Consider the following 56,714-nt stretch of genomic DNA (forward strand, 5'->3'; position numbering starts at 1 on the left):
CTCTCCTCCCCCCCCCCCCCCCCCCCCCCCCCCCCCCCCCCCCCCCCCCCCCCCCCCCCCACCACCCCCCCCCCCGGGCCGGTGGCGTCAGGGGACGAAGCGCGTCACGCCGTCGAAGGCCCCGGCCTCCTGCACGAGCGCGAGATGCCGGGGGTTCAGCGGCGGCAGGTCGTCCAGCGGGAACCAGCGGACGTCGAGGGATTCGTCGTCGTTCACGCGCGCGGTCCCGCTCACCCACCGGCACCGGAAGTCGAGGGTGAGGAAGGTGCACACGTCCCCGTTGGGGAAGGTGATGGGACCGTCGACGCCGGTGGCCAGCAGGTACTCGACCTCGACCGCGACGCCGGTCTCCTCCTCGATCTCCCGCCGCAGCGCGACGGCGGGCTGCTCGCCGGGTTCGACCATGCCGGTGATGATGGCCCAGCGCCCGTTGTCGGCGCGTCGGCCGAGCAGCACCCGGCCGTCGTCGTCGAACACCACGCCGCCGACACCGGGCAGCCACAGCGGGTCATGGCCGATCTTGCGGCGCAGGTCGACGACGAACTCGGGGGTGGGCATGCTTTTCAGGGTAGTACAGCCAGTGCCAGCGCAGCCCCGCCGATGAGGAACGGGCCGAACGCCACGGACGAGGTGAGCGTCGCCCGCCGGGTGGCGACGAGCGCGAGGCTCCACGCACCACCGAGGACGACGGCGAAGAAGGGACCCCACCACACCTCGGCCCCGCCCGCGAAGCCCAGGTAGAGGCCGAGGAGCCCGGCAAGCTTGACGTCGCCGAAACCCAGCCCCCGGCGGGACAGCAGGTGCAGCACCGCGAAACCCGCCCACAGCGCGAGGCCGCCCGCGAGCATCCCGAGGACCCGGTACCACTCGCCCGCGGTCCCGCCCGCCGCCCCGAGCAGGAGGGCGGCCGCCGGATAGGAGGGGAGCACGAGACGGTCCGGCAGGCGATGGGTGCGCCAGTCGATCACGACGAGCCGCCCTCCGACCACCAGGAAACCCAGGAGAGCGAGCGCGAGCAGGGCGAAGGCGGCAGGCTCCTCCACGAGGTAGCCGGCGAGCACGGCGGTCACGCCCCCACGCTAGCCCACGCCCCGTCCCGGGCCCGGAGGCGGCGGTTACACTGTGGAAATGTCGGCCCAGCACAGTTCCAGTTCCGAGGAGACGTTCCGCTCGCTCTGCCGCTCCTCCCCCTGGCGCTGGGAGACGCTGCGGTTCACGATCACCTGGCGCACCCCGACGGAGCAGGGCGACGACACCGCACCCCCGCTCACGGCCTGGCTGCGCAGGCCCGCGGCACTGCGCGTGGAAGCCGCGGACGGCACCCTGCTCCACTCGACGACCGGCAACGAGACCTCCCGCGACGCGCTCTACGTGAGCGCCACCCGCAAGTCCTGGCTCCTCGCCCCCCGGCTCGTCACGCCCGTCTACGACGACGCCGGACTCGTGCGCCGCCGGCCCGAGGCCGCGTACGGCGAGGCGGTGTTCGGCGATCCCCGCTGGTCCTCGATGCTCGACCCGGTGGAGCTCGCCGGGAACGCGCCGGTGGCCATGGTGTACCCGGGGGCGAACCGCGTGGAGGTGGCGGACGTCGCGGAGGAGACGTTCGCGGGCCGTCCCGTCCTCGCGGCGACCGTCAGCCCCAACGCCTCCTACGAGCCCGCCGCTCCGGGCCGCCCGCTGGTCGGTGAGGGCCGCAGCCGGGTGCTCCTCGATGTCGGCACCGCGGTCTGCGTGTCGACGACGGCGCTGGACGGACCCGCGCGTGGAGCGGGACACGATCTCCACATCCTCGGCGTCGACGAGTACCTGACGGACGACTACTTCCGGGCGGCTCCCCCGGAGCTCAGCGACGTGAGCCGCCACGTGCCCTGGATCGTCGGGTAGGACGCGGGCCGCTGTCACGCGGCCCGCGTACCGGACGTCCTAGAGTTCCGCCTCCTCCAGCAGCTCCGTCACGAGGGCTGCGATCGGCGAGCGTTCGGACCGCGTCAGCGTGACGTGGCCGAAGAGCGGATGCCCCTTGAGGATCTCGACGACGGCCGCGATGCCGTCGTGCCGGCCCACCCGGAGGTTGTCGCGCTGCGCGACGTCGTGGGTGAGGACGATCTTCGAGTTCTGGCCGATGCGGCTCATGACGGTGAGCAGCACGTTCTTCTCGAGGGACTGCGCCTCGTCGACGATCACGAACGAGTCGTGCAGACTGCGGCCCCGGATGTGGGTGAGCGGCAGGACCTCGAGCATGCCACGGTCCAGGACCTCCTCGACCACCTCGGCCGAGACGAGCGCACCGAGGGTATCGAACACGGCCTGCGCCCATGGGTTCATCTTGTCGTTCTCGCTCCCGGGCAGGTAGCCCAGCTCCTGGCCGCCCACCGCGTAGAGGGGACGGAAGACCACGACCTTGCGGTGCTCGCGGCGTTCCAGGACCGCCTCGAGCCCCGCGCACAGGGCCAGGGCGGACTTCCCCGTCCCGGCGCGCCCGCCCAGGGACACGATCCCCACCTCGGGATCCAGCAGCAGGTCGATGGCCAGGCGCTGTTCCGCGGACCGGCCGTGCAGGCCGAAGACGTCGCGGTCCCCGCGCACCAGGCGGACCTGCTTGTCGGTGCCCACGCGGCCCAGGGCGGAACCGCGCGGGGAGACCATGATGACCCCTGTGTTGACGGGCTGCTCGGCGGCGCCGGGCGTGAGGACCGCCTCGTGGTCGTAGAGGGCGTTGACCTCCTCGATCGTGGCGTCGAGCTCCGCCACCCCCGTCCAGCCGGAGTCTTTCACGAACTCGTTGCGGTACTCGTCGGCGCGGAGCCCCATCGCGGAGGCCTTCACGCGCATGGGCAGGTCCTTCGAGACCACCGTGACGTCGCGCCCCTCGACGGCGAGGCCCTTGGCCACGGCGAGGATCCGGGAGTCGTTGTCACCGTTGCGGAAGCCTATCGGCAGCACCTCGGGTGAGACGTGGTTCAGCTCCACCCGCAGCGTCCCGCCCGCGTCCCCGATCGGGACATCGGTGTCCAGCCCGTCGTTCTCCACCCTCAGGTCATCGAGCAGCCTCAGGGCCTTCCGCGCGAAGTAGCCGAGTTCCGGGTCGTGGCGCTTGCCCTCGAGTTCGCTGATGACGACCACGGGCAGGATCACTTCGTGTTCGGCGAACCGCAGGATCGCGCGGGGATCGGACAGGAGCACCGAGGTGTCGACGACGTAGCTGCGCCGCGGGTCGGCGGCCTGCTGCGGGGTGTTGGGTGTAGCCACATGAACTCCGCTCCGGGGTGGAAGCACCCCGAATTCGTAGGGGGGTGGGCGATCCGGCCAGGAGGCCGGCCGGCCTCCCCGACTCGTACGAGATGCAGGGCACCATCGGCGTCATCAGCGGCCTTCCGTCGGCGGATCGGATGTCCGCCGATGGGATGACCCTACGCCGTCGGCCGGGCCTGCGCAGTCCCCTTCCCCGTGTCGTTCATGAAGGGCCGGTGAACACTCAGGAGCCGAAGCGGCGCTGCCGGCGGCCGAAGTCGCGCAGGGCGCGGAGGAAGTCGACCCGGCGGAAATCGGGCCACAGGGCCTCGCAGAAATAGAACTCACTGTAGGCGCTCTGCCACATGAGGAAGCCCGACAGCCGCTGCTCGCCCGAGGTGCGGATCACGAGATCCGGGTCCTGCTGTCCGCGGGTGTAGAGGAAGGAGGAGATGTGCTGGTCCGTCAGTTCCTCGGCGAGGGTCTCGAGGGACAACCCCCGGCCCGCGGCGTCCCGCATCAGCTCCTTGACGGCGTCGACGATCTCGCGGCGTCCACCGTAGCCCACCGCCACGTTGACGTGGAGACCGTCGATCTTCTCCGTGGACGCCGCCAGGCCCACGAGCTTCTCCGCCAGGTCGTCGGGCAGCAGGTCGAGGGCGCCGACCGGCTGCACCCTCACGCGGTTGCTCTCCCCCAGCCGGTCGAGGGTGTTGGCGATGATGTCGAGGAGCTGGTCGATCTCCTCCTGGGGCCGTCCCATGTTGTCCGTGGAGAGCATGTACAGCGTCACGACGTCGACGCCGAGCTCCTCGCACCAGCCCAGGAACTCGTGGATCTTGTCCGCGCCGGCCTGGTGCCCGTGGCTCGTGGGGGCGCCCGCGAGCTTCGCCCACCGACGGTTGCCGTCGACCATGACGCCGATGTGGTGCGGGATCCGCTCGGGCGCGAGGTTCCGCTGCAGCCTGCGTTCGTAGAAGCTGTAGCCCACTCCGGAGAACTTCGACGTCACGCGCGGCTGCCCTCCCCCTGGTTCGAAGCTCCGGCCGGGGCCGGAGGCGATCTCGACCCGGGACGCCTGCGCCCCGGTACCTCGTCCTACCGTATTCCAACCGTACCGGCAGTTGCCGTGTACCCGCCTCCATCCGTCGCCGGAACGGTCAGCGGCCGTGCCGCCGCCGTCCTGGTGCGACGGCGCCGTGGGCTAGAATTCCGGCATGACCCCGCGCTTCCCGGATCCCGTTCCGGGCCCCTCGGAACCTGCGGGCCGCCGCGACAGCGCGCTCCAGGACGCCGTGTCCTCGATGGCCGGACCCCTCGCCGACGCACTGGCGGTCAAGCCGCTCTGGCGCGGGTGGATCCACGCCGTCGCCACGCCCCTGGCCGTCGCCGCGGGCATCGTCCTCGTGGCGCTGGCACCCACGCCGGGGCTGCGGGTCGCCTCCGCCATCTACGCCTTCACGGGGATGCTGCTCTTCGGCGTGAGCGCGGTCTACCACCGGGGCAACTGGAGCCCGAAGGTGAAGGTGGTCCTCAAGCGCCTCGACCACACGAACATCATGCTGGTCATCGCAGGGTCCTACACGCCGCTCGCCTGGGCCCTGCTGGAGCGGGACAAGGCGGAGACCCTGCTGTGGGTGATCTGGGGCGGGGCCGTCGCCGGGGTCCTGTTCCGGAACCTGTGGGTGGATGCGCCTCGCTGGCTGTACGTGCCGATCTACGTGGCGCTCGGCCTCGGCTCCGTGTTCTACATGCCCGACTTCTTCGCCGCCGACCTGCCCGCCGCGGTGCTCATCTGCGTGGGCGGAATCCTGTACATCGCCGGCGCCGTGTTCTACGGGATCAAGAAGCCGAACTTCTCCCTGCGCGTGTTCGGGTTCCACGAACTCTTCCACGCCTTCACGGTGGCCGCGTTCGCGGCCCACTTCATCGCGATCATGCTCGCGGTCCTGGATCCGGTCCGCGCCTAGCAGTCCGGCCGGCCGGAGCTCAGCGGTTGTCCGGGCCGTGCTTCCCGCCGGGCAGGGACCGGCCGACGCCGTCCGTGCCACCCGGGCCGCTGCCGTCCTGCGGACCGCGCAGGTCGGCGTCGTCAGCCCCTGACCGGGCGGCGCCGCCCGCCGCGGCCCGCTCGACGCGGGCCTGCTCCACCTCGGCGGCGTACCGGACCCGTCGGATGCGCTTGACCATGTCGCGGATGAGGAAGACCACGATCACGACGACGAACAGGGTCGCCAGGAAACCGAGGGTCCCGGGTGTGACCGAGGCCGGGTCGAGGCCCGGTTTCAGCGTCGGGTCCCCCGACGGCGTCGTCGTTGCAGCCAGGGCCAGGTCAAGGAACACGCATGCACCACTTTCGGGGATCGCGGCGGGTGGGATGACCGCCACGCTCAATTCTACGCGGGATAGAAATGTCGGGAGGACCTAGTCCGGCGTGATGCCGGTGAAGAAGTCGTCCTCGGGGAGCGGGGCGTCCACGCGCGAGGTGATGAGGGAGTAGTCCTCCCACGGCCAGACCTGCTGCTGCAGTTCCACCGAGACGGCGAAGAAGAAGCCCTCGGGATCCACCTGCGTCCGGTGCGCCAGCAATGCACGCTCGCGGTGCCCGAAGAAGTCGCCGCAGTCGATCTGCGTGGTGGTGGGATGGACGGGAGCGGGGGGCTGGTGGCCCTCGGCGTCCGCCTCCAGCCACTGCGCGATGCGTTCGGCGTAGGGCGACTGCAGGCCGGCCTCCTCGAGGGCGAAGTGCAGCGCGCGGAACCGCTCCGGGTTGAAGGCGCGGTCGTAGTAGAGCTTCGACACGCTCCAGGCCTCGCCCGTCCCGGGGTAGCGCTGCGGGTCGGCGGCGGCCTCGAACGCCTCGACGGCGATCCGGTGCGCCATGATGTGGTCGGGGTGCGGATAGCCGCCGTTCTCGTCGTAGCTGAGGATCACGTGCGGGCGGAACTCGCGCACGAGCTTCACCAGCGGTGCCGCGGCCTGCTCGAGGGGCTGCAGAGCGAAGCACCCGGCGGGCAGGTCAGGGAGCGGATCCCCTTCCGGCAGGCCCGAGTCGGTGAACCCGAGCCACCGCTGCTGCACGCCGAGCTCGGCCGCGGCGCGGGCCATCTCGACGCGGCGGAGGCCCGCCAGGTCCCGCTTGGCGTGGGCGTCGTCGTTCATCGCCGCGTTGAGGATGGAGCCCCGCTCACCTCCCGTGCACGTCGCGACCATGACCTCGGCGCCGGCCGCGACGTAGCCCGCCATCGTGGCCGCACCCTTGCTCGACTCGTCGTCGGGGTGGGCATGGACCGCGAGGAGGCGGAAGCCCTCACGGGTGACACGGGAAAGATCCTGGCTCGGCAACACGTGCTCCTGGGTCTGCGGGGGATGGAGGGCGGCCGGAGGTGGCCGCCCGGGACGGACGGTAAAATAGGAGGGTGAGCTCCGCCCAGACGTCACCCCCAAGCCTAGCCAATCGCTACGGCGCCCCAAAGCGCCGGAAGAGGATGGGCCGCTCGCGGACGCTGATCATCGCCGTGCTCCTCGCAGCCGTGGCCGCCGTGGCCGCCATGGCCCTCACCTCCGGCAGCCCCGACGTCTCGTCGAAGGACGTGGGTTTCTCCCTCATCGCGGACGGTCGCGCGAGCGTGGACTTCGAGGTGACGAAGGACCGCTCGGCCACGGCGCAGTGCGCTGTGCAGGTCCTCAGCGAGAACTACGCCGTCGTCGGCTGGAAAGTGGTGACCATCGGGCCGAACGGTGCCGAGGACGGAGCGAACGGCGGCGGCACGACGGCGCACCGCGCCGACATCCGCACCGATTCGCCGGCGGTGTCCGGCGGTGTCAACGCCTGCTGGATCGCCGAGGACTGAGCGCTCCCCCGCGGCTCTCTTGGGTTCTGGCCCCCTCCCCTCTAGACTGGACCGATACCTAGCCCCGCTTCACCGGGTACCGGCCCTCCGGTCCCACGAGGCGGGGTGTTTGCTTGCCGCGGGTGGTGTCTCCACCACCATCCGCCCCGCCATCAGCCCCTCCACCACGGTGGCGGCCGTATCGAAGGAGTAATCCGTGTCCACGAACAGCGCACCGGTCGCCTGGCTCACGCAGGAGGCCTACAACCGACTCAAGACCGAGCTCGAGTACCTGTCCGGTCCCGGCCGCACGGAGATCGTCGCCCGCATCGAGCAGGCACGCTCCGAGGGCGACCTCAAGGAGAACGGCGGGTACCACGCTGCCAAGGAGGAGCAGGGCAAGGCCGAGGCCCGGATCCGGCAGCTCACGCATCTGCTCAACAACGCGCACGTGGGTGAGGCCCCGGCGGACAACGGGGTCGTCGAGCCCGGCATGATGGTGTCCGCGAAGATCGCGGGCGACGTGGAGAACTTCCTGCTCGGGAGCCGCGAGGTCGCCGGCGACACGGACATCGACGTCTACAGCGAGAAGTCACCGCTCGGTGCGGCGATCCAGGGCAAGAAGGCCGGCGACACCGTCACGTACGCAGCGCCCAACGGCCGGCAGATCACGGTGGAGATCATCTCGGCCACGCCGTACGCAGGCTGACCGCGCGGCCCTGTCAGAAGCGGTCCGTCCCCTCGGGGGCGGGCCGCTTCCGCTTGAGCAGGAAGGCCGCCAGGACTCCGCCGAGTGCCCCGAACAGGTGCGCCTGCCAGGACACGTTGGACCCGAACGCCGGCAGGATGCCCCACAGGATGGACCCGTAGACGGCGAACAGGACCCCCGCAAGGAGGATCTGCCGCCAGTCGCGGTTGTAGAACCCACGCGTGATCAGGTAGGTGAACAGGCCGAACACCACGCCCGAGGCGCCGATCGTCAGTCCTCCGCCGAAGAGCCACGTCCCGAGGCCGGAGGCGAGCCAGCTGATGCCGACGGCCGCCGCGAAACGCCGCGCGCCCTCCAGGAACGCCAGGAACCCCAGGACCAGCAGCGGCAGGGTGTTCCCCGCCAGGTGCCCGAGGCCCCCGTGCAGGAGCGGGGCGAACAGCACGCCGTCGAGCCCGTCGATCCGGCGGGGCGCGATGCCCAGGGTGCGAACCAGGAGATTCCCGAGGACGAGGTTCAGCCCGAACACGACCCACATCGCGCCGACGAGCACGACGACGGTGACGAGCCCGGCCTGCGCCCGGCGTGCGAGCGGCTGCATGACGGTCCTCACCCCCGGATGACGACCGGCTGGAAGCCCTCGGCGCGCAGGTTGCTGAGCACCTGCTCGCAGTGCTCCTCCCCCTTGGTCTCCATGTTGATGGTGATCGCGACGTCGCCCATGCTGATGGATCCGCCCACCCGCGTGTGGTCCAGGCCTGTCACGTTCGCGTCCGACTCCGCGATGATCCGGGAGATGGTGGCGAGGGAGCCGGGGCGGTCGTCCAGCAGCATCCGCACCACCAGGTAGCGGCCCGCCGCGGCGAGGCCGCGCTGGATGACCTTCAGCATGAGCATCGGGTCGATGTTCCCGCCCGAGAGCACCACGACGGTGTTGCCGGGCTGGGCCCCGTTCTCGGTGAGCTTGCCGTCGAGCAGGGCCGCCACGCCCACGGCGCCGGCCGGTTCCACCACCATCTTGGACCGCTCCAGCAGGAAGATGAGCGCCCGCGCGAGGGAGTCCTCGCTGACCGTCACGACGTCGTCCACGAGTTCCCTGATGATCGAGAACGGCAGTTGGCCGGGCCTCCCGACGGCGATGCCGTCCGCGATGGTCGAGACCTTCGTCAGGGGCACGAGGGCGTCGGCGGCCAGGGACGGCGGGTAGGCCGCGGCGTTCTCGGCCTGCACCCCGATGATCCTGATGGTCCGGCCGAGTTCCCTGGCCCGTTCCTTGACCGCGACGGCCACCCCGGCGAGGAGTCCCCCGCCGCCCACGCCCATGAGGATGGTGTCGACGTCGGGCACCTGCTCGAGGATCTCGAGGCCCACCGTGCCCTGGCCCGCCACCACGTCCACGTTGTCGAACGGGTGGACGAAGACGGCGCCGGTCTCGTCGGCGTACCTGCGGGCCTCGGCGAGCGCCTCGTCCACGTTGTGGCCGTGCAGCACCACCTCGGCACCGTGGCCGCGCGTCGCGGCGAGTTTCGGCAGGGCGACCCCGAGGGGCATGTAGATGCGGGCGGAGATGCCGAGGCGGGCCGCGGCCACGGCGACGCCCTGGGCGTGGTTGCCGGCCGACGCCGCGACGACGCCGCGCGCACGTTCGGCCTCGCTGAGCTTCGCCATGCGGTTGTACGCGCCGCGGACCTTGAAGGACCCGGCGCGCTGCAGGTTCTCGCACTTGAAGGACACGGGCGAGCCGGTGAGGCGGCCGAGGGCTCTCGACTGCTCGATCGGCGTGCGGGCGATGACGCCCTCGAGGGTCCTGTGCGCGGCCTCGACATCGGCCAGGGTCACCGGGAGGTCGGTGCCGGCGGGGATCTCCAGCACGCTGACGGCGCCGGGGATCGCGCCGGTCGTCACGCCGGGGATCCGGCTGGTCCGGGGGGTTGCGGTGGAGTTCGTCACGGTCTGCTCGGTCACTGGGAGGTCTCTCTCTGGAGTGCTGGCGCCGGCTCGGCGGCGGAGGGTCCCGGGGTGCTGGCCGGCGACGGCGAAGATCCTCTCTCCGCTGCCACCGGCCCGCTAATGACGGACCCTCCGGCGCGTGGCCAGCCGGCCCTCGCCACCACGGGATCGTATTCCCAGGCCCGGTGCGCGATGTAACGGACGGACGTGTTGAGCACCGCGAGGATCGGCACGGAGAACAGGGCGCCCGGGATCCCGGCCAGGAGCGTGCCGCCCGCGACGGCCAGGACGACGGCGAGCGGGTGGAGCGCGACGGCGGGCCCCATGACGAGCGGCTGGAGGACGTGCCCCTCGAGCTGCTGGACCAGGAACACGATGGCGAGCATCACGAGCGCATTGACCCAGCCGTTGGCCACGAGGGCCAGCAGGACCGCCACGGAACCGGTGGCGAGGGCACCGACGATGGGGATGAAGGAGCCGAGGAACACGAGCACGCCGAGGGGCAGGGCCAGCGGGACGCCGATGACGGCCGCGCCCACACCGATGCCGACGGCGTCCACGGCCGCGACGAGCATCTGCACGCGCACGTAGCTGGCCATGGACATCCAGCCGCGCCGGCCGGCGCCGTCGACCGCCGCGCGCGCACGGCTCGGGGCGAGCCCCACCAGGAAGCGCCAGATGCGGCCGCCGTCGAGCAGGAAGAAGATCAGCGCGAACACCGTGAGGAGCGTACCCGCGGCCACGTGTCCTGCCGTCGTGCCGAAGGACAGCGCCCCGCTGAGGATGGAGGCACTGTTGCTCTGGACCGCGTTGCCGATGTCCTGGAGGTACTGGTCGATCTGCGACGCCGAGAGCTGGAGCGGGCCCTGTGACAGCCAGGCCAGCATCTGCTGCACGCCGGTCTGGGCCTCACCTCCCAGGCTCGCCAGCCCGAGGGCGAGCTGACGCCCGACGAGGAGGAGTGCCGCCGTGATGAGGCCGAAGAACGCGAGGAGCGTGATCGCGACGGCGAGCCCGTTGGGGACCCTTCGACGCCGGAGGGCGGTCTTGACGGGCAGCAGCAGTGCGGCCACCAGCCCGGCGATCATGAGCGGGATGACGAGGAGGGAGATCCGGGTCAGGAGGTAGATCAGCGCGCCGCCGACCACGATCACGAGCCCCAGCCGCCAGGACCACGAGGCGGCGACGCGCAGCGCGAACGGGACATCGGTCCGGTCGTCGGCGCGCTCGGGCTGCCGCACCTCGGGCGGCTGCGGGGGCAGCGGGTCGGGCAGGGCAGCGGCGCCACGGCTCACCGCACGCTGGAGGGCGCGCTGGGGTTTCGCTGCGGGGAAGCGCTGCATGGGTCAATCCTTCCACAGAACCCCTCCGCGCAGGCCCCCGCGGTCTATCGGAGACCCGGCAGGATCCCCCATCCCGCGGCGAAGGACGCCCCCGGCTCGAGCCACCGGAGGCCCTCCTCGGAGTTGAACGCATCGGCGGGTGCCGTCATCGGCTCGACGGCCACGGCCTTGCTCACGCCGGGGTAGATGGTGCTGATGAACACGTGGGCGTAGGCGAAGGGCGCGTCGGCCCAGAGGGTCACGCTCCGGCCGTCCGGAGCCGAGAGCACGTGCTCGTAGCGTCCGTCCACCATCGACAGGCCCGTGAAGGCGGCATCGAACTCGATGTCCCCGATCCGCCGGCCGTCGCGGAGGTCGTACTGACCGGCCACGGGCGCCTTGCCCGTGGGGATCGACCGGTCGTCCGCCTCGAACATCTCCTCCGCCTGCAGCGTCAGGGTGAGGTCCTCGGTGGGGACGTCGGAGATCTTCAGGTACGGATGGGCACCGAGGGCGAAGGGTGCGGCCGTCGTCGAGAGATTGGTCAGCTCCTGGGTGACGGTCAGCTGCTCCTCCGTGAGCTCGTAGCTCGCCCGGTGGAGCAGGTGGAACGGGTACCCGTGCTGCGGGAAGACCTCGGCCTCGAGGACCACGCTGGACGTCCCGACGTCGACGGCCCGGTAGCCGGTGTTCCGCAGGAGCCCGTGGATCGCGTTGCCCTTCGAGGGCTCGGTGATGTCCAGCCGCTGCTCCTGCCCGTGCAGCGACCACCGGCCGCCCGCCACGCGGTTGGGCCAGGGCGCGAGGAGGATGCCGCCGCCGCCCGCGGGGATGGCCCCGTCACCCCACGTCTCGGTGAGGGCCACGCCGTCGTACTCGTAGGAGCGAAGCGCGGCCGCGAGCGTCGCCACGACGACGGTCGCGGGTCCGGCCTTGAGGGTGTAGTTCGTGCCGCTGGCCAGTGGGGTCGCCGAAGTCATGCAGCGATGCTACCGCCGGCGGGGCCGCACGTTGCCGTAACCGGCGATGGCCGGCCACCGTATGATAGCTTTTGTTCGATTTGGTTCGGAGACGTTCGAGTGAACACCACGGCCCCACGAGGAGGATCATGCTCGCAGCGGAGCGCCATGCGGCGATCCTCGACCACCTGACGCGTCTGCCCGCCGTCAGGGTGAGGGGCCTCGCCGTCGCGCTGGGTGTCTCCGAGATGACCGTCCGCCGTGACATCGACACGCTCGAGGCCCGTGGGGCGCTCGTGCGGGTCCACGGCGGCGCTGTCCGTCCGGGCAGCCTCAGTTCCGTGGAGGCGGGCTTCGAGGCCAACCGGACGCGCGGCGGGGAGGCCAAGCGAAGGATCGCGGCGGCCGCCGCCTCCCTCCTGACGCCCGGCATGACGGTCTCCATCACGGGCGGCACCACCACCTTCGCCCTGGCACCCCTCCTCCCCCGCATCCCGGGGCTGACCGTGATCACCAACTCGCTGCCGCTGGCGGACGAGCTGCACCGGCTGCGCGGCGCCTCCCCCGGTGACACCGCACCGCAGGTCCTGCTCTCCGGCGGCCAGCTCACGCCGTCCAAGGCGCTCGTGGGTCCGCTCGCCACCGGCGCCATCGCCTCCCTCCGCGCCGACCTCTGCTTCATGGGCGCGCACGGCGTCGACGCCGAGGCCGGCATCACCACGCCCAACCTCGCCGAGGCCGACACGAACCAGGCGTTCGCCCGCACCTGCGGGCAGCTCGTCGTCCTCGCCGATGCCACGAAGATCGGTGTCGTCAGCCTCGCCCGCGTCTCGGCCCTGGACGCCGCCGCCGCCCTCGTCACCGACCGGCAGCCCGACGACCGCTACGCCGCCCTCACCCGGATCCTCTCCGACCCCGTGCCCGACCCCCACCTGGAAGAACGCCCATGACCCTCATCACGCCCACCCGCCTGTCCGACGGACGCGAGCTGATCTACTTCGACGCCCGCGAGGAGAGCGCCGCGCAGCACCGGGACGCAGCCGCCACCTCGGACGCGCGTGGCCTGCCGCCACGCGGACCCGCGGGGACCGCCCGCTACGACGCCCTGACGGGCGAGTGGATCGCCGTCGCGGCCCACCGCCAGTCGCGCACGCACCTCCCGCCGGCCGACCAGTGCCCCCTGTGCCCCACCACAGCGGCGAACCTCTCCGAGATCCCGGCCTCCGACTACGAGGTCGTCGTGTTCGAGAACCGCTTCTCCTCCTTCGGCCCCGACCTCGGCACCCTCCCGGCAGCACCGGAGTGGGGCACGACGGCGACGGCGTACGGACGGTGCGAGGTGGTGGCCTTCGACTCGGCGCACGAGGGCTCCTTCGGGTCCCTCAACCCCGAGCGTGCCCGGACCGTCATCGACGCCTGGGCCCAGCGCACCGAGGCCCTGTCCGCCATGCCCGGGATCAAGCAGGTGTTCTGCTTCGAGAACCGCGGGGCGGACATCGGCGTGACGCTGCTCCACCCGCACGGGCAGATCTACGCCTACCCCTTCATCCCGCCGCGTGCCGCGATACTCGCGGCCCGCGCCTCCGAATTCTACGAGGCCTCCGGCCGGACGCAGACGCTCATGGGTTCCGCCCTGGCCGCCGAACGGTCGTCCGGCGAGCGCATGGTGATCGAGGGGAAGCACTTCAGCGCCTTCGTGCCCTTCGCAGCACGCTGGCCGCTCGAGGTGCACCTGGTCCCCCACCGGCAGGTCGCCGACATCACGGGCCTCACGGGCGAGGAGCGCGACGAGCTCACCACCGTCTACCTCGAGCTCCTCGGCAGGCTGGACGCCCTCTATCCCACGCCCACCCCGTACATCGCGGCCTGGCAGCAGGCACCGGTGGACGACGTCCTGCGGCCGGCCGGCTACCTGCACCTCCAGCTGACCTCGCCCCGCCGCGCCGCCGACAAGCTGAAGTTCCTGGCGGGCTCGGAGGCCGCCATGGGCGCTTTCATCAACGACACCACCCCGGAGAAGGTCGCGGAAGCACTCCGTAGCGCCACTCCCGCATCAGCCCGGAAGGACCAGGCATGAACTCCACCCCCCTCGACCTCGCGGCCGCTTTCACCGAGCGCTTCGGCACCGAGCCCGACGGTCTCTGGTCCGCGCCGGGACGCGTCAACGTGATCGGCGAGCACACCGACTACAACGACGGCTTCGTGCTGCCGTTCGCGATCAAGCACTCGACGACGGTGGCTGCGGCCGCCCGTCCGGACCGGCTGGTCCGGGTGGCGTCCACCTTCGCACCGGACGAGGCGCCCGTGACCGCCGACCTCGACACCCTGGAGGAGGGCGGCGTGGAGGGCTGGGCCGCGTATCCGCTCGGTGTCCTGTGGGCCATGGAGCAGTCGGGCCACCGCTGCCCCGGCATGGACCTCCTCGTCGATTCCTCGGTGCCGGTCGGCGCGGGCCTGTCCTCCTCGGCGGCCCTCGAGTGCTCCGTCGCGGTCGCGGCGAACGAGCTCGCCCGGGCCGACGTCTCCCGCAGGGAGCTCGCCGTGATCGGGCAGCTCGCCGAGAACCGCATGGTCGGCGCCCCCACCGGCATCATGGACCAGTCGGCGTCGCTCCTCGGCGAGGTGGGCCACGCCGTGTTCCTCGACTGCCGCTCCGGCGACTCGCGACTGGTCCCCCTCGACCTGGAGGGCGCCGGGCTCGAACTCATGGTCATCGACACCCGGGTCAGCCACTCGCACTCCACCGGCGGCTACGCTGCGCGGCGGCGCTCGTGCGAGCTGGGCGCAGAGCTCATGGGCGTGCCGGCGCTCAGGGACCTCTCGGTCAAGGACCTCGCAGAGGCGGCCGGCATCCTCGACGAGGAGACCTTCCGGCGCGTGCGCCACATCGTGACCGAGAACGCGCGCGTCGAGGACGCCGTGGAGATCCTGACCAGCAAGGGTCCGGCGGACCTCGGTCCACTGCTCGTGGCGAGCCACGCCTCGATGCGGGACGACTTCGAGATCTCCTGCGCCGAGCTCGACACCGCGGTGGACGCGTCTCTCGAGGCCGGCGCAATCGGCGCCCGCATGACCGGCGGCGGCTTCGGCGGGGCCGCGATCGCCCTGGCCCGTGTGGACGACGTCCCGGCCATCCGCGCCGCCGTGGAGGAGGCGTTCTCCGCCGCGGGCTTCCGCGCTCCGGTCATCTTCAGCGTCCTGCCGGGCGCCGGAGCCGCGCGCGTCGCCTGACCGGCTCGTCCGCGGGCGTCGGGGAAACAGGACGCCCGCATGATGAAGAAGAGACCCGCAACCGGAGGGTTGCGGGTCTCTTCCTGTTCAGGTGGGGCGCTCGATGCCCCGGGGTGCTGCTAGTCGTCGCCGCGCAGGATCGCGAGGAGGCGGAGGATCTCGACGTACAGCCAGATGAGCGTCACCGTGAGGCCGAACGCAGCCGTCCACGAGTACTTCTGCGGGGCGCCCTGCCGGACGCCTTCACTGATCGAGGTGAAGTCGACGATGAGGGAGAAGGCGGCCAGGCCGATGGCCAGGAGCCCGATCACGACGCCGAGGGGGATGTCCGTGCCCGGGATGGTCGCACCGCGCAGGCCCCAGGGGTCACTCGTCACACCGAACACCATCAGGCCGAGATTCAGCAGCGAGAAGACGGCATAGCTGATCAGCGCGATCATGAAGAACTTCATGGCCTTGGGGGTCGCGCGGACCTTGCCGCTCTTGAAGAGCGCGAGCGTCACGCCGAAGACGACGAGCGTGCCGAGCACGGCCTGCATGGCGATGCCCGGGTACAGGGCCTCCAGGAACATGGTGAGTCCACCGACGAACAGGCCCTCGAGCCCGGCGTAGGCGAGGATCAGCGCGGGCGAGGGCTCACGCTTGAACGCGTTCACCAGGCCGAGCACGAAGCCGCCGAGCGCCCCGACCACCATGAGCGGAAGGGCGAGACCCGGCAGGACGAACGCGGGGACAGCCGCACCCACGAGGACGAGACCCAGGCAGAGCAGCGTCTTGACGATGACGTCGTCGAAGGTCATGCGTCCGGTCTGGGCCGGACCCGCCGACGGCTGGTTGTACATGTGCTCCAGCTGCTGCTGGTTCGCGACCGCCGTACCGCCGTAGGTCATGGTGCCGAAACCGGCCGTTTCGTTGCCTCGGGTAGCGGAACGGAAGTTCTTCCCGTTGAATACCGGATTACCGCCAAGTGCCATTTTGAGTTAGTCCTCCATTAGGGGGCCGAGTGTCTTCCAACCCTACCAATCCCAACGGTTCGCGGCCCCGGATGTTCCCGCACAGCGTAGGGCAACCAGGCGTCCCGTGCCCGCGGAATTGCAATACGAAGGTGCCTTGCAAAAACTTTCGTTATCGAATCGCTACCTTTGCGGGACGCTTTTGCGGAAAGCCGAAACATGCCGCTAGTAACATGATCCCCACGCCGTGACACTCGTCACACCCGTTGATACCGGCGGCTGCCCGCCGGGACTGCCCCCACCGTGGAGGTTCCCATCTTGATCACCCTATCGACGCCTGCACGGATCAGGAGGTCGCTGCTCCTGGTGCTCGGCTTCCTGACGATCGTGCTGCTCGGCGCCCCCGCGGCGCAGGCGTCCCCCGCACTGCCCCAGGCGCAGACCGCCTCGTCCGTCCAGGCCTCCGAGTTCGACAACCGGATCGGCGGTGTACTGCGCGGGGCCGACGGCCCCATCGCCGACGTCACGGTCACCGCGACGGGCGACGGGTTCGAAGGGGAAGCCACCTCGGGCCCCAACGGTGCCTGGAGCATCGGGGTGCCCGAGCAGGGCACCTACGAGGTGGCCATCGACGAGGACACCCTCCCCGAGGGCATCACCCTCGCCGAAGGGCAGGAGAACCCTCGCCAGGTCACCTTCGCCAACACGTCCAGCGCCACCACCCTGTTCCTGTTCGGGGAGGGCATCGTGACGCAGCAGACGCCGTTCCTGGAGACGCTCGCCGAACGTGCCCTGGCGGGGTTCAGCTTTGGACTCCTGCTGGCCCTCAGCGCCGTCGGGCTGTCGCTCATCTTCGGCACCACGGGCCTCACCAACTTCGCCCACGGAGAGATGGTCACACTCGGCGCGGTCCTCGCATTCGCCTTCGCGGGAGCAGGACTGCCGATCGCCGCCGCCGTCGTCCTCGCGGTCCTCGGCGGCGGGCTCCTGGGTTACGTGCAGGATGCCGGACTGTGGAAGCCCCTGCGCCGGCGCGGCACCGGGCTCGTCCCGATGATGATCGTCAGCATCGGCCTGGCGCTCGCGCTGCGGTACATCATCCAGTTCTTCTTCGGCGGGGCCACGCAGCAGCTGCCCGGCTCGCAGAGCGAGATCATCGACCTCGGATCGGTCTCCATCTCCCGCAACAACCTGATCTCCCTGATCGTGAGCCTCGTGATCATCCTCGCGGTCGCGTTCCTGCTCCTGCGCACGCGGATCGGCAAGGCCACGCGTGCCGTCGCCGACAACCCCGCGCTCGCCGCCGCCTCCGGCATCGACGTGGACCGCGTCATCCGGATCGTGTGGGTGGTCGGCGGGATGCTCGCGGCCCTCGGTGGCATCCTCTGGGCCTACTACCGCCCCGGGGTGTCCTACAACATGGGCCAGCAGATCCTGCTGCTCATCTTCGCCGGCGTCACCCTGGGTGGTCTGGGCACCGTCTTCGGCGCGCTCGTCGGCTCCATCATCGTCGGGCTGTTCGTGGAGATCTCCACGATCTGGCTCGAGGCAGACCTCAAATACGTGGGAGCGCTGCTGATCATGATTCTCGTGCTCCTGTTCCGGCCGCAGGGTATCCTCGGCCGCCGAGAGCGCATAGGTTAGGGGCTCCCCATGGACTTCGGTAACATCCTCGTCAACGCCTTCGGCGAACTGATCAGCCCGACGACGGCGGCCTACGCGCTCGCCGCTCTCGGCCTCGCCGTGCACTTCGGCTACTCCGGCCTCCTAAACTTCGGCCAGGCCGGCTTCATGGCCGTCGGCGCCTACGGGTACGCCATCTCCACGCTGAGCTTCAACGCGCCGCTGCCCGTGGCCGTCCTCGTCGCCCTGCTGGCGTCGGTGGTCTTCGCGATCGTGCTCGGCATCCCGACACTGAGGCTCCGCGCGGACTACCTCGCGATCGTGACGATCGCGGCCGCGGAGATCATCCGCTACATCGTGACGACCAACGGACTGACCGACATCACGGGCTCGGCCAACGGGCTCGCAGCCTTCGAGGGCGGGTTCTTCGACCTGAACCCGTTCCCACCGGGCACCTACAACATCGGTCCGCTGGGCATGAACGAGCGCGACTTCTGGATCCGGATCGTCGGCTGGACGGTCGTCGTCCTCGCCTGCCTCGTGGTCTGGCTCCTCATGCGCAGCCCCTGGGGCCGCGTGCTGAAGGGCATCCGCGAGGACGAGAACGCGGTGCGCTCGCTCGGCAAGAACGTCTACGCCTATAAGATGCAGGCGCTCGTGATCGGCGGTGTCCTCGGATCGCTCGCGGGCATCATCTTCACGCTGCCCCGCGGCGCGGTGCAGCCCGCGAACTACGCGACCGAGCTGACGTTCTTCCTGTACACCTGCCTCCTGCTCGGCGGCATGGCCACTGTTCTCGGACCGGTGATCGGGGCGATGATCTTCTGGGTGGTGCTCTCGTTGACGCAGGGACTGCTGTACGGCGCGATCGAGGTCGGCGCCATCACGTTCCTGTCCAACTCACAGGCGGGTCAGCTCCGCTACATCCTCGTGGGTGTGGCACTGATGCTGCTCATGGTCTTCAGGCCGCAGGGCGTCCTGGGTAACAAGAAGGAGTTGGCGTTCGCATGACCGGCAGCCACAGCAACAGCAGTCCCGATGACGCTCAGGCAGGGACCGGCTCGCACGCCGTCGGCGGAGCGGCCACCGGGTCCGCCGACGGGTCCACCGCCCGAGGGGCAGCCGTCCCGACCGCCGAACACGACCACATGACCGATTCCCAGCCCATCACCACCGGCGGGACCGGTCCGGGCTGCAGCAAGCGGGACCCCATCGTGATCGCCAAGAACGTGACGCGCAGCTTCGGTGGCATCAACGCCGTCGACGTCGAGCACCTCGAGATCCCACGACACAAGATCACTGCGCTGATCGGTCCCAACGGGGCCGGGAAGACGACGCTGTTCAACCTGCTCACCGGGTTCGACACCCCGAACAGCGGCGATTGGGAGTTCGACGGCAGACCGCTGGCCAAGGTCGCCTCGCACAAGGTGGCCCGGATGGGCATGGTGCGGACGTTCCAGCTCACGAAGGTCATGGGCAAGCTCACCGTCATGGAGAACATGCGCCTGGGCGCCACGGACCAGCCGGGCGAGAGCCTCGCCAGGGCCCTGTTCAAGGGCATCTGGGGCGGCCGCGAGCGCGAGATCACCGAGCAGGCGGAGGTGCTGCTGGCGAAGTTCAAGCTCGACGCCAAGCGCGACGATTACGCGGCGTCCCTCTCCGGCGGCCAGCGCAAGCTCCTCGAGATGGCGCGGGCGCTCATGGTGCGGCCCCGGCTCGTGATGCTCGACGAGCCCATGGCCGGCGTCAACCCGGCCCTGACGCAGTCGCTCCTCGACCACATCAAGAACCTCAAGGCCGAGGGCATGACCGTCCTGTTCGTCGAGCACGACATGCACATGGTGCGGCACATCGCCGACTGGGTCGTGGTCATGGCCGAGGGCAAGGTCGTCGCGGAGGGACCGCCCGACATCGTGATGAAGGACCAGGCCGTCATCGACGCCTACCTGGGCGCACACCACGACGTCGACCTCGGTGACTCCACGGGCATCGAGCGCCTCGAGGAGGAACTGGCCCACGACGAGGAGTCGGTGGTCGGCACCGAGAACGAGGGGATCCTCGGGCACGGCGTCACGGAGGTCGGCGGCGGAGCCTACGCCGCGGGCTCCGCACACAAGGACGAGGAGACCAAGTAATGGCTGAATTCGAGGGCGACTCCGTCGTCAAGGTCACCGACCTCGTGGCCGGGTACCTGCCCGGTGTGAACATCCTCAACGGCTGCAGCATCGAGGCCCGCCGGGGCGAGCTCATCGGCATCATCGGGCCGAACGGGGCGGGCAAGTCCACGCTCCTGAAGGCCATGTTCGGCCTCGTGAAGGTCCACTCGGGCACCGTCGTGGTGCGCGGCCAGGACCTCACGGGGCTGAAGGCCAACAAGCTGGTCAGCCGGGGCGTTGGCTTCGTGCCGCAGAACAACAACGTCTTCTCCACGCTGACCATCGAGGAGAACCTCCAGATGGGGATGTTCCAGCGGCCCAAGGACTTCAAGGAGCGCTTCGACTTCGTCGCGAGCCTCTTCCCCGAGCTGGGCAAGCGGAAGGCGCAGCGCGCCGGCTCGCTCTCCGGCGGCGAGCGGCAGATGGTCGCCATGGGCCGGGCGCTGATGATGGACCCCGCCGTGCTGCTGCTCGACGAGCCGTCGGCGGGCCTCTCCCCCGTGAAGCAGGACGAGACGTTCCTGCGCGTCCATGAGATCAACCGGGCCGGGGTCTCGGTGATCATGGTGGAGCAGAACGCCCGCCGCTGCCTGCAGATCTGCGACCGGGCGTACGTGCTGGACCAGGGGAGGGACGCCTACACGGGCACCGGGCGCGAGCTGATGAAGGATCCCAAGGTCATCCAGCTCTACCTCGGCACCCTCGCGGACACCGCCTGAGGTCCAGCCTATGCAGGCCTGAAGCGCAAGGGATGGGCGGGACCGGCAACGGTTCCGCCCATCCGCATGTCCGGGCCGATACGTTGGCAGGAGGGACGCCGGACGGCGCCCGTTCGAGGAAGGGCGGACTCATGGCAGGACTGGCCAGCAGCGCGATCGGCAAGGGCTTCGAGGTCCTGTTCCGCGGCATCAAGCACGTCCGGCGGCACCGCCCCATCCACTCGCGCGGGCTGAGGCTGGACGGGTCCGTGACCGTGCACGACCACGGGCTCTCCAGCGGCATCGCCTGGATCGACCAGCCGGGCGGGGGAACCGCCACGGCGCGCCTCTCGCGGTCCGCCGGGACCCCGGACGGGCTGCCGGACATCGTCGGGCTCGCGGTGCGCTTCCACCACCCGGAGGCCGGGCCTGCCCCGTCCACGTTCTCCGACATCCTGCTGTCCTCGACGGGCTGGTCGTTCCCGGGCCGCTTCCTGCTGGTGCCGAGACTCAGCATCTCCCGGGCCCCGCTGGGCACCATGATGCCCTACCGGGGCGATACCGGGCCCGTGGTGCTCGGAGCCCGGACGATCGCCCCGGCAGGCCTCCCCTCGTCCCTGCGCGGCTTCACGCGCTCACTGGGAGAGGCACCGTGGCAGCTCGGGCTCTACTTCGCCACGCCACGCGGCCGCTGGCAGCACTTCGGCACGCTCACGCTGCGGCTGAACCCCGAAGCGGAGGAGAAGGACCTGCGGTTCGACGCCGTCCTGCACCCCCTCGCGGGCGCCGGGACCTACGAGTGGGCCCGGAAGGTGAGAGAGCCCTCCTATGCCCTCTCGCGGCGGGAGCCCGGCGACTCCCCCTGATCGCCCTGACCGCCCTGAACGACAGAAGGCCCCGGCCGCACCTTCCGGGAGGAAGGGCGGCCGGGGCCTTCTGCTGTGCTGCTGCCGGCGCGGAGGCCGGCGGGAAGCCCTAGAGCTTGCCGACCTCGGAACGGCTGGGCTGGGGCTTGTTGTCGGCGTCGTACTTGTAGATACCGATGGCGGCCTCGGTGGGATCGCCCTTCTCGTCGAAGGTGACCGGCCCGGAGATGCCGTCGTAGTCGATGTCCTCACCGTTGCGCAGCAGGGTCACGCAGCCGGCGAAGTCGAAGCACTTGGTGCCGTCCTTGGACACGGACGCGAGCTGAGCGGCGATGGCGGTCCCCTCGACGCTCCCTGCGGCCTCGGAGGCGAGCGCGATGAGGTTCACGGCGTCGTAGCTCTCGCCGGAATACGCGAAGCTGTTCAGGGCGGGGTCGACCGTGGCGAGGGCCTCCTGGAAGCTGGAACCGGTGAAGGGGCCGGGGATGGTGCCCTGGGCGCCCTCGAGCGTCCCGGGCTCCAGGTCCTTGCTGTAGTCGGAGGTGTTGCCGTCGACCATGAAGATCGAGCTCGCCTCGACGCCCTTGGCGACGAGCAGCGGGACGATGCTCTTGGCCTCGTCGAAGCTGATCAGCACGAGTGCGTCCGGCTTCGCGGCGGCGATGGCGTCCACCTGGCTCGAGAACTGCGAGTCACCCGTGTTGAACATCTCGTTCGCGACGACCTGGCCGCCTGCACCCTCGACGGTCTCCTGGATGGTGCCCTGCAGTCCGGTGCCGTAGGCATCGTTCAGGGTGATCATGCCCACGGTTTGCGCGCCGCACTCCATGATGTAGTTGCCGAGCGTACGGCCCTGGAGGATGTCGGAGGGAGCGGTACGGAAGTACAGGCCCTTGTCGTCCCAGTCGGTGAACTCGGCCGCCGTGTTGGCGGGCGAGAACTGCACCACGCCGGCGCCGGTGATCTGGTTGATGACGGTCTTCGAGACACCCGAGGACGCGGCTCCGATGATCGCGCTGACGTCCTGCGAGAGCAGGTCCGTCACGGACTGCGTCGCGATGTCGGTGGTGGTATCACCGGAATCGCGGTGCGTGATCGAGACCTGCTGGCCGAGGACTCCCCCGGCCTCGTTGACCTGGTTGACAGCGAGGTTGACGCCGGCGATCTCGGGCGGGCCGAGGAACGCGAGGGTTCCGGTGGTCGGCAGGATGGAGCCGAGCTTCAGCGGCTCCGGGCTGGTGGTCTTGCTGGCGGGGACGGCGGCGGGGTCGCCCTTCTCGCCCTGCTCCTCGCCGGCACCTCCCTCGCTCTCGGGGCATGCCAGCGCCGACGCTGCGGCTGCCGAGGTCGCGGTGCCGCTCTCGGTCTCGGCGGTCTCGCTCTCGGTGCCCGAGGAGCCGCCACAGCCGGAGGCGAAGAGCGCGATGCCAAGGCCCAGTGCCGCGACCTTCGCCGCTCGCGGGGCACTCTCCCCGATGCCGGAACGCACCGGGTTTCGTGTTGCAATCATTAATTAGTCTCCTCGACCGAAAGGCTCTCACTGCCTTTGATGCTGTTGCCAGGTGTTCCTGGCTTGTAGGAAAAGCTAATCCAAATTTGTGTCTGAGATAAGGGAATCGGGTTACATCCTTGTAACGCTCGTCACATGCGCCGCATCGGACCCTTGACAGAGGGCGCCGAGGATCCCGCTGGCCATCGGCTACGGAGGGCTGGGGTGGACGTGGCGCCATGGTGCCCCAGCAGGGACTCGAACCCTGACTGAACAGATTTTAAGTCTGCTGCCTCTGCCATTGGGCTACTGGGGCCGGCCGGACGCTCCAGCCTACCGCGGCCCGCGGGATGGCGTGTCGGCGTGAACGCAGAACGACGGCGACCCGGGCATGCGGTCGCCGTCGTTCTCGTGTACTGGTGCTGCCGGACGCCTAGGCCGACGCCTTCGCCGATGCAGCCTGGCCGGCCGGCGTCGGCGGCTGGCTCTGCAGCGCGGTGTCCTTCCTGGGCGGCGGGGTCGCCGCTTCACGGAACTGGCGCTGCGGCTCCTGCAGGTCGGACAGCGGGGCGAGGTCCCGGCCGAACAGGAAGCTCATGCTCCAGTTGATGATCACGCGCGCCTTGCGCTCGTACATCGGCATGGCGAAGCCGTGGTAGCCGCGGTGGGCGAGCCAGGCCGGGAAGCCCTTCATGCCGAAGCCCATGATGTTCGCGACACCCTTGAACTGGCCGAAGCCGGCGACGGCCCCGAGGTTGGTGTGGCGGTATTCCTTGACCTCGCCGACACCGTAGTTCGCGGCGAGGATGTTGGCTGCGAGCAGCTTCGCCTGGCGTACGGCGTGCTGGGCGTTCGGGACGCAGAAGCCTCCCACTCCCCCGCCGGTCAGGTCGGGTACGGCCGCGACATCGCCCGCGGTCCATGCATGCTGGATGGGCCCGTCGTCGCCCGTGATGCGCAGTTCGGGGGTGGCGCGGACGCGGCCGCGCTCGTCCACGGGGAAGTCGGTGGAGCGGACCACGGGGTTGGCCTGGACGCCTGCGGTCCACAGGAGGGTGTCGGTCCCGAACTCGTCGGCAGGCGTCTTGTCCGGCATGTTGATGAGCTTGAGCATGCCGTCGACGGCACTGGCGAGCGAGGTGTTGAGCAGGACCTCGATCTCGCGGGAGCGCAGGTGCTCCACGACCCATTCGGCCTGCTCTGCGGTGACCTCGGGCATGATGCGCCCCATGGCCTCGACGAGGACGAAGCGGAGGTCCGAACGGCTGAGGCGGGCATTGGCCTTCACGGCGTCGCGTGCCGCATCCTCCATCTCGGTGATGGCCTCGATGCCGGCGAAGCCGCCGCCGACGACCACGAAGGTCAGGGCGCGGTCGCGCTCCGGGCCTGCGGGCATCACCGAGCCGGTCTCGATGCGCTCGAGCATCCTGTCACGCAGGGCCACGGCCTCCTCGATGGTCTTGAGGCCGATGCCCTGGTCCTTCAGACCGTCGATCGGGAAGGTACGCGTGATGGAGCCGGCGGCGACGACGACGTCGGTGTAGCCGAGCTCGAAGGGCTCTCCGCCGCCCGTGGGGGTGATGGCGGCGGTGCGGCTTGCGTGGTTGATCGAGGTGACCTTGCCCGAGATCAGCTCGGTCTTGCGGAGGTGCTTGCGGTGGGAGACGATCGCGTGACGCGGCTCGATGCTGCCGGCAGCCACCTCGGGGAGGAAGGGCTGGTAGGTCATGTAGGGCAGGGGGTCCACCAGCGTGACGATGCCGCCGTGGGCCTTGACCTGCTTCTGCAGCCTGTGCGCGACGTACAGGCCTACGTAACCGCCGCCGACGACGAGGATGCGCGGGCGGTCGGAGAAGTGTGGGTTCGATGCCATGCCACCGATGCTACCGGAGTTTGTGAAAATCTTCACTAGCTCCGGGAGGGCCCCGGAACCTCCGGGGCGTCGGGCACGTTCGCGGCATCCCCGGCGTATTCGGACCGTCCCCTGTCGTCCTCCCGGGAGGCCGCGGACCGCCCCACCCGCAGGACATGCACGGTCCCGCCCAGCAGCACCGCGAGTAGGAGGCCGCCGAAGCCGAGCACCACGTAGGCGGGCACGTCGCGTCCGGCGGCGCGGGGGTCCTCCGCCTGCGGCGCGGGGGGCGCCGGGATCACCTCGGGCGCGGGGGCCGGAGGCGCGGCCGGCGTCGGGGCGGGTGTCGCGCCGCCCCTCCGGTAGAGCTGGATCCACTCGGCCATGCTGCCGAGCCGGTTCTCCTGCGGCACGGCGATGTCCGCCCCGACGGCGGCGGCGACGTCGAGGATGCCGTAACCGTAGAGGGTGTCGAAACCGGGCGCGCCGGCGTCCCTGGCCGTGGCCACGATCCGGTTGACCACCTGTGCCGCCGAGAGCTCGGGGTGCCGGGCACGGATGAGGGCCGCGACGCCGGACACGAGGGGTGCGGCACCGGACGTCCCGGACCAGTCGGCGTACAGGCCGCCGGGCAGCCCTCCGACGAGGTTCTCGGACGGCGCCGCGACGGCGATGCTGATGCCCTCGCTGGACGCCTCTGCGCTCGCGACACCGGACCGGTCGAGCCCGGCGACGGCCAGCACCCCGGGGATGGTCGCGGGTGCCCCGACCTGCGCAAGGCCGCCCGCACGGTTGCCCGCGGCCGCGACGATGACGACGTCGTTCTGCTCCGCGTACAGGAAGGCGTCGTCCCAGCTCTCGGGCCAGGACGTGCTGGTGCTGCCGAGGGACATGTTGATGACGTCGGCGCCGTTGTCCACCGCCCAGCGGACGGCGTCCGGTACCTGCTGATCGACCGACACACCGGCCGGGTTGGGGCCGCTGGTGGGGCCCTCGATCCAGACGGAGACGGCGAGCAGGTCCGCCTTCGGTGCGACACCGACGATGCCGTCGGGGCCTTCGCCGTACGTGTCGGCCGTCGGTGCGCCCGACGGTCCGGGAGTGGGCCGTGCGGATCCCTGACCGGCGGTGTGGCCACGCCCGGCGAGCAGTGTGCCGACGAGGGTGCCGTGGGCGGGGACCTCCCCGATGCCGCGCCGGCCCCCGGGGTCGCCCGCGCCGGAGGCGTCGGTGCCACCGACCACGGCGCCGGCGAGGTCGGGATGGGTCGCGTCGATGCCGCTGTCGATCACGGCCACGGTGACGCCCTCACCCTGCGTGCTCCTCCAGGCCTCGGTGATGCCGTAGTCCTCGAGCCAGTACTCCCTGTCGCGGACCTCGTCCGCGGCGGCGGGAACGGCCGTGGGCAGCAGGACGGCGAGGGCGACGGCGATCCCCGCGCCGGTCCGGACGGCCAGGGGCGCTCCGGTGCGCATCAGGTCACCGGACCCGGTCCGCGACGCTCAGCGCGATCCCGTCCAGGATGTCGTGCTCGCTGGAGACCGCGCTCATGACGCGCCCGCCGGTGACGCCGGCGACATGCTCGACGACGCACTTCCAGATGAGGGCGCCCGCGCCGATCACGTCGACGCGGCCGGGGTGCATGTAGGGCAGCGCCGCGCGCGCCTCGCGGGGCAGGTGCAGGAGCTCCGACGCCGCTGCCGAGATCGCCGTGACGGGCAGCTCGGCGCCGTGGATACGCTCGGGCTGGTAGGTCGGCAGGTCGAGGGCATGAGCCGTCACGGTGGTGACGCTGCCGGCGACGCCGACGATCTTCGTGACGCGCTCGAGGGGCACCTCGGCCGCCGCCTCGGCGATGAGGCGCCGCACCTCGGCCTCCATAGCCTCGATCTGCCCGTCGGTGGGCGGGTCGTCCTGCAGGAAGCGCTCGGTGTAGCGCACGCAGCCCATGTCGGTGCTGCGGGCCGCAATGAGCCCTGCGGCGGTACCGGCGACGAACTCCGTGCTTCCGCCGCCGACGTCGATCACGAGGACCGTCTCGTGTCCGGCCGTCGCCAGGACGCTGACGGCTCCGTCGAAGGACAGGCGCGCCTCCTCGTCACCGGAGATCACCTCGGGCTCCACCCCGAGGCGGGAGCGGATGCCGTCCACGAAGTCCTGGCGGTTCTCGGCGTCGCGCGAGGCCGAGGTCGCCACGAAGCGCAGGGGCGGGTTGCCGTGCTCCGCGATGAGTCCCGCGTACTCCTCCGCGGCGGCGAAGGTGCGGGTGAGGGCGGCCTCGGACAGTCGCCCGGTGGCGTCCACGCCTTCGCCCAGGCGCACCACGCGCATGAGCCGGACGACGTCGGTCAGGACGCCGTCCTCGCTGTCGGCGATCAGCAGGCGGATGGAGTTGGTGCCGCAATCGATGGCAGCTGTACGCATCAGGTCTCCTCGGTGGGTCCGGCGGGTGCGGCGTGTCCGGCAGCGCCACGGCGTGCCGCGCGCTTCGACTCGAGCTCCTCGGGGCCGAGCCCCTGAGTCCTGGTGTGGCGGCTGAGGTCGGCATGAGGTGCTTGGCCCGTGGTGTCCCAGGCGCCCTCGCAGGAGCAGCGCTCCGGCGTCCACCATTCCGCGATGCGACCGATGGCCTCGTCGCCCAGCGGGTTGACGCCGGGGCCGGCGGCCAGGGCATGGCCCACGAGCACGTGCAGGCACTTGACGCGGGTCGGCATGCCGCCGGCGGACACACCGTCGATCTCGGGGACGGGTCCCGTGCCCGCGCGTTCCCCGACCGCTGCGCGTGCCGTGAGGTACGCCTCGTGCGCGGCCCGGTAGCGGGCGCCGAGGTCCGGATCGGCGGCCAGCCGCGCGCTCATCTCGGTCATCACGCCCTCGGCCTCCAGGCGCGACACCGCCGCCGTGACGACGGGGTGGGTGAGGTAGTAGGTCGTGGGGAACGGGATGCCGTTCGACAGGCGCGGGGCGGTGGTCGCGACGAGCGGGTTCCCGCAGGCACACCGGGCACCGATCTCCACGACGTCCCGTACGGGTCGGCCGAGCTGCCGGCTGAGGACGTCGAGGTCGCGCTCACTCGGGGTCCTGGAATACCGGTCGTCGTGCTGGTCCTGCTGGGTCACGCTGTTCCTTCCTGGTACGCCACCTGCGGCGTACTGTCCGCGGCGGTCACCCGCGCCGTCGTCCGACGTGCGGGAACTACCGCGCTGTCCACTCAGTCCGTCGCCGCCCGCTCGATCGAGCTCCAGAGGGAGTCGACCCAGGGCAGGTCGGACGGTTCCACGGGCGATCCCTCGCCCGTGCCCTGCTCGATGCCGTCGCCGCCCTTGACGAGGTACCGCGTCTCCCCCGGCATCACCAGGAAGATGCGCTCGCGCGCCTGCTGCTTGACGAATGCGGGGTCGTTCCAGCGCGCGAGCTCGGACTGATGGTCCGCCTGCTCCTGCTGCTGACGGGCGATGTCCGCCCGCAGTGCGTCGAGTTCGCCCTGCTGGTGGAGGTAGCGGCTCACCGACGGCGCCAGGAGGACGATCCCCGCGACGAGGACGACGGCGAGGGCCAGCAGCCGTCCCGAGAAGGACTTCGCCGGGATGGGCGTCGCCTCCTCGGCCGGCTGGATCGGGGAGTGCACGCGCTTGGACCCGAGCCGCCCGCGCCGGATGCTGCCCGCCAGCTGCGACCGTTCGGCGGCGCGCGCCTCCGACGGCGACGACGGCACCGATTCGCCCGCACCGGCGCGTGACCCGGAGGCGATGGAGGGGCTGGCGACCCGCGGGTCCTTCGTGGCGGAGGGACCCACGACCCGCGGACCGGACGGCTTCCGTGGGGACGATCCGGCGGCGCGGGGCGGGACCTGCCCCGGGTGGGACGGGGCAGGCACGTGGCCGATCCCGTGGGAGCCGGACCCGGACGCCGCGGACTGGCCGGGGATCCGGGAGCCGTGCGCAGGGGGCGTGCCCTTGGCCGTCCCGGGAGCCGGCCGTTCCTCCGCCGCAGGCGTCGGACGGCCGGCTCGCGGCACGTTGGGGCGGCGGGCGGTCATGGTGCTCCTCGTCGGTACTGTCGCGTATGGTCGCGTCGGGTCCCTCGCGGGGCCCGTCTAACGAGGGTAGCCGCCCTCCGGATCAACTGCCGACGTACTACGCCGTGAAACGCGGGAAGGCGCTGCGGCCGGCGTAGCGTGCGGCGTCGTCGAGCTCCTCCTCGATGCGCAGCAGCTGGTTGTACTTCGCGACGCGCTCGCTGCGGGCCGGCGCACCGGTCTTGATCTGCCCCGCGTTGGTCGCGACGCAGATGTCGGCGATGGTGGTGTCCTCGGTCTCGCCGGAGCGGTGCGAGGTGATCGTCGTGTACCCCGCGCGCTGCGCCATCGAGATGGCGTCGAGCGTCTCGGTCAGCGTGCCGATCTGGTTCACCTTCACGAGCAGCGAGTTGGCCGTCCCGGTGGAGATGCCCTTTCCGAGACGCGTCGGGTTGGTCACGAACAGGTCGTCGCCGACCAGCTGGACCTTGTCGCCGATGGCCTCCGTGAGGTGCTTCCAGCCCTCCCAGTCGTCCTCGTCGAGGGGATCCTCGACGGAGACCAGCGGGTAGTCGCGGACGAGCTCCTCGAAGTAGGCGCTCATCTCCTGCGTGGTGAGGGACTTGCCCTCGAACTGGTAGGTGCCGTCCTTGTAGAACTCGGACGCGGCGACGTCGAGTGCGAAGGCGATGTCGGTGCCCGGGGTGTAGCCGGCACGCTCGACGGCGGTGGTGATGAGGTCCAGCGCGTCGCGGTTGGACGGCAGGTTCGGGGCGAAACCGCCCTCGTCGCCGAGGCCCGTGGCGAGGCCCTTCTCCTTCAGCACCGACTTGAGCTCGTGGTAGACCTCGACGCCCCAGCGGAGGCCCTCGGAGTAGGACTGCGCGCCGAGCGGCACGATCATGAACTCCTGGATGTCGACGTCGGAGTCGGCGTGCGAGCCGCCGTTGAGGATGTTCATGAGGGGCACGGGCAGTACGTGCGCGTTCGGGCCACCCAGGTAGCGGTAGAGCGGCAGGGCCGCGGACTCGGCAGCCGCGCGGGCGATGGCGAGCGAGACGCCGAGCATCGCGTTGGCGCCCAGGTTGGACTTGTTCTCGGTGCCGTCCAGATCGATCATCGCCTGGTCGATGGCGCGCTGGTCAGCGGCGTCGAACCCGAGGAGTGCCGGCTGGATCTGCTCGATCACGGCCTCCACGGCCTGCAGGACGCCCTTGCCGAGGTAGCGGTCCTTCTCGCCGTCGCGGCGCTCGTTGGCCTCGAACGCGCCGGTGGAGGCGCCGGAGGGGACGGCGGCGCGGCCGAAGGTGTCGTCGTCGAGCAGTACCTCGACCTCGACGGTCGGGTTACCGCGGGAATCGAGGATCTCTCGCGCGTGGATGGCATCGATGATGGCCATGGAACTGCTCCTCTTCGTTGGAGTGTAGGGATTCACATCGTGTTGGGACGTCTTTGTCGGAGCAACGGAGGTGGTGCTCCCAGCCTAGTTCACGCGCGTACCGGCGTGGGCTGGATCACCGGCGATGACGCCCCACGGGCTCACGGGCCGCCGGCAGCCTCCCGCTGGTAGTCGAGCACGGCACGGCGGAGGGCCCGTTCCGGGTCGACACCCGCGGCCAGTGCCCGCCGGGTCAGTGCCAGCAGGTCCTTGCCGAGCTCCTCCTCCATGGCCCCGTGGGTGGGTCCGTCGGTTGCTCCGTCCTCGGCCCCGACGGGCTCTCCCGCCCGCCGGAGGGTCTTGGCCGCGAGGGCCAGCGCGGGCAGGTGGTGCGGGATGCCCTCGAAGGGCGACGTGCGCGCGGGCCGCTCCCGCTGCTTGACGGCCTGCCAGGTCGCCACGATCTCGTCCACCGTCGCCGGGAAGAACCCGCGCAGGCCGCCGTCGGGCGTGAAGACGTGGGGGTTGCGGCGGACCAGCTTGGCCGTCAACCCGGCGGCCACGTCGGCGAGGCCGAAGGACCCCGCCTCGGCCTGCAGCTGGGCATGGAGGACCACCTGGAACAGCACGTCGCCGAGCTCGCCGCGCAGGTCCTCGAGGAGCGCCCGCGGCGGGTCTCCCTCAGCGCGGGCGACGTCGTCGACGGCCTCGTACAGCTCGTACGTCTCCTCCACGAGGTACTCGAGCAGGGAGACGTGGTCCAGTGCCGCCGTCCACGGACAGTGCCGGCGCAGGAGGTCCACCACCTCGACGAGCCGCTCGACCGCCGCACCCGGGGCGGCACCCCGCGAGGGCACCCCGGGGGATGCGTCGGGCACGGGGTCGGTCAGGCCGACGCCTGGCGGGCGGCCGCGTCGAAGCTCTCCGCGACGTGGCGCGCCAGGGCGTCCCGGTCCTCGAGCGGCAGGAACGCGGCGTCGACAGCGTTGAGGGTGAGGTCCAGCAGGTCGCCGAGGTCGTACCCGAACGTGTCGACGAGGAGCTCGAACTCGCCCGTGAGCGTCACCCCGCTCATGAGCCGGTTGTCGGTGTTGACGGTGACCTTGAAGCCCAGCTGGTACAGCAGGTCGAAGGGGTGGGCGTCGATGGTCTCCCCGAAGGCCGCGACGGCCCCGGTCTGCAGGTTCGAGGAGGGGCACAGCTCGAGCGGGATGCCGCGGTCCCGGACCCAGGAGGCGATGCGCCCGAGGTTCGCGATCCCGACCTCCTCGTCGTCGTCCGGCCTGTCACCCGGCTCGTCCGACTCCTCGATCTCGATGTCCTCGGCGATCCGGACGCCGTGGCCGAGGCGCAGGGCCCGGCCGGCGACGAGGGCGTCCTGGATGCTGTCCAGGCCCGCCGCCTCGCCCGCGTGGATGGTGACGGGGAACTGCTCCGAGGCGAGGTACGTGAAGGCGCCGGCGAAGCGCGAGGGCAGGAAGCCGTTCTCGGCACCGGCGATGTCGAAGCCGACGGCGCCCCTGTCGCGGTGGCGGACGGCGAGCTCGGCGATCTCCTGGCCGCGGTCGGCGTGGCGCATCGCCGTGATGAGCTGGCCCACCTGGATGACGCGGCCGGCGGCGATGGCTGCTGCGGCGCCGGCCTCGAGGCCCTCCTGCACGGCCTCGACGGCCTCGTCGAGCGTGAGGCCCTGCTGCGTGTGCTGCTCGGGCGCCCAGCGCACCTCCGCGTACACGACGCCGTCGAGCGCGAGGTCCTCGACGAACTCACGGGCCACGCGGACGAGGCCCTCGCGCGTCTGCATGACGGCGATGGTGTGGTCGAAGGTCTCGAGGTAGCGCTCGAGCGATCCCGAGTCGGCCGATTCCCTGAACCAGGCCCCGAGCGACTCGGCGTCGGAGGCCGGAAGGTCGTGGCCGATCGCGGCGGCGAGCTCGAGGACGGTGGCCGGTCGCAGGCCACCGTCGAGGTGGTCGTGGAGCGAGATCTTCGGCAGGGTCTGGATGTCGATGGCGGCGGGGGCGGCATCGTTCGGGGAGGAGGTCACGCTGTTCAGCCTACGCGATGCACCTCACGGCAGGCCCGTCCCGCGGGCGGGCTCGGGCTCGTCCTGCAGCATCCCCGCGGGCTCCTCCTGCAGCGCCTCGAGGGGCTCCTCGAGGGTGGCCTGGAGGGGCGTGGAGCCACGCACGAAGGCGATCACGCGGTCGACGACGAACCCTATGACGACCGCGATCGCGATGGCCACCGCGACGCCGAGGAGGTGGTTGTGCTGGAACCAGGTGCCCGCGAGCGCCCCGATCCCGACCGAGTACCCGGCCCAGACCACCCCGGACAGCGCCGTGAGGGCGACGAAGCGCCGGTGCGAGTATCCCGTGGCGCCTGCTGTGAGGTTGACGGCCACGCGGCCGATCGGGATGAACCGCGCCACGAGGATCAGGGACGCCGCCCGCTTCGCGAGCTCCCTGCCCGCCCAGGCGAAGGAGCGCTGCGACCGGGGCCGCCGCATCCAGCGGAAGCGCGTGGTGCCGATCCCCCTGCCGAGGAGGTAGGCGATGTTGTCACCCAGGAACGCTCCGAGCGCTGCGACGAGGATGAGCAGCCACGGGTTGGGCACCCCCTGCGTGATGACGAGGGAGGCGAGGCCGACGACGACGGATTCGCTGGGGAACGGGGGGAAGAAGCCGTCCACGGTGCAGCACACGAAGACCAGGACGTACACCCAGGGCTGTTCGGCGGCCGCGAGCACGAAGTCGCTGATGCCGTTCAGTGCACTGATGATCGCGTCCATGCCGGCTCCTCCGCCGCTCCGCCCGCGCGACGGCCCACCGGTCATGGACGGGTGGCTCCCAGCACGGGATACGACGCCGGTGCCGCTGTTCCGGTCGAACCGCGATGCGCTGCCGTGCGTCTACCTCCGACGCTACCGGCGCCACCCATGCTAGGTCGTCGGCCTTCCGGCCGACAAGGATTCCGGCCCGTCTCACCCTCAGGGATGAGACGGACCATGGCCTTCCCCAGGGAGGACCCTGAGGACATCGTCAGGGCGATCCCGGCCGGCCCTGACGGACCACCGACGTTCGATCCTGCGTACAGCATCACCGCCCATCCTGTGCCGGGCGGTGGATCAGGAGGGGAGCCGACCGCACAATGGAGAGGGACGGACCCATCGCGCCCGTCGTACAGTCGGCCCGGCCGGGGGTGGAATGAAGAACCTACGACCTATGGCATGCCTCCTGGTGCTGCTGACCCTGATCGCTGCCACCCCGGTCCCGGCCGCGGCGGCGTCCGGCGCGTCGATCAGCATCCGTCCCTCCGCCGATCCGGCCGGCACGTCGGTCACGGTCACCGGAACCGGATTCCCGAAGAGGAGGATCGGGACCGTCACCGGCGGCACCCATCCCGTGCTCTTCCGGACGGACGCGTCGGGTCGCTTCGACATCAGGCTGTCCATGGCCGACACGACCGGACCGGCGGTGGTCGTCCGAGCCCTCTCGGGGGACGTGGGTGCCTCGGCGACGTTCAGGGTCCGCCGCCCCTCGCGGCCGCCCGGCACCACCTCCCTGCGCTTCGGAGTCGGGACACCCGGAGGTCCCCTGGCCTCCGCCGAACTCGACGAGGTCACAGCCCTGGCCGGGGAAGCACCCACGATCGTCCTCGCCTACAAGGACTTCCATCAGGCCCCGCCGATCACCGAACTCGATGCGGCGCGCGCCCGGGGAGCCGACACCCTGCTGACCTGGGAGCCCTGGGCATGGGGAGGCGGTAGGGATCAGCCCGCCTACGCGCTCGACCGGGTCACAGCGGGTGATTTCGATCCCTATCTGCGCCGGTGGGGCCACTCCCTCGCGGACTGGGGCCACCCGGTCCTGCTGCGATTCGGGCACGAGATGAACGGCGACTGGTATCCGTGGTCCGCTGGGGTCAACGGCAACACCCCCGATGACTACGTCGCGGCCTGGCGGCACGTCCACGAGACGCTCGCCTCGACAGGCGCGTCGAACGTCACCTGGGTGTGGAACCCGAATGTGCCCTATCGCGGATCCACGCCGCTGAGGGAGCTCTACCCGGGTGACTCCTACGTCGACGCCGTCGCCCTCGACGGCTACAACTGGGGCACCTCCGTGCCGTGGGGCACGTGGAAGAAGCCGTCCAGGGTCTTCGGCCAAGGGCTGTCCGAACTCCGGGCTCTCGCACCGGGCAAGGAGATCCTGATCGCCGAGACGTCCTCCGCCGAACACGGTGGCTCCAAGGCCGAATGGACCACGGAGCTGGTCGGCTACTTGGCGGCGCAGGACGACGTCACCGCGGTGGTCTGGTTCCACCTGGACAAGGAGACGGACTGGAGGATCGACAGCAGCAGCACATCAGCGGCCGCGCTGGCCGAAGCTCTCGCCACACGCCGGAAGGGGCGGGCGAGCCCGTCGGAGTCCGCCGGCGGGTGCACGGGGGTCTCTGCTACGGCGGTGGCCGCACCCCCGAGTCCGCCCGGCTGTCCGGTAGGGGACGATCCTGGGAGTAGCCACGCGACAGGACCCATGTGTTCGTGCCGTCCTGCCGTTCGAAGATCACCGTGGTCACCAGCGCCTGGATGAGTGCCAGTCCCCTGCCCGACTCGGCATCGTCCTCGGGCATGACCGGGACCATCCCGCCGTACGGCGGCTTGGCGTGCAGTGCACTGACGCGGGCCTCGAGCACGGTGTGCCGGACCGTGATGACGACGCCGAGCTTCACCGGCTCCTCCCCGACGGGCTCGGCGTGCTGGACGACGTTCGATGCTGATTCGATCACCGCCGTCGTGAAGGTCATGCGGTCGATGTCCTGGGTGAGGGGAACCTCCGACCACAGACCGTCCAACATGTCGTGGACGGACTCGATGGCCTCCTCCCCGGCGGGTCCGAGGAAGTTGCGCGCAGCCAGCGCATCATTCATCGCCGAAGGCCTCCTCCACGGTGGCGTAGGACGTGAGCACCCTGTCCATGCTGGTCAGCTGCAGCACCATCTTGACCTGCGGGTGGACGGCTGCGATACGGAGGTCGCCGCCGGCCTGCCGGGTGGCCTTCAGACAGCCGATGAGCGCGCCGAGCCCGGAGGAGTCCATGAACGAGGTCTCCGCGAGGTTCACGACGATACGGTTGGAGCCCTTGAGGAGCACATCACCCACGAACTCGCGCAGCCTCGGCGCGGACACCATGTTCAGGCGACCACCGACCTTGACCTCCGTGTAGGAATCCCTGAGCTCGTAACTGAAATCCATCGGCATACACCTATCAAACGTCGGGTCCTGCTGATCGACGGCGTGCGCGGAGAGCAGGAGAGGCGGGTCACTCGTGAGTCCTCACCCCAAACTAACCCACGTCGCCGAAGATCACGCGGCGCGCCGTCGTCGGGGCGCGCCGCTCAGCGGTTCACCGCCTGCGACCCCTCCTCCTCGGGAACGTACCCGTCATACCGCACCGCTTTGAAGAGGACACTCAGCACGACGAGGTCGTAGACCACCCAGGCGACGTTGACGAGCGTGCCCAGTGGCTCGTTGAGTCCGACCGCCAGCCGGGCCAGCCCGACCACTGCCGCGACGGCGAGCAGGGCCATGGCGACGAGTTGCGGGCGGATCAGGTGCCAGTCGCGGCTGTTGCCCTCCTTGACCTTCGGCGTCACGGCGAATCCCAGGGGCCGGCCGAACCACACGTTGCGGGCGGCCGTGGTGCAGGCCTTGATCCAGGTGGGGAACAGCGCGAGGCTGTACTGCTGCCCCCGCCATGTCTTCGCTCCCCGTCCGGCGACCGCGAAGAGGATCTGGTTGACCACCATGAACGGGATGAAGCGGATGAAGAAGTCCGTGCTGAGGCTGGTCACGGGCAGGATGCCGAGGATCAGGTAGATGATGGGTGCAGCGATGTAGACGACCGCGGCGAAGCCCGACAGGTAGCTCCACATGGTGGCGAAGTACATCAACCGCTGGGTCCACTTCATCCCCCGCTTGGCGAGGGGGTTCTCCCGGAGCAGCACCTGGATGGTGCCCTGGGCCCAGCGCAGCCGCTGGGTCAGCATGGTCTTCAGGTCCTCGGGGGCGAGGCCGATGGCGAGGATCTCGTGATGGTAGACGCTCTTCCATCCCATGGCATGCAGCCGCATGGACGTGGCCATGTCCTCGGTGACGGAGATCGTGGCCAGAGGCATGACCGGCTGCGCCTCCTCACCGCGCTCGATGGAGATCGCCTCCAGCACGGCCTGCACCGACTCCAGCGCACCGAGCGGGGACCACTGCCGGGAGGACAGTCCTGCCACCGCGATCTCGACCTCTTCGGGGCTGAGCGAGCCGGAGCCGGGTCCGAGACCCATGGCCTCGATCTCCGCCAGATCGGCCTGCAGCGCATGGACATCGGCGGCGACGAGCTTCTGGACGGCGGCATCGACCGTGCGGCGCAGGGTGTAGGTGATCTCGCTGTAGGACCGCCCCTCCTTGAGCCCGGCTGCCGCCCCGGCCGTTGCCCGTTCCACCTCGTCGAGCAGCTGGGCGACCATGGGGTCACGGGCCTGCTCCGACCTGCGGGCGCGACGGATCGCGGAGCGGGAACCCTTCAGGGCGGTGCGGATGTTCTTCTCGACCTCGTCCACGTACCCGACCAGGCCGAGCTGCATGAGCGCCTCCCTGCGCAGCAGTGCATTGGAGCCGCAGAAGAACGCCGCGTTCCAGCCGTCCTTGCCCTGCTGCAGCGGGCCGTAGAACAGGGGCGCCTGGCTCCCCAGAGGGTCGTCCTCGGGGACGTTGACGAACCACTGCGGCGTCTGGACCAGGGCCACCTTCCGGTTGTTGAAGTAACCCAGCGTCCGGTCGAGGATCTCGGGCTTGGGGATCTGGTCCGCGTCGAGGATCATCATGAACTCGCCGTCGGTGGCCATGAGGGCGTTGTTGAGGTTGCCCGCCTTGGCATGTCGGGGACGGTCCGCCCAGTCGGCGCTGCGGGTCAGGTAGCCGATGCCGTGCTGCTCCGCGGCCTCCCGCAACTCGGTCCGGCTGCCGTCGTCGAGGATCCACGTCCGGTGCGGATACCGGATGCGCTGCGCCGCGAGGGCCGTCTCGAGGACCATCTCGATGGGTTCGTTGTACGTGGTGATGAACACGTCCACGCCCAGGCCGGGGGCTGCCGGCGGAGGCGTGCGCTCCCTGGTCCGCCACACCGTCAGCCCGAAGAGGCACACGTCGACGAGGCTGTAGGTCTCCGCCAGCACCAGCGGCACCGCGATCCACCAGGCCGACCAGTTCAGCGACTCCAGCCAGCGCCACGCCACGTAGTTCACCCCGAAGATCACGGTGAGCAGGACGAGCAGGCGGAGCAGGAATTGATGCACGTCATTCCTCCAGGTGTGCGTCCGGTGGGGACTCGGCGGCAGCTGTTCGTGCCACATGAGGCGCATGGTGCATCTGTGGTACGAGGATCACCCTAGTTCAGCTCGGCGCTCACCCGCACGGGTCAGGCTGCGTCGACACGAGTTCCGCGTAGCTCGACGTCCGAGCGAGGTACTCCCGGACCTCCCGGAGCGGGGGCCGGCGGTCGACGACAGGTGACACCCGGATGTTCTTCCGGGCCCCGCTCCGGACCGCCAGGAGCCACGTCCTAGGCGATGCGGTCGAGGATGAGCTGCTGCGCGGGCCGGGAGCCCTCCGGGGCGATCACGACGGCATCGGCGAGTGCCTCCCGCGCGCGGTCGAACTTCTCCGGCGTGTCCGTGAGGAGCGTCATCAGCGGCTCGCCCGCACGCACGGTCGCGCCGGGTTTCGCGTGCAGGCGCACGCCGGCCCCCGCCTGCACCTGGTCCTCCTTGCGGGCACGGCCGGCACCGAGACGCCAGGCGGCCACGCCGACGGAGAGGGCGTCCAGGCCCACGAGGACGCCGTCGGCCGGGGCGAGGACGATCTCGGACTCCTTCGCGACCGGGAGCGTGGCCCGCGGGTCGCCGCCCTGCGCCTCGATCATCCGGTTCCAGACGTCCATGGCGCGACCGTCCTTCAGTGCCGCGGCGGGGTCCGCGTCGTGCACGCCCGCGCAGGCGAGCATCTCCTCGGCGAGGCGTACGGTGAGCTCGACGACGTCGGCCGGGCCGCCGCCGGCGAGGACCTCCACCGACTCCTCGACCTCGATGGCGTTGCCGGCGGTGAGGCCGAGCGGGGTGCTCATGTCGGTGAGCAGGGCCACGGTGTTGACGCCGGCGTCGAGGCCGAGCGCCACCATCGTCTCGGCGAGCTCACGCGCCTGGGCCACGTCCTTCATGAATGCGCCACTGCCCACCTTCACGTCCAGGACCAGCGAGCCGGTCCCCTCGGCGATCTTCTTGCTCATGATCGAGGATGCGATGAGCGGGATCGCCTCCACCGTGCCGGTGACGTCGCGCAGGGCGTAGAGCTTCTTGTCCGCCGGGGCGAGCCCTGTCCCGGCGGCGCAGATGACCGCGCCCACCTCGGCGAGCTGGCGCAGCATGTCCTCGTTGCTGAGGTGCGCCTGCCAGCCGGGGATGGACTCGAGCTTGTCCAGCGTGCCGCCGGTGTGGCCGAGTCCGCGGCCCGAGAGCTGGGGAACGGCGACACCGAAGACGGCGACGAGCGGGGCCAGGGGCAGGGTGATCTTGTCGCCCACGCCGCCCGTCGAGTGCTTGTCGCTCGTCGGGCGGCCCAGGGAGGAGAAGTCCATGCGCTCCCCCGACGCGATCATGGCGGCCGTCCACCGGGAGATCTCGGCACGGTCCATGCCGTTGAGCAGGATCGCCATGTTGAGGGCCGCCATCTGCTCGTCGGCGATGGCACCGCGCGTGTAGGCGTCGATGGTCCAGTCGATCTGCTCGGGCGTGAGGGTGCCGCGGTCGCGCTTGGTGCGGATGATGTCGACGGCGTCGAAGGCTTCGGTCATGGGGGATCCTCGGGTTGTTCGGATGGTGGAAGGGGGCCCGGACGGCCGCGCCCCCGCAACTCAGGTACTCAGGTCAGGTGTTGCGGCCCGAAGGCGTCGGGGAGGACCTCGTCCATGGTGCGGATGCCGCTGACGGTCATCAGCACCATGTCGGGTGCCCGGAACTCGTACAGCAGCTGGCGGCAGCGCCCGCACGGCATGAGCGTGTTGCCCTCGCCGTCCACGCAGCTGAAGGCGCGGATGCGTCCGCCGCCGCTCATGGCGAGCGCGCTGACGAGGGCGCACTCGGCGCACAGCGTCAGCCCGTAGGAGGCGTTCTCCACGTTGCAGCCGGAGATGATCCGGCCGTCGTCGAGCAGTGCCGCCACACCGACGGGGAACTTCGAGTACGGGACGTACGCGCGCTTCATGGCCTCCGTCGCCGTGGCGGCGAGGGTGTCCCAGGGGATCGCCGTCTCGGCGGTCTGCGGATGTGTCATGGCTGCTCCTAGCCCTTGATGTACGGGATCCCGCTGGCACCCGGTGCCCGCGAGCGGCCCACGAGACCGGCGACGGCGAAGACCGTCACCACGTAGGGCAGCATGCGCAGGAACTGGTCCGGGACGGGGGTGCCGAGCAGGCTCAGCACGTTGGACAGGTTGGTGGCGAAACCGAACAGCAGGGCCGCGAAGAACGCGCCGATCGGGTTCCAGCGACCGAAGATGAGGGCTGCCAGGGCGATGTAGCCCTGGCCGGCGGTCATGTCGCGACCGAAGCCCGACACGGCGACGAGCGTGAAGAAGGATCCTCCGATCCCCGCGACGACGCCTGCGAGGAGCACGTTGAGGAAGCGCATCCGGTTGACGTTCACGCCGAGGGTGTCGGCGGCCTTCGGGTGCTCCCCCACGGCGCGCGTGCGCAGGCCCCAGCGGGAGTGGTAGAGGGCCACGTAGACCACGGCCACCGCGACGTACATGAGGTAGCCCACGATCGTCTGCTGGAAGAGGATCGGGCCGATCACGGGGATGTCCGCGAGCAGCGGGATCTCGATCACGGGCAGGCGCGGCGGGGAGTTCCACCGCTCCGCGTCCTCGCTGAGGACGGCGGAGAACAGGAACCCGGTGAGCCCGGAGACGAGCACGTTCAGCACCACGCCCACGATCACCTGGTTCACGACGTACCGGATGCTGAACACCGCCAGCACGAGGGACACGAGGACGCCCGCGACGGCCGCGGCGACGAGGCCCACGAGCGCGCTACCCGAGAGCGACGCCGCGACGGCGGCAGCGAAGGCCCCGAACAGCAGCTGCCCCTCGATGGCGATGTTCACGACGCCGGACCGCTCGCAGAGCACACCCGAGAGGGAGCCGAAGATCAGCGGGACGGCGAGCGTGACCGATCCGGCGAGGAGACCGTAGAGGGCCACGTTGGGGGTGCGGGCACTGCCGACCACCCAGGTCAGGAAGGCGACGAGGAACAGCACGGCGAACACGGCCGGAACCCACGTGGGGACCTTCTGCCCCGATCGCGTCCGGAGGATCGCGAGGACGGCGAGGGCGAGCATCGCGAGGGCTGCGATCCAGCCGATCACCGGCGCCGACACGACGATCGAGGGTAGGACCACCGGGTCGCCCTCCTCGGAGAGGCGGAACGTGACGTCGTTGCCGGGCGCGCCGAGGGCGAAGACCAGCAGCGCGAGGAGGGCGACGACGGAGAGGATGATCGGGTTCTTCCAGCTGCGGACGGCGGTGCCATCGCTGACGCGGGCTGTGGTTGCTGTGCTCATGCTGCTGCTCCGGTCGAGGCTGGCGTGCGGGTCGTGGAGCCGCCCTTGCCGGCGCGCGGGGCGCCGGGTGACGGGAGGCGGAACAGCGCGCGGACGAGCGGCGGCGCTGCGATGAAGAGGACGATGAGCGACTGCACCACGAGGACGATGTCGATGCTCGTGCCCGTCGAGGCCTGCATGGCCACTCCCCCGGCACGGAACGCCCCGAACAGGATGCCGGCGGCGAAGGTACCCCATGGCGAGGAACGCCCGAGGAGCGCGACGGTGATCGCGTCGAAGCCGAAGCTCGCCGCGACGCCCGAGGTCAGCACCTTCTCCGTCCCGGACACCTGCGCCACGCCGGCCAGGCCCGCGAGGGCCCCGGCGATGGCCATGGCGAGGATGTAGCCCTTGCTGACGTTGACACCGGCCGTGCGGGCCGCACTCGCGTTCGCGCCGACGGCCCGGAGCTCGAACCCGACGGTCGAGCGGTTCAGCAGCCACCACACGAACACCGTGGCGAGCACCGCGACCACGAAGCCCCAGTGCAGGCGGAAGGCCGGACCGAGCAGCGGCGGGTAGAGCGCCGTCGCGTCAAGCTGGGGGCTGATCGGGTTCGTGGATCCCGGGCGCTGGAACGCGGGGGTGCTCAGGAAGTACAGCACGAGGTTCGTCGCGATGTAGTTGAACATGATGGTGAGGATGACCTCGTGGGCGCCGGTGCGGGCCTTGAGGAGTCCCACGAGCCCTGCCCAGACGGCGCCCCCCACCATCCCCGCGAGGATCACGAGCAGCAGGTGGATGCCGGCCGGCAGGTGCAGGGTGAAACCGATCCAGCCGGCGAACGTCGCGCCGATGAGGATCTGCCCCTGCGCGCCGATGTTGAACAGGCCTGCCCGGAAGGCCAGGGCCACGCCGAGCCCGGCGCAGATCAGCGGCGTCGCGACGGTCAGGGTCTGGGTGAGCGGGTAGATGATCCGGGTGAAGGAGTCACCCTCGAAGTTGATCACCGACCCCTGGAAGAGCGCGAGGTAGGCGCCGGAGGCGGCGGTCCAGGCGGCACCGAGGGTGTCCTGGGGGCGGCTGAAGAAGTACGACGACGCCCGGGCCACGTTCTGGTCGGTCACCGCGATGAGCAGGCCGCCGAGGATCAGGGAGAGCACCACGGAGAGGAAGGCGACGAGCGCGTTCCCTGTCATGATGCGGTGCAGGAGCGGAGCGTCGGGGGCGGGGCCGGCGCCGAGGCCGGCGGCGGTCGCGGGGACGGCGGGCGGCGGCAGCTCGCCGTCGGCCGTCTCGACGGCGTTCTCGAGGCGCACCTCGTCCTGGCGTGCGGCGTCCTTCGCCTGCCGGCGCGTGTGGGGTGCGCCGTCGCCGGTCGCCGGGGATACCGGCCTGTCGTCCTGCGGGGTCACAGGTTTCCTCCTTGAACGTCGTGTGCCTGCGCCAGCGCCTCGTCGGCGGGCATTCCGGCCATCATGAGGCCGAGGACATCGCGGGAGACGGCACCGGGCACGATGCCCATGAGCCGGCCCCGGTACAGAACCGCGATGCGGTCGGCGAGCTCCAGGACCTCGTCGAGCTCCGTGGAGACGATGATGACCGGCGTGCCGCCGTCGCGCTCGGCGACGATCCGGCGGTGCAGGAACTCGATGGATCCGACGTCGACGCCGCGGGTGGGCTGTGAGGCGATGAACAGTTTGAGCGGCCGCGAGAACTCGCGGGCCATGACGACCTTCTGCTGGTTGCCGCCGGAGAGCGTGCCCGCCGCGGCCGAGGCCGACTGCGTGCGGACGTCGTACTCGGCGATCTTCTCGTCGGCGTTCTTCTCGATCGCGGACGGCGACATGGACAGGCCCCGGGCGAAGGGGGCGTCGTCGTACCGGTTGAGGATGAGGTTCTCGGCCACGGAGAACGTGCCGACGAGTCCTTCGACGCTGCGGTCCTCGGGTACGAACCCGACCCCGGCGCGGATGATGTCCTTGACGCTGCGGCCCACGAGTTCCTCGCCGCCGAGCGTGATGGAGCCCGAGACGTGGTCCTGCAGGCCCATGATCGCCTCGGTGAGTTCGGTCTGCCCGTTGCCCTGGACGCCTGCGATCGCGAGGATCTCGCCCTGCGCGACGTCGAAGCTGAGGCCGTCCACGACGCGCTGGCCGTTGGCGGCCTGGACCGTGAGGTCGCGGACCCTGAAGGTCACGTCGCCGGGGGTCGCGAGCTGCTTGTCGAGGGTCAGGCTGACGGACCGGCCGACCATGAGGGACGCGAGCTCCGTGGTGGGAGCACCCGGGTCGGCGGTCCCGACGACCTTGCCGCGGCGGATCACGGTGATGACGTCGGACACCGCCTTGACCTCGCGCAGCTTGTGCGAGATGAACACGATCGACTTGCCGTCGGCCTTCAGCTGCGCCATGATGCCGAGCAGTTCGTCGGTCTCCTTGGGCGTCAGCACGGCCGTCGGCTCGTCGAGGATCAGCACCTCGGCGTCCCGGACGAGGGCCTTGATGATCTCGACGCGCTGCTGCACACCGACCGGGAGGTCCTCGACCACCGCGTCGGGATCGACGTCGAACCCGTACTGGTCGGAGATCTGCCGGATGCGCGCGCGCGTCTCCTGCAGGTTGAGCATGCCGCCGGCCTTCGTGGTCTCGTTGCCGAGCGCCACGTTCTCGGCGACGGTGAAGACGGGGACGAGCATGAAGTGCTGGTGCACCATGCCGATCCCGGCGGCCATCGCGTCCCCGGGCCCCTTGAAGGTCACCGGCTCGTCGTCGACCCGGATCTCACCCTCGGTGGGGTCGTAGAGCCCGTACAGCACGTTCATGAGCGTGGACTTGCCTGCCCCGTTCTCGCCGAGCAGGCTGTGCACCTGCCCTGGTTCCACGACGAGGTCGATGGAGTCGTTGGCCACGAGCGATCCGAAGCGCTTCGTGATGCCGATCAGTTCGAGTTTCACAACTCAACCAGCCTGTTCTGTTGTGTGTCTGCCGTGGCTGTCAGAAAGCCATCGGAAAGGATACCGGGTGCGGCTCGGGGGCACGCACGCGGGGTGAACGCAAACCGCCCTCCTCCCGGCGGGGATCCGCGGGGAGGAAGGCGGTCTGCGTAGCGGTGGTGGTGCTACTCGGGGCTGGCGGCCGAGTCGACCGTGATCTCGCCCGAGATGATCTGCTCCTTGAGCTCGTCGAGCTTGGTCTGCAGATCGGCGGGGACGTTGGCCTCCTGGTCGTGGAACGGCGCGAGGGCCACTCCACCGTTCTCCAGCGTGCCCACGTACGGGGTGTTGTCGAAGTTGCCCTCGACGTCGGTGCGGATGACGTCCTCGACGGCGTCGCCCATGAGCTTCATGACCGAGGTGAGGATGAACTCCTCGCCCTTGCCCGCGGTCTCGTAGCCGTCGGAGTCGACCCAGATCGCCTTGACGTCCTTGCCCGCGGCGTTGGCCTCGATGACGGCGTCGAGCGTGCCGGAGCCCACGGGACCGGCGACCGGCATGATGATGTCGGCGCCCTCGTTGATGAAGTTCTGGGTGTTGGTCTTGCCGGCGGCTGCGTCCTCGAAGTTGCCGACGAAGGTGCCGTTCTGGCTCTCCTTGTCCCAGCCGAGCAGCTGCACGTCGCCGCCCGTCTCCTCGTTGAAGTAGGCCACGCCCTCGGCGAAGCCGTCCATGAAGATGGTGACGGTGGGGATGTTGATACCGCCGTAGGTGGCGACCTTGCCGGTCTCGCTCGTCGCCGCGGCCGTGTAGCCCGCGAGGAAGGCGGCCTGCGCCGTGTCGTAGATGATCGGCTTGACGTTCGGCAGGTCGATCGAGTTGTCGTCGACGATCGCGAAGTTCGCGTCCGTGTTGGTCTCGGCAGCGGCCTTGGTGGTGTCGGCGAGCAGGAAGCCCACGGTGACCGTGAGGTTGCAGCCGGCCTGGACCATCTGGTCGACGTTGGGGCCGAAATCGGTCTCGGCCTGCGACTCGGCCTGGTTGATCTCGATGCCGAGGTCCGTCTCCGCCTTCTTCAGTCCCTCGTAGCTGGACTGGTTGAACGAGCGGTCGTCGAATCCACCGGAGTCGGAGACGATGCAGCCGAGGTAGTCGGAACCGGCCTCGGCGCTGGCGCCGCCTCCGGACGAGTCCTCGGCCGGCGGTGCACCGCAGCCGGAGAGGACGAGGGCCGAAACGCCGAGAACGGCGGCGGACAGGCCGGTGCCGCGCGAAAACTTGCGCAGTGAGTTCTTCAAAATGCCTCCAGGAAAGAAATGCGCCACAGGTACGAGTACCAGTGAGTGTCTCTTCCCGGGTCTGAAGCGATCCGAGGCTCTGTTGTCACTGGAAGACCGTGGCGCCGCGACACCGTCGGTGCAGCACGTATGCGAACATCCTAAGGGCCAAGTGACGGGCAGCACTACATGGCCCGCCCGCGGGCCGGGATCGTTCGGTTTTCGTTATGCGCCGACGCCCCGGAGGACGCCCTCAGGCGTCCTCGCCCCGCAGGACCTGCAGGGCTGCCGCAGCCATGACCCGGACACCGCAGCCGATGGCGCGCTCGTCCGGCGCGTAGTCGCCGCGGTGGAGGTCGAACGTCTCCCCGCCGGGGGTCCTCGTGCCGAGGCGCATCATGGCGCCGGGCACCTCCTGGGTCATCCAGGCGAAGTCCTCGCCGCCCATGGACTGCGGCGTCAGGACGACGGCGTGGGACCCGAGTTCGGCGCGCGCGGCGGCCTCCAGCAGCCCGGTCTCGGCCTCCTGGTTCACCACCGGCGGCACTCCCCGGATGTGCTCCAGTTTCACGTCCACGCCGAACGGTGCCGCCACCTCGCGCACGGCGCGGTCGAGCATCTCGCCAGCGGATTGCCAGGCCTCCCCCTCCAGGCACCGGAGCGTCCCGGACATGAACCCGTGGGCCGGGATGGCGTTGGGGGCGGAACCGGCGTGGATCTGGCCCCACACCACGGACACGGCGCTGCGTACGTCGATGCGGCGCGAGAGGACGGCCGGCACGTTCACGGCGATCGAGGCGAGTGCGAAGACGAGGTCCTCGGTGAGGTGGGGGCGCGACGTGTGCCCGCCCCGGCCCGTGAGCTCGACGCGGATGGTGTCCGACGCGGACGTGATGGCCCCGATCCGGGTGCCGACGGAGCCGACGTCGATCCTCGGGTCGCAGTGCAGCGCGAGGATGCGCGGGACGCCGACCAGCACGCCCTGGGCGATCACGTCGAGCGCGCCGCCGGGCATCAGCTCCTCGGCGGGCTGGAAGATGATCCTGACCGTGCCGGGCAGGGCCTCCTCGGCGTCGAGGTCGGCGAGCACCAGGGCGACGCCGAGCATCACCGTGGTGTGGATGTCGTGACCGCAGGCGTGGGTGATGCCCGTCGAGGCGGACTCGTAGTCGAGGCCCGTCTCCTCGATGATCGGCAGGGCGTCGATGTCGGCGCGCAGCGCGAGCCGGAGCGGCCCGCTCCCCACGTCCACGAACGCACCGGTGCCCTCGAGCCGCTGGGGCGCCAGTCCCGCCTGCTCGAGCCGGGCCACGATGACGTCGGTGGTGCGGTGCTCCTTGTAGGACAGCTCCGGGTGGCGGTGGATGTCGCGGCGCATTCCGATGAGCTCACCGTGGAACAGGTCGAGGGAGGCCCCTACCCGGGTGGTCGGCGGACTCTGCCTGCTGAACGTCTTCACTCCTTCAGCCTACCCACCGGGGACCCGCGGACCCCACACGGGACCCACGAGCGTGGCTGTTCGACAGATGGGCGTCCCGGGAGGACGCCGGGGTCACAGGACGTCGGTGTCCCCGCTGGCGCGCAGCCGCTCCACGGCCTTCTTGACCTCCTGCGCGTGCTCCTTCGTGGTGACGAGCAGGGCGTCGGGGGTGTCGACGATGACGACGTCGTCGATCCCGATGAGCGCGATCACGCGCTTGGTGTCGGACACCACGATGCCGGAGGCGTTCTCGGAGAAGACGCGCGCGCCCTCCCCCATCACGGTGAGCTCGCTGTTCTCCTCGGCGGGGTTCAGGCGACCGATCGCGGCGAAGTCCCCGACGTCGTCCCAGCTGAACTCGCCCGGGATCATGGCGACGTCGCCCGCGGCGGCGGCCGGCTCCGCCACGGCGTAGTCGATGGCGATCTTCGGCAGCGTCGGCCAGACCCGGCGGGCCACCTCGACGCGCTGGGGCGTGTCCCAGGCCTCGGCGATCTCCATGAGGCCCGCGTACAGCTCCGGCTCGTTCGCGGACAGGTGCTTGAGCATGAGGTCGACCGGCGCCACGAACATGCCGGCGTTCCACGAGTAGTTGCCGCTCCCGATGTAGCCGTCGGCGACCTCCTGCGAGGGCTTCTCCACGAACTCGATGACCGCGCGCGCGCTGGGTGCGCCCTCGGTCCCGAGCGCCTCACCGGCCCGGATGTAGCCGAAGCCGGTGGAGGCATGGGTGGGCTTGATGCCGATCGTGACGATGTAGCCGCGGGCCGCCGTATGGATCGCCTCCCGCACGGCGTCCTGGAAGACCTCCACCGGCGCGATCACCTGGTCGGCCGCGAAGGACCCCATGATGATGCCCGGGTCCCTCTGGTGCAGGATCGCCGCAGCCAGCCCGATCGCCGCCCCTGAGTCCTTGGGCTCCGCCTCGAGCACGAGGTTCGCGTCGTCGATCTCGGGCAGCTGTTCGAGCACGGCCCGCCGGTGCACCATCCCGGTGACCACCATGGTGCGTCCGTCGCAGAGCGGCCGCAGGCGGTCGTAGGTGGCACGGATCAGGGTGCTGCCGGAGCCGGTCAGGTCGTGGAGGAACTTCGGAGCGGCCGCACGCGAGAGCGGCCACAGGCGCGTGCCGGTACCTCCCGCGGGGATCACGCCGTAGAAGCGGTCCATCACGTTGTCATGGGTCTGGGCAGCGGCCCTCTCGGTAGTCATCACGTCCACGGTAACCGACACCCGGGAAGCACCCGGAACCGCGTGCCGGGCCCGGGTGTTAACAAGGTCACAGGGAAGGCCGCCCTAAATTGATCCAGGAGTGTCACCGGCCTAGATTATTGTTACTGAAGAGTGCTGTCGCACCGGCGTAATCCCTGCGTATATCGCGCTAACGCCCATGCGATGCAGGGAGGTACATTCAATGCCGAAGACACTGACTAAGTCGCTGACACCAGCGGGCACCCTCTACCGGGGCCGTGAAGGCCAATGGTCCTGGGTGGCCCACCGCATCACGGGGGTCGTGATTTTCTTCTTCCTCCTCGTCCACGTCCTGGACACGTCGCTCGTCCGGGTGTCCCCCGAGGCGTACGACGCGGTGATCGCCTCGTACAAGAACCCAATCATGGGCCTCGGCGAACTCGGACTGGTCGCCGCGATCGTCTTCCATGCCTTCAACGGCATCCGACTGATCCTCGTGGACTTCTGGAAGAAGGGCCCCAAGTACCACCGCCAGATGCTCTGGGGCGTCGTCGGCCTCTGGGCGGTCGTCATGATCGCCTTCTCGATCCGCCATCTCTCGCACGTCTTCGGAGGCTAGTACCCATGGCTACCCCAATCATCGAAACCCCCCGTTCCGGACGGGTTGCACCGGGTTACTCCCGTTCCTCCACCTCGCGCAGCAACTTCGAGATGATCGCATGGCTGTTCATGCGGATCTCCGGCGCCATCCTGGTGGTGCTGATCTTCGTCCACCTCTACGTGAACCTCGTGGCCGGCGACGGCATCAGCGGCATTGATTTCGGTTTCGTCGCCGGCAAGTGGGCCAGTCCGTTCTGGCAGATCTGGGACCTCACGATGCTGTGGCTCGCCATGCTGCACGGCACCAACGGCATCCGCGTCATCATCAACGACTACGCGGACAAGAACAGCACGCGGATGTGGCTCAAGGGCGTGCTCTACACGGCGACCGTCGTCATCGTGGTCCTCGGCACCCTCGTGATCTTCACCTTCGATCCCTGCCCCGTGATCAACGGCGTGGCCCATGTCGCGGACTACTGCCCCACCCCGTAACCCTTCTCGGTAGTACCTGCCGGTCACCGGCAGCCCCCGCACGGCGGACCCATCGGAAGGCCCCGTGCACCCACCGGTTTCAACAGAAAGAGCGACCAGCATGCAGGTCCACAAGTACGACGTCGTCATCGTCGGCGCCGGCGGCGCGGGGATGCGCGCAGCCATCGAGTCCGGGCAGCGCGCCCGCACCGCCGTCCTGACGAAGCTCTACCCCACGCGCTCCCACACGGGGGCCGCGCAGGGAGGCATGTGCGCAGCACTCGCCAACGTGGAGGAGGACAACTGGGAGTGGCACACGTTCGACACCGTCAAGGGCGGTGACTACCTCGTCGACCAGGACGCCGCCGAGGTCATGGCGAAGGAGGCCATCGAGGCGGTCCTCGATCTCGAGAAGATGGGCCTGCCGTTCAACCGCACGCCCGAGGGACGCATCGACCAGCGACGCTTCGGCGGCCACACCCGTGACCACGGCAAGGCGCCCGTGCGCCGCTCGTGCTACGCGGCCGACCGCACCGGGCACATGATCCTCCAGACGCTCTACCAGAACTGCGTCAAGCACAACGTCGAGTTCTACAACGAGTACTACGTGCTGGACCTGCTCATGGTCGACGAGCAGGTCATCGTCGACGGCGAGACCCGCATCCAGAAGCGCGTCGCCGGCGTCGTCTCCTACGACCTCGCCTCGGGAGAGCTGCACGTCTTCCAGGCGAAGTCGGTCGTCTTCGCCTCCGGTGGTGTCGGCAAGGTCTACAAGACGACGTCGAACGCCCACACGCTGACCGGCGACGGCATGGGCATCGCCTTCCGCCGCGGGATCCCCCTCGAGGACATGGAATTCTTCCAGTTCCACCCGACCGGCCTCGCCGGCCTCGGGATCCTCCTGTCCGAGGCAGCCCGCGGTGAGGGTGCCATCCTCCGCAACTCGGAGGGTGAGCGCTTCATGGAGCGCTACGCCCCCACCATCAAGGACCTCGCCCCCCGCGACATCGTGGCGCGGTCCATGGCGAACGAGGTGCGCGAGGGCCGCGGCGCCGGCCCGAACAAGGACTACGTCCTGCTCGACCTCACGCACCTCGAGCCCGCGCACATCGACGCGAAGCTCCCGGACATCACCGAGTTCGCCCGCACCTACCTCGGCGTGGAGCCCTACACGGAGCCGGTGCCCGTCTTCCCCACGGCCCACTACGCCATGGGCGGCATCCCGACCAACATCGAGGCCGAGGTGCTGGCGGACAACGACACCGTGGTGCCCGGCCTGTACGCGGCCGGCGAGGTCGCATGCGTCTCGGTCCACGGCTCGAACCGCCTGGGGACCAACTCGCTGCTCGACATCAACGTCTTCGGCAAGCGGGCGGGCCTCGCCGCCGCGGAGTACGCCCTGACCGCGGACTTCGTGGAGATCCCCGAGAACCCCACGCTGGAGACCGAGGAACTGCTCAACCGGGCCCGCAGCTCAGAGGGCGGGGAGCGCGTGGCGCTGATCCGCAAGGAACTGCAGGACATCATGGACGCGAATGTCCAGGTGTTCCGCACGGAGGAGACCCTGCTCGAGGCACTGCGCGTGATCGATACGCTCGAGGAGCGGTACACGCGCATCACCGTGCAGGACAAGGGCAAGCGGTTCAACCTCGACCTGCTCGAGGCCGTGGAGCTCGGGTTCCTCCTCGACATGGCGAAGGTCATGACCGCGGCGGCCCTGCACCGTAAGGAATCCCGCGGGGGGCACTTCCGCGAGGACTATCCTGAGCGGGACGACGAGAATTTCATGACCCATTCCATGGCCTACAAGGACCCGAGCGCCACCCTGACGAGCGGCGTCCGCCTTGAGACCAAACCGGTTATCTTCACCCGATACCAGCCCATGGAGCGTAAGTACTGATGAGCACCGAAACGATGGAGAAGGAGCCGGCCTCCAAGGTCGAGCTCAGCAAGGACGTCGCCGGCGGGGAGATCCCCACCTTCGACGTCACCCTCAAGGTACGGCGCTACAACCCGGAGGTCTCGGACGAGGCCCACTGGGACGAGTGGCAGCTGACCATGTACGGCACGGACCGCGTGCTGGACGCCCTGCACAAGGTCAAGTGGGAGCATGACGGCTCGGTGTCCTTCCGGCGGTCCTGCGCCCACGGTGTGTGCGGCTCCGATGCGATGCGCATCAACGGCCGCAACCGCCTGGCCTGCAAGACGCTGCTCAAGGACCTCGACACGTCCAAGCCCATCCTCGTGGAGCCCATCAAGGGCCTGCCGGTGGAGAAGGACCTGATCGTCGACATGGAGCCGTTCTTCCAGTCGTACCGCGAGATCATGCCGTTCCTGATCAGCAAGGGTCACGAGCCCGCGAAGGAGCGCCTGCAGTCGGCCGAGGAGCGCGATCGCTACGACGACACCACCAAGTGCATCCTGTGCGCGGCGTGCACGTCCTCCTGCCCCGTGTTCTGGACCGACGGCCAGTACTTCGGCCCGGCCGCGATCGTGAACGCACACCGCTTCATCTTCGACTCGCGCGACGATGCCGGCGACATGCGCCTCGAGATCCTCAACGACAAGGAAGGTGTGTGGCGCTGCCGCACCACCTTCAACTGCTCGGAGGCATGCCCCCGTGGCATCCAGGTCACGAAGGCCATCTCCGAGGTCAAGCAGGCCATCCTGACCCGCAAGGTCTGAGCCGGCGCCGACGAACCACCGCCGGTGACACCGGCACGAGGAAGGGCGGCCCCCCTGGGGGCCGCCCTTCCTCGCGTTCAGGCAACACGTGCGACGTGGCCCGATCAGCACCGGCGGTTCAGGACCCGTTGGTCCTCTGAGCCCGGATCTTGCGGCGGCTGCGCTGCCACAGCGTTCCCGCCTTGGCCTGCAGCTCCCGGTCGGAGGCCACACCCGCGTCCGCCGAGCCGATGGCGCACCAGGCGGTCGCGAGCAGGTAGACCTGGCTGAGCAGGAAGAACCAGATGAACAGCGCGAGGATCACCGCGAAGGACAGCAGGAGCGGGTTGTTGCCGAAGCCGGCCAGGATCTGCGCCGAGAAGGTCCGCAGCAGGGTGGTGCCGAGCCCCGCGATGAACGCACCCTGGATCAGGACCCGCCGGGGCATCTCGATGGCCGACGCGGAGCGGAACAGGACCACGGCCACGAGGATGTCCAGGAGGATCATCACCGCGAAGCCTGCAGCCTGGGTCAGGATCTGGGTTGCCGCGTTCAGCCGCAGGACGGCGAGGAGGGCGCCGACGGTGTTGTTGGCGATGACCCCAAGCGCGGTGGTCACGAGCATGATGACCCCGAGCAGCGCGAGCGTGCCGAGATCCTTCACCCAGAGCACCACGGGGTGGACCGCGACGGGCTCCAGGGCGAAGATGCCGCGCATGGCCTGACGCATCCCGCCGATCCAGCCCAGGGCGGTCACGAGCATCACCGCCGAGGACACGACGATCGTCCAGCCCAGTCCGCTGGTGGCCTCGAAGAGCCTCCTGGCGGTCACCAGGCCGCCCTCGCCGCCCTCCTCCCCGATCAGTCCGGGTACCGCCCTGTCGAGGGCGTCGACAGCGATCGTGCGCAGGGCCTCGTCGCCGGCGATCACGATCCCGAGGGCGGCGAACGCGACCACCAGCAGCGCAGCGATCGCGAAGAAGAGGCGGTACGCCAGTCCGGCCGCCATCAGTGGGCCGCGCCGCTCGTTGTACAGCAGGACCACCCGCACGGGCCGCAACGTGAAGAAGCGGCACAGTGCGAGGTCCACCCGCGCGAGCAGGAGCTCGGTGCCGCCGCTCCCGGAGCGGGTCAGCCGACCGACCTTGACCTGCGCGTCGATGGCCCGCCGCTGCAGATCGGGCAGGCTGACCGGCGACGGCTGGTCAACCCGCGGCGGCTTCGGAGCTGTCAGCGTCCTCGCCAAAGCGCAGGTCCTCCCTCAGTTTCCACAGCCCGGACGGCACGTGCTCGTAGAGTCCCATCGACCGCACCTCGAAGGAGGCCTCGAAGCCCCCCAGCAGCTCGCCCGCCGCGTCCATGCCCGCCTCGGACACATCATGCGCGACGGTCACGTGCGGGTGGAAGGGGAACTCGAGATCACGGTCGAGGGGACCGGCCTGGAGCCTCTCGTGCAACTCCACGCATTCGTCGAAGCCCTGAGCGAGCTTCAGGAACACCACGGGCGACACCGGCCGGAAGGAGCCCGTGCCGCGCAGGGTCACCGTGAAGGGGTGCTGCCGGCGCGCCACCGCGCGCACGTGGTCGATGGTGTCGTCCCAGTCGGTGGCCGGCGTCGTCGTGATGAGGGTGATATGGGGTGGCACCACGGCGGCCATGGGATCACCGAAGGAGGCGCGCCACGCCTCGAGATCGCCGGCGAGGGGCTCGGGGATGGGGATGGTGACGCCCACGCTGCTGCCGCTCGGGCGCGAACGGGTCAGGGCTGTCACCGCTCCTCGGGGCCGGCCGGTCGAAGCGTCCATGGGTCAGCGGGCTCCCGCTGCGGGCAGGAAACCCACCTTCGCGTAGACATCGGCGAGCGTGGGGGCCGCCAGGTCGCGTGCCTTCGCCGCGCCCTTGGCGAGCAGGCGGTCGAGCTCCGCGGGGTCGGCCAGTAGTTCCTCGGCACGGGTCCGCACGGGGGCGAGCGCCTCGACGACCACCTCGGCCAGGTCCACCTTGAGATGCCCGTACATGCGCCCCTCGTACGCCTCCTCGAGGTCGGCGATGCCCCTGCCGGTGAGGGCCGAGTAGATCGAGAGCAGGTTCGAGATGCCCGGCTTCTCCGCCGGGTCGAAGCGGATCTCCGAGCCGGCGTCGGTGACGGCGGACTTGATGCGCTTGGTGGTCACCTTCGGATCGTCCAGCAAGTTGATCAGGCCGGCCGGCGAGGGCCCGGACTTCGACATCTTCGCCGCCGGGTTCTGCAGGTCGTAGATCTTCGCGGACTCCTTCTGGATGAAGGGCCGGGGAACCACGAACGTGTCGCCGTAGCGTGCGTTGAAGCGCTGCGCCAGGTCGCGGCTGAGCTCCACGTGCTGGCGCTGGTCCTCGCCGACGGGCACGCCGTCGGGCTGGTACAGGAGGATGTCCGCCGCCTGCAGGATCGGATAGGTGAACAGGCCCACGCTCGCCACGTCGGTCCCCTGCTTCGAGGCCTTGTCCTTGAACTGGGTCATGCGGGACGCCTCGCCGAACCCGGTGAAGCAGTTCAGCACCCAGGCGAGCTGGGCGTGCTCGGGGACGTGGGACTGCACGAAGAGCGTGGCCCGGTCCGGGTCGACACCGCCGGCGATGTACTGGGCCGCCGTGAGCCGCGTCCGGTGGGCGAGTTCCTGCGGATCCTGCGCCACCGTGATGGCGTGGAGATCGGGGATGAAGAAGACGGCGTCGTAGGTCTCCTGGAGCCGCACCCAGTGCACGAGCGCGCCGAGGTAGTTGCCGAGGTGCAGCGATCCGGCGGAGGGCTGCATGCCGGAGAGGACGCGCTGGCGCCGACCGGTGTCCGGGACGGGCGTGGACGATGTCGCGGTGACTGTCATGGAGGCTGTCCTGTGGTCTAGATCTGGTAGTCGACGACGAGCGGGGCGTGGTCGGAGAACCGTGTGTCCCAGCTCGGGGCCCTGTCGACCTCTGCGCTCAGTGCGCTCTTCGCGAGGGCCTGCGTGGCGAGCTGGTAGTCGATACGCCAGCCGGTGTCGTTGTCGAAGGCCTTGCCCCGCCAGGACCACCAGGTGTACGGCCCGTCGACGTCCCCGGCGAGGAGCCGGGCCACGTCGAGGAAACCGCATTCGTCCGAGAAGAACCGGTCGAAGTAGGCGCGTTCCTCGGGGAGGAACCCGGCGTTCTTGACGTTGCCCTTCCAGTTCCGGATGTCCAGCTCGGTGTGGCCCACGTTGAGGTCGCCCATGACCACGGCGTGGTCGGCGCCGTCCCTGAGCTGCGGCAGGCGGGTGGTCATCGCGTCGAGGAAGCGGTACTTGTCGTCCTGCTTCTGGGTGCCGACCTCGCCGGAGTGCACGTAGGCGCTCACCACGGTGAGACTCGCGCCGTCGACGTCGAAGTCGGCCTCGACCCACCGGCCGGCCGTGTCGAAGTAGCTGTCGCCGATGGACGTGCGTGTCGCGACGGGGGCCCGGCGCGAGGCGATGACAACACCGGCGCGGCCCTTGGCCTCGGCCTCGGTGTGCAGGATGTGCCAGCCCTCCCCGAGGAGGCTGCGGACGACGGCGTCGGGTGCGCGGACCTCCTGCAGACAGAGGATGTCGACGTCGCGCCCGCCCAGCCAGTCCTGCATCCCGCGCTTGTAGGCGGCGCGGATTCCGTTGACGTTCACGGAGGCGATGCGCAGGGGTTTCTGCGGAGGGTTCGGTGCCGGACTCACCCGATCAACCTTACCCCGCGGGCCGCCCCAGGTGCGGCCGGTGGGACGGCCCTCACTCGACGACGGTGCCCTCGACAGGGCCCTCGCTCGAGCCCTTCATCATGGAGCGGGCGTTGTGCGAGGTGATCTCGATCGTCTCGAGCGCTCGCTCCACCATCCCCTCGTCCTTGCCCAGGTAGTCGCGGACCACGCCCACCTGCACCTGCACGATCTTGAAGCTGTGGTCGAGCTTCAGATCCCGTGCACGGTCGGTGGCGGTCGGGCCCGCCGTGGACTGGCCTGGCGCCCCGAAGGCACCGTGTCCCTGCAGCCGGGCGGCGGCCTTGCGCGCTGCCGAGCGCAGACTGAAGACGACGAAGCTGAAGATCAGGAGCCATCCGAGCGAGATGATCACCACCAGCCAGCCGACGACGTCGTTCTGGTTCGCCGCGAAGACCACGGCGACCAGGAACACGACCAGCATGACGGCCATCCCGGCACTGCCCATGCGCATGCTCAGACCCCGGCCCGCGGGCCGTTCATTACTCCCTAGTGACTGCATGCCATCATTCTTCCCCATGGCCCGTTCGGCCCCGGCGCCTTCCACCGCGGGCGAACTGTCAGCCTTCTCGAAGACTTTCCCCAGATCTCCCATCCGTAACGCAGATCACGCCGAAGAACAGGTACGCGCGCCCCACGGTGCGCCTCACTCGCACTACGGAGGAATGACCCCATGAACAAGAAGATGCGTCTCCTGGCAGTACCCGCCCTCGCACTCGGCGCCGTCGCCATGGCGGGAGCCCCCGCAACGGCGGCCGACGCCAGCTACTCGTCCACGCTGGGCCAGCTCAACGGCACCACGGGCACCGGCAGCATCACCGTCGACGTCGTCGGTAACCAGGCCACCGTCAACCTGCAGGTGTCCGGCCTCGCGCAGACCTTCATGGACGCGCCGTACCCGCATGTCCAGCACATCCACGGCGGAGCGGCCGGCAAGTGCCCCACCCCGGCCGACGACGCCAATGGCGACGGCATCGTCAACGTCGCCGAGGGCGTACCGGGCTACGGTGCCATCCAGACCACCCTCACCACCTCCGGCGCCACCACCCCTGCTGAGGGCCTCAACCTGCAGCTCGGCGGCCAGGGCGGCACCTACTCCGTCCAGCGCACCATCACTCTCGACGCCGCGACCCAGAAGTCACTCGAGGACGGCGTCGCCGTCGTCGTCGTGCACGGCCTGGATCCCGCGACCGCGGGCGTCTCCACCGAGGTCTTCAGCAGCCCCTCCGAGATCGCTCCCGAGCTGCCCCTCGGCGCCACCTCGCCCGCACTGTGCGGCACGCTCGTGAAGACCCAGATGGGCGCCATGCCCTCCGGCGGAGCGGACACCGGTGTGGCCACCGAGTCCTCCTCCTCCACGGGCATGATCGCCCTCGGCGGCGGGCTCGTCCTCGCCGCAGCAGCCGGCGGCACCTTCGCCGTCCGCCGCCGCG

At 70.0% G+C, this 56,714-nt stretch carries 54 protein-coding genes, 1 tRNA gene and 1 pseudogene (1 of these 56 running past the window's edge); 18 read left to right on the plus strand and 38 right to left on the minus strand.

What is annotated here, in order from left to right; translation table 11 throughout:
* Positions 1–87 precede the first annotated feature (87 nt).
* Entirely contained in the window at positions 88–558 is a 471-nt protein-coding gene (locus ACX80N_RS15930; RefSeq protein WP_459340161.1) for an NUDIX hydrolase, read from the minus strand.
* 5 nt (positions 559–563) lie between these two features.
* On the minus strand, positions 564–1,070 hold the full coding sequence (locus ACX80N_RS15935; RefSeq protein WP_459340162.1) for a prepilin peptidase: 507 nt from the start codon (positions 1,068–1,070) through the stop codon (positions 564–566).
* 58 nt (positions 1,071–1,128) lie between these two features.
* On the opposite strand from ACX80N_RS15935, the gene ACX80N_RS15940 reads away from it, so the two are divergent.
* Positions 1,129–1,884 carry a hypothetical protein gene (locus ACX80N_RS15940; protein WP_459340163.1) on the plus strand — a complete coding sequence of 252 codons (756 nt, stop codon included), beginning with the start codon at positions 1,129–1,131 and terminating at the stop codon, positions 1,882–1,884.
* A gap of 39 nt (positions 1,885–1,923) precedes the next feature.
* On the opposite strand, the gene ACX80N_RS15945 is transcribed toward ACX80N_RS15940, so the two are convergent.
* Together ACX80N_RS15945 and ACX80N_RS15950 are read right to left on the minus strand one after the other, a co-directional pair.
* The gene (locus ACX80N_RS15945; RefSeq protein WP_240615054.1) at positions 1,924–3,249 is read right to left on the minus strand and encodes a PhoH family protein; all 1,326 of its coding nucleotides are present in this window, start codon (positions 3,247–3,249) and stop codon (positions 1,924–1,926) included.
* Positions 3,250–3,475: 226 nt separating this feature from the next.
* Positions 3,476–4,243 carry an isoprenyl transferase gene (locus ACX80N_RS15950; RefSeq protein ID WP_205753578.1) on the minus strand — a complete coding sequence of 256 codons (768 nt, stop codon included), beginning with the start codon at positions 4,241–4,243 and terminating at the stop codon, positions 3,476–3,478.
* 292 nt (positions 4,244–4,535) lie between these two features.
* Between ACX80N_RS15950 and trhA the strand changes: the two genes are divergently transcribed.
* Positions 4,536–5,201 carry a PAQR family membrane homeostasis protein TrhA gene (gene trhA, locus ACX80N_RS15955; protein ID WP_105031635.1) on the plus strand — a complete coding sequence of 222 codons (666 nt, stop codon included), beginning with the start codon at positions 4,536–4,538 and terminating at the stop codon, positions 5,199–5,201.
* Between the two features lie 19 nt (positions 5,202–5,220).
* Here trhA and ACX80N_RS15960 read toward each other — a convergent pair whose 3' ends face one another.
* Together ACX80N_RS15960 and mca are read right to left on the minus strand one after the other, a co-directional pair.
* A complete protein-coding gene (locus tag ACX80N_RS15960) occupies positions 5,221–5,619 on the minus strand; it encodes a hypothetical protein (protein ID WP_459340164.1) in 399 nt (132 codons plus the stop codon).
* A gap of 36 nt (positions 5,620–5,655) precedes the next feature.
* On the minus strand, positions 5,656–6,576 hold the full coding sequence (mca, locus tag ACX80N_RS15965; RefSeq protein ID WP_105031364.1) for a mycothiol conjugate amidase Mca: 921 nt from the start codon (positions 6,574–6,576) through the stop codon (positions 5,656–5,658).
* Between the two features lie 143 nt (positions 6,577–6,719).
* Here mca and ACX80N_RS15970 point away from each other — a divergent pair, with 143 nt between their 5' ends.
* Together ACX80N_RS15970 and greA are read left to right on the plus strand one after the other, a co-directional pair.
* Positions 6,720–7,085, plus strand: coding sequence for a DUF4307 domain-containing protein (locus tag ACX80N_RS15970; RefSeq protein WP_105031363.1), 366 nt, complete (start codon positions 6,720–6,722; stop codon positions 7,083–7,085).
* A gap of 196 nt (positions 7,086–7,281) precedes the next feature.
* Positions 7,282–7,773 (plus strand): transcription elongation factor GreA, encoded by a 492-nt coding sequence (gene greA, locus ACX80N_RS15975; RefSeq protein WP_105031362.1) that lies wholly within the window; start codon positions 7,282–7,284, stop codon positions 7,771–7,773.
* A gap of 13 nt (positions 7,774–7,786) precedes the next feature.
* Here greA and ACX80N_RS15980 read toward each other — a convergent pair whose 3' ends face one another.
* From ACX80N_RS15980 to ACX80N_RS15995, 4 genes are all read right to left on the minus strand, one after another.
* Positions 7,787–8,374, minus strand: a complete 588-nt coding sequence (locus tag ACX80N_RS15980; protein ID WP_459340165.1) for a rhomboid family intramembrane serine protease — start codon at positions 8,372–8,374, stop codon at positions 7,787–7,789.
* Between the two features lie 8 nt (positions 8,375–8,382).
* Positions 8,383–9,636, minus strand: coding sequence for a threonine ammonia-lyase (ilvA, locus tag ACX80N_RS15985; protein WP_459340212.1), 1,254 nt, complete (start codon positions 9,634–9,636; stop codon positions 8,383–8,385).
* Between the two features lie 98 nt (positions 9,637–9,734).
* Entirely contained in the window at positions 9,735–11,066 is a 1,332-nt protein-coding gene (locus ACX80N_RS15990; protein ID WP_459340166.1) for an AI-2E family transporter, read from the minus strand.
* Between the two features lie 44 nt (positions 11,067–11,110).
* Positions 11,111–12,025: an aldose 1-epimerase family protein gene (locus ACX80N_RS15995; protein WP_459340167.1), complete on the minus strand. Its 915-nt coding sequence runs from the start codon at positions 12,023–12,025 to the stop codon at positions 11,111–11,113.
* 128 nt (positions 12,026–12,153) lie between these two features.
* Here ACX80N_RS15995 and ACX80N_RS16000 point away from each other — a divergent pair, with 128 nt between their 5' ends.
* From ACX80N_RS16000 to galK, 3 genes are read left to right on the plus strand one after another with little or no spacing between them, the layout of a single operon-like run.
* Complete coding sequence (locus ACX80N_RS16000; RefSeq protein WP_459340168.1) at positions 12,154–12,954, plus strand: DeoR/GlpR family DNA-binding transcription regulator; 801 nt, start codon at positions 12,154–12,156, stop codon at positions 12,952–12,954.
* On the plus strand, positions 12,951–14,081 hold the full coding sequence (gene galT, locus ACX80N_RS16005; RefSeq protein WP_459340169.1) for a galactose-1-phosphate uridylyltransferase: 1,131 nt from the start codon (positions 12,951–12,953) through the stop codon (positions 14,079–14,081). Before ACX80N_RS16000 ends, galT begins: the two co-directional genes overlap by 4 nt.
* Positions 14,078–15,235 (plus strand): galactokinase, encoded by a 1,158-nt coding sequence (galK, locus tag ACX80N_RS16010; RefSeq protein WP_459340170.1) that lies wholly within the window; start codon positions 14,078–14,080, stop codon positions 15,233–15,235. Before galT ends, galK begins: the two co-directional genes overlap by 4 nt.
* Before the next feature lie 119 nt (positions 15,236–15,354).
* Here galK and ACX80N_RS16015 read toward each other — a convergent pair whose 3' ends face one another.
* A complete protein-coding gene (locus ACX80N_RS16015) occupies positions 15,355–16,209 on the minus strand; it encodes a Bax inhibitor-1/YccA family protein (protein ID WP_459340171.1) in 855 nt (284 codons plus the stop codon).
* 297 nt (positions 16,210–16,506) lie between these two features.
* Between ACX80N_RS16015 and ACX80N_RS16020 the strand changes: the two genes are divergently transcribed.
* From ACX80N_RS16020 to ACX80N_RS16040, 5 genes are all read left to right on the plus strand, one after another.
* Complete coding sequence (locus ACX80N_RS16020) at positions 16,507–17,832, plus strand: branched-chain amino acid ABC transporter permease (protein WP_105031355.1); 1,326 nt, start codon at positions 16,507–16,509, stop codon at positions 17,830–17,832.
* A 9-nt stretch (positions 17,833–17,841) separates the two neighbouring features.
* Entirely contained in the window at positions 17,842–18,822 is a 981-nt protein-coding gene (locus ACX80N_RS16025) for a branched-chain amino acid ABC transporter permease (protein ID WP_105031354.1), read from the plus strand.
* 137 nt (positions 18,823–18,959) lie between these two features.
* Entirely contained in the window at positions 18,960–19,946 is a 987-nt protein-coding gene (locus ACX80N_RS16030; RefSeq protein WP_459340213.1) for an ABC transporter ATP-binding protein, read from the plus strand.
* Positions 19,946–20,686 (plus strand): ABC transporter ATP-binding protein, encoded by a 741-nt coding sequence (locus ACX80N_RS16035; protein ID WP_105031353.1) that lies wholly within the window; start codon positions 19,946–19,948, stop codon positions 20,684–20,686. Before ACX80N_RS16030 ends, ACX80N_RS16035 begins: the two co-directional genes overlap by 1 nt.
* A 131-nt stretch (positions 20,687–20,817) precedes the next feature.
* Positions 20,818–21,531: a hypothetical protein gene (locus ACX80N_RS16040; RefSeq protein ID WP_459340172.1), complete on the plus strand. Its 714-nt coding sequence runs from the start codon at positions 20,818–20,820 to the stop codon at positions 21,529–21,531.
* Positions 21,532–21,640: 109 nt separating this feature from the next.
* Here ACX80N_RS16040 and ACX80N_RS16045 read toward each other — a convergent pair whose 3' ends face one another.
* The 11 genes from ACX80N_RS16045 to ACX80N_RS16095 form a co-directional block, all read right to left on the minus strand.
* Positions 21,641–23,041, minus strand: a complete 1,401-nt coding sequence (locus tag ACX80N_RS16045; RefSeq protein ID WP_105031351.1) for an ABC transporter substrate-binding protein — start codon at positions 23,039–23,041, stop codon at positions 21,641–21,643.
* Between the two features lie 219 nt (positions 23,042–23,260).
* Positions 23,261–23,336, minus strand: a tRNA-Leu gene (locus ACX80N_RS16050).
* A gap of 117 nt (positions 23,337–23,453) precedes the next feature.
* Entirely contained in the window at positions 23,454–24,893 is a 1,440-nt protein-coding gene (locus ACX80N_RS16055; RefSeq protein ID WP_459340173.1) for an NAD(P)/FAD-dependent oxidoreductase, read from the minus strand.
* 35 nt (positions 24,894–24,928) lie between these two features.
* The gene (locus ACX80N_RS16060; protein ID WP_459340174.1) at positions 24,929–26,347 is read right to left on the minus strand and encodes a S8 family serine peptidase; all 1,419 of its coding nucleotides are present in this window, start codon (positions 26,345–26,347) and stop codon (positions 24,929–24,931) included.
* A 4-nt stretch (positions 26,348–26,351) separates the two neighbouring features.
* Positions 26,352–27,299 (minus strand): Ppx/GppA phosphatase family protein, encoded by a 948-nt coding sequence (locus ACX80N_RS16065; RefSeq protein WP_459340214.1) that lies wholly within the window; start codon positions 27,297–27,299, stop codon positions 26,352–26,354.
* Positions 27,296–27,991, minus strand: a complete 696-nt coding sequence (locus ACX80N_RS16070; protein ID WP_459340175.1) for a DUF501 domain-containing protein — start codon at positions 27,989–27,991, stop codon at positions 27,296–27,298. Before ACX80N_RS16070 ends, ACX80N_RS16065 begins: the two co-directional genes overlap by 4 nt.
* Before the next feature lie 92 nt (positions 27,992–28,083).
* Complete coding sequence (locus tag ACX80N_RS16075; RefSeq protein WP_459340176.1) at positions 28,084–28,911, minus strand: FtsB family cell division protein; 828 nt, start codon at positions 28,909–28,911, stop codon at positions 28,084–28,086.
* A gap of 97 nt (positions 28,912–29,008) precedes the next feature.
* Positions 29,009–30,289, minus strand: a complete 1,281-nt coding sequence (eno, locus tag ACX80N_RS16080) for a phosphopyruvate hydratase (protein WP_105031346.1) — start codon at positions 30,287–30,289, stop codon at positions 29,009–29,011.
* Positions 30,290–30,429: 140 nt separating this feature from the next.
* Complete coding sequence (locus tag ACX80N_RS16085) at positions 30,430–31,146, minus strand: MazG nucleotide pyrophosphohydrolase domain-containing protein (protein ID WP_459340177.1); 717 nt, start codon at positions 31,144–31,146, stop codon at positions 30,430–30,432.
* Between the two features lie 8 nt (positions 31,147–31,154).
* Complete coding sequence (locus ACX80N_RS16090) at positions 31,155–32,315, minus strand: adenosine deaminase (protein ID WP_459340178.1); 1,161 nt, start codon at positions 32,313–32,315, stop codon at positions 31,155–31,157.
* 24 nt (positions 32,316–32,339) lie between these two features.
* Positions 32,340–33,038 carry a DedA family protein gene (locus ACX80N_RS16095; protein ID WP_105031629.1) on the minus strand — a complete coding sequence of 233 codons (699 nt, stop codon included), beginning with the start codon at positions 33,036–33,038 and terminating at the stop codon, positions 32,340–32,342.
* 682 nt (positions 33,039–33,720) lie between these two features.
* Here ACX80N_RS16095 and ACX80N_RS16100 point away from each other — a divergent pair.
* Positions 33,721–34,371 (plus strand): annotated as a pseudogene (locus tag ACX80N_RS16100) (glycoside hydrolase family 26 protein); the annotation flags it as partial.
* Positions 34,372–34,726: 355 nt separating this feature from the next.
* Here the strand turns inward: ACX80N_RS16100 and ACX80N_RS16105 are convergent.
* The 11 genes from ACX80N_RS16105 to ACX80N_RS16155 form a co-directional block, all read right to left on the minus strand.
* Positions 34,727–35,200 (minus strand): ATP-binding protein, encoded by a 474-nt coding sequence (locus tag ACX80N_RS16105; protein ID WP_459340179.1) that lies wholly within the window; start codon positions 35,198–35,200, stop codon positions 34,727–34,729.
* Entirely contained in the window at positions 35,193–35,525 is a 333-nt protein-coding gene (locus ACX80N_RS16110) for an STAS domain-containing protein (RefSeq protein ID WP_105031342.1), read from the minus strand. The genes ACX80N_RS16105 and ACX80N_RS16110 overlap by 8 nt, the downstream gene beginning before the upstream one ends.
* Positions 35,526–35,668: 143 nt before the next feature.
* The gene (locus ACX80N_RS16115) at positions 35,669–37,621 is read right to left on the minus strand and encodes a glycosyltransferase (RefSeq protein ID WP_105031341.1); all 1,953 of its coding nucleotides are present in this window, start codon (positions 37,619–37,621) and stop codon (positions 35,669–35,671) included.
* Between the two features lie 266 nt (positions 37,622–37,887).
* Positions 37,888–39,174: a thymidine phosphorylase gene (locus ACX80N_RS16120; protein WP_459340180.1), complete on the minus strand. Its 1,287-nt coding sequence runs from the start codon at positions 39,172–39,174 to the stop codon at positions 37,888–37,890.
* A 68-nt stretch (positions 39,175–39,242) separates the two neighbouring features.
* Positions 39,243–39,653 carry a cytidine deaminase gene (locus tag ACX80N_RS16125; RefSeq protein WP_459340181.1) on the minus strand — a complete coding sequence of 137 codons (411 nt, stop codon included), beginning with the start codon at positions 39,651–39,653 and terminating at the stop codon, positions 39,243–39,245.
* A gap of 8 nt (positions 39,654–39,661) precedes the next feature.
* Positions 39,662–40,939: an ABC transporter permease gene (locus tag ACX80N_RS16130; RefSeq protein WP_459340182.1), complete on the minus strand. Its 1,278-nt coding sequence runs from the start codon at positions 40,937–40,939 to the stop codon at positions 39,662–39,664.
* The gene (locus ACX80N_RS16135) at positions 40,936–42,333 is read right to left on the minus strand and encodes an ABC transporter permease (RefSeq protein ID WP_105031337.1); all 1,398 of its coding nucleotides are present in this window, start codon (positions 42,331–42,333) and stop codon (positions 40,936–40,938) included. Before ACX80N_RS16135 ends, ACX80N_RS16130 begins: the two co-directional genes overlap by 4 nt.
* Positions 42,330–43,874 carry an ABC transporter ATP-binding protein gene (locus ACX80N_RS16140; RefSeq protein WP_459340183.1) on the minus strand — a complete coding sequence of 515 codons (1,545 nt, stop codon included), beginning with the start codon at positions 43,872–43,874 and terminating at the stop codon, positions 42,330–42,332. Before ACX80N_RS16140 ends, ACX80N_RS16135 begins: the two co-directional genes overlap by 4 nt.
* A gap of 164 nt (positions 43,875–44,038) precedes the next feature.
* On the minus strand, positions 44,039–45,151 hold the full coding sequence (locus tag ACX80N_RS16145; protein ID WP_105031335.1) for a BMP family lipoprotein: 1,113 nt from the start codon (positions 45,149–45,151) through the stop codon (positions 44,039–44,041).
* Between the two features lie 232 nt (positions 45,152–45,383).
* Positions 45,384–46,508, minus strand: coding sequence for an amidohydrolase (locus ACX80N_RS16150; RefSeq protein ID WP_459340215.1), 1,125 nt, complete (start codon positions 46,506–46,508; stop codon positions 45,384–45,386).
* 174 nt (positions 46,509–46,682) lie between these two features.
* A complete protein-coding gene (locus tag ACX80N_RS16155; protein ID WP_105031333.1) occupies positions 46,683–47,822 on the minus strand; it encodes a mannose-1-phosphate guanylyltransferase in 1,140 nt (379 codons plus the stop codon).
* Positions 47,823–48,024: 202 nt separating this feature from the next.
* Between ACX80N_RS16155 and sdhC the strand changes: the two genes are divergently transcribed.
* From sdhC to ACX80N_RS16175, 4 genes are all read left to right on the plus strand, one after another.
* A complete protein-coding gene (sdhC, locus tag ACX80N_RS16160) occupies positions 48,025–48,420 on the plus strand; it encodes a succinate dehydrogenase, cytochrome b556 subunit (RefSeq protein WP_240615050.1) in 396 nt (131 codons plus the stop codon).
* A 5-nt stretch (positions 48,421–48,425) separates the two neighbouring features.
* Positions 48,426–48,893, plus strand: a complete 468-nt coding sequence (locus tag ACX80N_RS16165) for a succinate dehydrogenase hydrophobic membrane anchor subunit (protein WP_105031331.1) — start codon at positions 48,426–48,428, stop codon at positions 48,891–48,893.
* Between the two features lie 100 nt (positions 48,894–48,993).
* The gene (sdhA, locus tag ACX80N_RS16170) at positions 48,994–50,772 is read left to right on the plus strand and encodes a succinate dehydrogenase flavoprotein subunit (protein WP_105031330.1); all 1,779 of its coding nucleotides are present in this window, start codon (positions 48,994–48,996) and stop codon (positions 50,770–50,772) included.
* On the plus strand, positions 50,772–51,557 hold the full coding sequence (locus ACX80N_RS16175) for a succinate dehydrogenase iron-sulfur subunit (protein ID WP_105031329.1): 786 nt from the start codon (positions 50,772–50,774) through the stop codon (positions 51,555–51,557). The genes sdhA and ACX80N_RS16175 overlap by 1 nt, the downstream gene beginning before the upstream one ends.
* 118 nt (positions 51,558–51,675) lie before the next feature.
* Here ACX80N_RS16175 and ACX80N_RS16180 read toward each other — a convergent pair whose 3' ends face one another.
* The 5 genes from ACX80N_RS16180 to ACX80N_RS16200 are packed head-to-tail and all read right to left on the minus strand — an operon-like array spanning position 51,676 to position 55,783.
* On the minus strand, positions 51,676–52,782 hold the full coding sequence (locus ACX80N_RS16180) for a YihY/virulence factor BrkB family protein (protein ID WP_105031328.1): 1,107 nt from the start codon (positions 52,780–52,782) through the stop codon (positions 51,676–51,678).
* Positions 52,742–53,308: a 2'-5' RNA ligase family protein gene (locus ACX80N_RS16185; protein WP_240615049.1), complete on the minus strand. Its 567-nt coding sequence runs from the start codon at positions 53,306–53,308 to the stop codon at positions 52,742–52,744. The genes ACX80N_RS16180 and ACX80N_RS16185 overlap by 41 nt, the downstream gene beginning before the upstream one ends.
* Positions 53,309–53,344: 36 nt before the next feature.
* Entirely contained in the window at positions 53,345–54,400 is a 1,056-nt protein-coding gene (gene trpS, locus ACX80N_RS16190) for a tryptophan--tRNA ligase (protein ID WP_105031326.1), read from the minus strand.
* Between the two features lie 17 nt (positions 54,401–54,417).
* Positions 54,418–55,242: an exodeoxyribonuclease III gene (locus ACX80N_RS16195; RefSeq protein WP_459340184.1), complete on the minus strand. Its 825-nt coding sequence runs from the start codon at positions 55,240–55,242 to the stop codon at positions 54,418–54,420.
* 52 nt (positions 55,243–55,294) lie between these two features.
* A complete protein-coding gene (locus ACX80N_RS16200) occupies positions 55,295–55,783 on the minus strand; it encodes a hypothetical protein (protein WP_105031628.1) in 489 nt (162 codons plus the stop codon).
* A 171-nt stretch (positions 55,784–55,954) separates the two neighbouring features.
* Between ACX80N_RS16200 and ACX80N_RS16205 the strand changes: the two genes are divergently transcribed.
* Positions 55,955–56,714 carry the 5' portion of a hypothetical protein gene (locus ACX80N_RS16205; RefSeq protein WP_105031324.1) on the plus strand. The gene runs 17 nt beyond the window's last position, so 760 of the gene's 777 nt are visible here — the first part of the coding sequence; the start codon lies at positions 55,955–55,957; its stop codon lies off the right edge, out of view.

The organism is Arthrobacter sp. MDT2-16, from assembly GCF_054510925.1.

Bases quoted from the DNA above. Each gene is read 5' to 3' on its own strand.
- ACX80N_RS16165 (WP_105031331.1), top strand. From the start codon at position 48,426: ATGGCTACCCCAATCATCGAAACCCCCCGTTCCGGACGGGTTGCACCG.
- ACX80N_RS16125 (WP_459340181.1), bottom strand. From the start codon at position 39,653: ATGACACATCCGCAGACCGCCGAGACGGCGATCCCCTGGGACACCCTC.
- ACX80N_RS16150 (WP_459340215.1), bottom strand. From the start codon at position 46,508: ATGCGCCGCGACATCCACCGCCACCCGGAGCTGTCCTACAAGGAGCAC.
- ACX80N_RS16155 (WP_105031333.1), bottom strand. From the start codon at position 47,822: ATGACTACCGAGAGGGCCGCTGCCCAGACCCATGACAACGTGATGGAC.
- ACX80N_RS15990 (WP_459340166.1), bottom strand. From the start codon at position 11,066: ATGCAGCGCTTCCCCGCAGCGAAACCCCAGCGCGCCCTCCAGCGTGCG.
- trhA (WP_105031635.1), top strand. From the start codon at position 4,536: ATGGCCGGACCCCTCGCCGACGCACTGGCGGTCAAGCCGCTCTGGCGC.
- ACX80N_RS16025 (WP_105031354.1), top strand. From the start codon at position 17,842: ATGGACTTCGGTAACATCCTCGTCAACGCCTTCGGCGAACTGATCAGC.
- sdhC (WP_240615050.1), top strand. From the start codon at position 48,025: ATGCCGAAGACACTGACTAAGTCGCTGACACCAGCGGGCACCCTCTAC.
- ACX80N_RS16200 (WP_105031628.1), bottom strand. From the start codon at position 55,783: ATGCAGTCACTAGGGAGTAATGAACGGCCCGCGGGCCGGGGTCTGAGC.
- ACX80N_RS16105 (WP_459340179.1), bottom strand. From the start codon at position 35,200: ATGAATGATGCGCTGGCTGCGCGCAACTTCCTCGGACCCGCCGGGGAG.
- ACX80N_RS16110 (WP_105031342.1), bottom strand. From the start codon at position 35,525: ATGGATTTCAGTTACGAGCTCAGGGATTCCTACACGGAGGTCAAGGTC.
- ACX80N_RS16120 (WP_459340180.1), bottom strand. From the start codon at position 39,174: ATGACCGAAGCCTTCGACGCCGTCGACATCATCCGCACCAAGCGCGAC.
- ACX80N_RS16075 (WP_459340176.1), bottom strand. From the start codon at position 28,911: ATGACCGCCCGCCGCCCCAACGTGCCGCGAGCCGGCCGTCCGACGCCT.
- ACX80N_RS16040 (WP_459340172.1), top strand. From the start codon at position 20,818: ATGGCAGGACTGGCCAGCAGCGCGATCGGCAAGGGCTTCGAGGTCCTG.
- galT (WP_459340169.1), top strand. From the start codon at position 12,951: ATGACCCTCATCACGCCCACCCGCCTGTCCGACGGACGCGAGCTGATC.
- ACX80N_RS16030 (WP_459340213.1), top strand. From the start codon at position 18,960: ATGACCGATTCCCAGCCCATCACCACCGGCGGGACCGGTCCGGGCTGC.
- ACX80N_RS16035 (WP_105031353.1), top strand. From the start codon at position 19,946: ATGGCTGAATTCGAGGGCGACTCCGTCGTCAAGGTCACCGACCTCGTG.
- ACX80N_RS16060 (WP_459340174.1), bottom strand. From the start codon at position 26,347: ATGCGCACCGGAGCGCCCCTGGCCGTCCGGACCGGCGCGGGGATCGCC.
- eno (WP_105031346.1), bottom strand. From the start codon at position 30,289: ATGGCCATCATCGATGCCATCCACGCGCGAGAGATCCTCGATTCCCGC.
- galK (WP_459340170.1), top strand. From the start codon at position 14,078: ATGAACTCCACCCCCCTCGACCTCGCGGCCGCTTTCACCGAGCGCTTC.
- ACX80N_RS15930 (WP_459340161.1), bottom strand. From the start codon at position 558: ATGCCCACCCCCGAGTTCGTCGTCGACCTGCGCCGCAAGATCGGCCAT.
- ACX80N_RS16015 (WP_459340171.1), bottom strand. From the start codon at position 16,209: ATGGCACTTGGCGGTAATCCGGTATTCAACGGGAAGAACTTCCGTTCC.
- ACX80N_RS16055 (WP_459340173.1), bottom strand. From the start codon at position 24,893: ATGGCATCGAACCCACACTTCTCCGACCGCCCGCGCATCCTCGTCGTC.
- sdhA (WP_105031330.1), top strand. From the start codon at position 48,994: ATGCAGGTCCACAAGTACGACGTCGTCATCGTCGGCGCCGGCGGCGCG.
- ACX80N_RS15980 (WP_459340165.1), bottom strand. From the start codon at position 8,374: ATGCAGCCGCTCGCACGCCGGGCGCAGGCCGGGCTCGTCACCGTCGTC.
- ACX80N_RS16045 (WP_105031351.1), bottom strand. From the start codon at position 23,041: ATGATTGCAACACGAAACCCGGTGCGTTCCGGCATCGGGGAGAGTGCC.
- ACX80N_RS15940 (WP_459340163.1), top strand. From the start codon at position 1,129: ATGTCGGCCCAGCACAGTTCCAGTTCCGAGGAGACGTTCCGCTCGCTC.
- ACX80N_RS15970 (WP_105031363.1), top strand. From the start codon at position 6,720: ATGGGCCGCTCGCGGACGCTGATCATCGCCGTGCTCCTCGCAGCCGTG.
- ACX80N_RS16130 (WP_459340182.1), bottom strand. From the start codon at position 40,939: ATGAGCACAGCAACCACAGCCCGCGTCAGCGATGGCACCGCCGTCCGC.
- ACX80N_RS16000 (WP_459340168.1), top strand. From the start codon at position 12,154: ATGCTCGCAGCGGAGCGCCATGCGGCGATCCTCGACCACCTGACGCGT.
- ACX80N_RS15995 (WP_459340167.1), bottom strand. From the start codon at position 12,025: ATGACTTCGGCGACCCCACTGGCCAGCGGCACGAACTACACCCTCAAG.
- ACX80N_RS16175 (WP_105031329.1), top strand. From the start codon at position 50,772: ATGAGCACCGAAACGATGGAGAAGGAGCCGGCCTCCAAGGTCGAGCTC.
- trpS (WP_105031326.1), bottom strand. From the start codon at position 54,400: ATGACAGTCACCGCGACATCGTCCACGCCCGTCCCGGACACCGGTCGG.